Raw genomic sequence first — 56,805 nt, forward strand, 5'->3', positions numbered from 1 at the left:
ACCGCTGGTAACGCTGGGCGTCCCCGGCAGCGGATGCGTACTTTACGGATTCGCTGCCGGTTTGGCAAGGGGCTTTGTGAAATATGTCTGAAAAACTTCAGTTACCACTTTAATCAGGCCGTGAAAGCACTTCGGCGAACCACGTATTGGCGGTTACACTACACGCAGCCACTTCATCTACCCACTTCGCCTTCTACTTCTATATGAGGTCCATGATGAGCCCCCATCTGCTATCCGTTGACTCTTTAAACCGCGACAGCGTTAACCACCTTCTACGCGTTGCGGCCCAAATGGAGCCAATTGCCCAGCGCCGTCAGGTTACGCGCGTTCTTGAGGGCGCTGTCTTGGGCAACCTGTTTTTCGAAGCCAGTACGCGTACCCGGGTAAGTTTTCATACGGCGTTTTGTCGGTTGGGCGGCAGCGTATGTGATACCACAGGCTTTACTTTCTCATCCATGGCCAAAGGCGAGTCGCTTTACGATACCAGTCGGGTAATGAGTGGCTACTGCGATGCGATTGTCATGCGCCACCCGGATCAAGGCTCTGTTGCCGAGTTTGCGGCAGCGACCCATGTGCCGGTGATTAACGGCGGCGATGGCCCTGGCGAACACCCAAGCCAAGCGCTATTGGACATTTATACGATTGATAAGGAGTTTCAGCGGTTAGGCAAATCGTTTGGCGGAGCACATATTCTACTGACCGGCGATCTCAAGTATGGGCGTACGGTGCACTCTCTGATCAAGCTGCTTTCTTTATACGATCCGTTACGTATCACACTGGTATCGCCGCCCGGACTTGAAATGCCTACTGCACTGATTGACCTGGTCACATCACGCGGGCACCTGGTAGAAGTACGCGATCATTTAGCCACTGACTTCAGTGATCTAGATGTTGTGTACACCACGCGAATTCAGAAAGAGCGCTTTACCGAAGAAATGAACGAGAACTTCCAGGGCATCTCGGATGACTTTATGGTCAATAAGGCGTTTCTGGATCAACGTTGTAGTGAATCTACCATTGTTATGCACCCGCTGCCCCGCGATAGCCGCCCCGGTGCCAATGATTTGAACGTGGATCTTAACGGCGACCCGCGCCTGGCGATCTTTCGCCAGACAGATAGCGGCATCGCCATGCGGATGGCCATCTTTGCCACGCTGCTGCACGTCGATTCACTGATTGAGAAAGACCTTCGCCCGGTGCGCTGGTTTGTTCCCAGCCAGATCGGAACGCTGGATCGCTAAGGCCACTTATATACGCTAGAGAGCAGACCGCCCATCGGGAAGGCCTTCCTGATGGGCAAACCAGCCTTCCAAAATCAACACCGCCGCAATGCCATCAACGCTCTCTTCGCGGTAGTTGCCTCGGTGCCCAGCTTCACGGGCAATCAGCTTGGCTTCGCGGGTAGAGCCACGTTCGTCTACCATCACGCAGGGTTTGCCGTAGCGCCCATGTAAACGGTTGCCAAACTTGCGGGCACGCTTACTCATGTCCGATTCGCTGTCATCCATATTGAGCGGTAAGCCAACGACCAGCAGGTCCGGCTGCCACTCTTTCAGCAGCTGCTCTACTTTATTCCAGTCGGGGATACCATCACGTGCAGTAAGTGGGGAAAGCTCGCGGGCGCTTTTTAAAAGCTCATTGCCCACGGCTACCCCAATGCGCCGCGTACCATAATCAAAGGCAAGAATTAAGCGTTGGCCAACCTCTGCCATTACGCGTGCCCTGCATCACGAGTCATCAGGTTTAGATCCACCCCTAACAATCCTGCAGCAGCCGTTAAGCGCTCAGTAGGTGGCGTGTTGAACAGCACTTCCGTCTGCCCCTCAACCGTCAGCCAGCTATTGTCCTTTAGTTCATCTTCAAGCTGACCGACTTCCCAGCCTGAACAGCCCAGGCAAATCAGAAAGTGCTCAGGGCCTTCACCATTGGCTAGCGCCTGCAGAATGTCCATAGAGGTTGTCAGTGCCACGCCTTCCTCTACCTGAACGCTGGAGTCCCACTCCTGGCTGTCACCAAGATGGAGGATAAAGCCGCGATCCTTGTGTGTAGGGCCACCGTAATAGACCGGAGAATTGCGGTGGGGGCTGTCTTCCCCCCCCAGCTCCAACTGATCAAACAGTGCATCCAGCGTAATATCCAACGGGCGGTTGGTGATAACCCCCATGCAGCCATTATGGTCATGATCACAGAGGTAGATCAGGCTGCCCACAAAGTCAGGATCATCCAGATGGGGCATCGCCATTAAAAAATGGTGTTTCAAACTTTGCATGCGTCTCCTACGATCTGCTGACATAGCCAGCAGACCTTCTATCATCAAGTGTGGATCAGGCGTATCAAGCAGCGCTCAAGCGGCGTTCGATGGCATCCAACAACAGGCCCGCGATATTCGTGCCGCGCTGGTCATCAATTTCACGCACACAGGTGGGGCTGGTAACGTTAATTTCAGTGATGTAGTCGCCAATCACGTCCAGCCCTACAAACATCAGGCCTTTTTCACGAATCATTGGCTGTACTTGCTCAATCAACCAGTAATCACGCTCAGTGAGATCACGTGCGACACCACGGCCACCGGCTGCCAGGTTACCGCGCGTTTCACCTGCCGATGGGATGCGCGCCAGCCCAAAGGGTACCGGCTCACCGTCCACCAGCAGGATACGCGTGTCGCCGTCTTTAATTTCAGGCAGGTAGCGCTGAACCATAATCTGGCGCTGACCACGCAGCGTTAGCTGCTCAATGACCGCGCCAATATTGCGGCCATCAGGGCCGATATGAAAAATACCGGTGCCACCCATCCCGTCCAGCGGTTTGAAAATCACATCACCATGCTCGGCATGAAAGGCCCGCAGCACATCATCACGGCTGGCCACCATGGTGGGCGTACAGCACTGAGGAAACTGCTGGGCAAACAACTTCTCATTACACTGTAAAAGCGCTGAGGTTGGATTAACAATGAGCACGCCTTCACGCTCAGCAAAGCCCAAGAGGTGGACCGCATTGGTGAAGTCAGCATCCACCGGCGGGTCTTTTCTCATTAATACCACATCAAGCTCAGCCAGTGGCCGGGCAGCCGCTTCACCCAAGTCATACCAATGGTCAGGGTCGCGATGCACCGTTAGCGGCCGCATTTGTGCGTAGGCTTGCCCCGCCTGTAAGAAAAGATCTTCCTGCTCCATATAATGCAGGGTATAGCCGCGTTCCTGGGCCGCCCACAGCATGGCTATGGTGGTATCTTTCTTGTAAGCGATGTCGCTGATGGGGTCCATCACGACGCCGAGATGCAGATTTGATTGACTCATCGGGGCACAATCCATACTTAAACAATAGGTAGGCAGTATGCCGTACTGCCCGTCAGGCTCCAACCATTGGCGCCGTTACGGGGCAAGCGCGCCCGGCACCAGCCGTATCGCATCAGGTGCCAGCGTAATCAGTTGCTGCTTATAAAGCCGCCCAATGGCTTGTTTAAACGCACTTTTACTTACCCCTAAGCGCGCCTTAATCGCATGGGCGTCACTTTTATCGCCCAGCGGTAGATAGCCGCCGCTTTCACGCAGTGCTTTCAGTATTTTATCGCCGACGACGTCTAATCGCGCCGAGCCTGGCGGCAGCAGAGAAATATCCAGCCGGCCATCCTCACGGCGCTGCTTGACGTAGCCTTTTAGCGTCTGCCCGCGGCGCAGCGGCTGAGAAATATCATCCTGATAGATCAGTCCCCAATAGCGGTGATCAACCGCTACTTTCATACCGAGGTCGGTGCGGTCAGCGACCACGACGCTCACCTCATTACCCTTTTCAAGCGCCCAGGCATCATCGGTCAAAAAGCGATCAAGGCGCATGGAGGCCACAGGACGCCCCTGATCATCTTCATACAGCATTACCAGCACCCGCTTGCCAGGATCAGGCCGGAAGATTTGCTCGCTGTACGGCAAGAGAACGTCTTTGGGCTGCCCCCAACGCAAAAACGCGCCCGTGTTATTAACGGTCACAACAGTTAAATACGCCACTTCGCCTAACTGGGCAGAGGCATCGCTTGTAGCGCGAGGAGGAGTCGTTGATTCACGGACCATGGGTGCCGTCCTTAAAAAGTGAGTCTATAGTATGGCGCCTGAGGATCACCGAGCAAAGCAGCTGGCCCGCTACGTAGTGATGGCCGCTGCTTAACGCATGGCGGGCTAATGGCTACTCATTCACACTTGTGAAGCCTATAGCGAATGCTAACGCTAAATAGCAGGCCATTGAGGAAGGGGATCAATGAAGATGTTAGTAAGCGCTTACAAATCACCAAAGTAGTGCTGTAGAAGGGTCAAGGCAACCACCGGGGCTGTTTCCGTACGCAGAACGCGTGGCCCTAGCGTTAATGGCATAAAGTCAGCTGCCTGAGCGGCTGCAATATCCGTCTCCGTTAAGCCACCTTCAGGGCCAATTAAAAGTGCGGCGGCCTCAGGGCGTTCCGGCTGATCAAATGCATTGCCTGTTGCCAAGTGCAGCATCAGGCGAAGCGGCTCCTGGCGGGCACTTAGCCACTCAACAAGGCTTAGCGGCGAGTGCACGACAGGCACTACCGCCCGGCCACTTTGTTCGCAAGCACTTGCCGCAACAGCCTGCCAATGGGCCAGCTTTTTGGCTTCACGATCACCCTTTAAACGTACATCACCACGCTCTGTATACAGTGGCGTGATAGCAGCGACACCTAATTCAACCGCCTTCTGGATCGCATAATCCATCCGGTCGCCTTTGGAGATCGCCTGGCCAAGGTGAACAGCAAAGGGTGATTCCCCCTCACCGACCCAAACGGCGTCGATAACCGCCGTCGTGTGCTTACGCCCTACCTCGGCCAAGCGGACGCCCGCTTCATTGCCCTGGCCATCGAACAGCACCAAAGGCGCGCCCTCACCCATGCGTAGCACGCGGGTGACATGGCGCGCCGGGCCTTCCGGCAGCACTACCTCTTGGCCTACTGCAAAAACAGCCGGTACATGGAGGCGCGGCATTTTGCCATGCACGGCATACCAGTCGGCAGCCTGCATGCTTAGTGAGTACTCACTTCGGCCTGGTTTGCCTGTTGTGCTTCGCGCTGCTTACGCTGGGCGTACATGGCTTCAAAGTTCACCGGTGCCAACATCAGTGGCGGGAAGCCACCACGGTTGACCAGGTTATCGACACACTCACGCGCGTAAGGGAACAGCAGGTTGGGGCAGAACGCACCCAGTGTCTGCTCCAGCTGAGCGCCTTCGATGCCCGAAATACGGAATAAACCCGCTTGTTCAACCTCTGCAAGAAACGAGGTGGTGCCGGTTTCTGAATCGTTTACCTGAGCGGTGACTTTTACAACCACTTCATACTGATCATCAGCGATTTTAGTGCTGGTGGTATTAAGATCCAGATTCACCTTCGGCTTAAACGCCTGCTTGAAAACAGACGGTGAGTTAGGCGCTTCAAAGGAGATATCTTTTACATAAATACGCTGCAAAGAGAACTTCAGCTGGGGCTTATCGCCTGACGCTGCTGCATCAGCCTGCGGGGTGTTGTTATCTTCCGCCATGGGGAAACTCCTCATTGTTCATTGAATGAATAGTATAAAGGTGACAGCGCTTACTTCTTAACGACGGGGAGACTATCGGCCTGCCACTGCGCCATGCCACCTTTCAATTTAGTCACACGCTCGAAACCTGCCTTGGCAAGCTTGGTTTGAACCGCGCCTGCACTTTGCCCATGCTTGCATACGACAATGATCGGCTGGTTTTTCACTTTATCCAGCTCGTTCATACGGTTATCAAGCTTGTTATGGGGAATGTTACGTGCGCCAGCAATATGCCCGGTTTTGAAGTCTTTGCTTTCACGAATGTCCAGCACAACCGCATCTTCTCGGTTGATGAGCTGGGTGGCCTGAGTTGAGGTCACCGCATTGGTTGAAGCACTACGCGTTTCATAAATAAGCCACGCTACTAGCACCAGCAAAAACGCCCCAACGAGCAGGGGGTGGTTCTGTACGAATTCGAACAGCTGATCGATCATCGCGAACACAATCTCTTGGTCTATGCAGAAAAAAGCGGCAACGCCGCCGTCAAAACGCGATAAGTATACACGTCACAGGGCACCCCGCGCAGGCCTTGCTCATGACGCCCGGCGGTCGCCTACGTTATGATGCCCCAAGCGTGCATCAGTCGCGACCCTGATCACAAGGTGTTGTTTGAAAATAACGTGAGTTGACTCACCTTTTTAAACCTCTTTACTTTCAAACAGCGCTTTCATTGCTGACTGTTTTACGCCGCTTGGATTACTCAACCGAACGAGGTTCTTATGGCTACGTCTACTCCGCGTCCCGTCGCGCTAATCATTCTTGACGGTTATGGACACAATCCCGATAGCGCCAATAACGCGGTAGCATCGGCCAACACGCCTGTGATGGATGCGCTTTGGGCGAATCGACCACACGCGTTTGTGCATACTGACGGCCACCACGTAGGCCTGCCCGATGGGCAAATGGGCAACTCAGAAGTGGGCCATATGAATCTGGGTGCCGGACGCATCGTTTATCAGGACTTCACACGGATCACCAAAGCCATTAAAGAGGGCGATCTGGATGTTAACGAAAACCTGACACAGCCGATTGATGATGCCGTGGCCAATGACCGCGCCGTTCATCTGCTGGGCTTGCTCTCTCCTGGCGGCGTACATAGCCATGAAGATCATTTCATCGCGATGGCCGAACTGGCGGCTCGCCGCGGCGCGCAACGTATCTTTATTCATGCGTTCCTGGATGGCCGAGACATGCCGCCTCAAAGCGCGCTGGCTTCTATCGAACGTGCTAATGCCCGCCTGGCTGAGCTGGTAGGCGCTGAAAATGGTTTTGTTGCCTCCATTATTGGCCGCTTTTACGCCATGGACCGTGATAACCGCTGGGAGCGGGTAGAAAAAGCCTACCATCTGCTGACCGAGGGCCAGGCTGACATCTATGCCACCAGCGCCGAAACCGCGCTGCGCGACGCCTATGAGCGCGGCGAAACCGACGAATTTGTACTGCCAAGCTGCGTATTGCTCAACGACAAGTGCGTTACCTTGCAAGACGGTGACGCCGCCCTGTTTCTTAACTTCCGCTCTGACCGCGCGCGCGAACTTACCCGCGCATTTGTAGAGCCTGACTTCAGCGGCTTTTCGCGCAGGGCCTGCCCATCGCTGGCGGGCAAGGGCTTGGTCATGTTGACCCAGTACGCAGCGGACATTCCTGCACCGGCCGCGTTTCCGCCATTTGATCTCAATGACACCCTGGGCGAGGTCGTCGCCAAGCGCGGTTTGACGCAGCTGCGTATTGCCGAAACAGAGAAGTACCCCCACGTTACCTTTTTCTTCTCGGGTGGCAACGAAGCCGAGTATGAGGGCGAAGAGCGCATTCTGGTGCCCTCCCCTCGGGACGTGAAGACCTACGACGAAAAACCCGAGATGAGCGCTTACGAGATCACCGACAACCTCGTTGAGGCTATCGACAGCGGCCGCTTTGACTTCATCGTATGTAACTATGCCAACGGCGATATGGTGGGCCATACCGGCGACTTTAACGCGGCGGTAAAAGCCATTGAAACGGTCGATATCTGCGTTGGCCGCGTTATTGAAGCGATTGAGCGCGCTGACGGTGCTTGCCTGGTAACCGCCGACCACGGTAATGCCGAGCAGATGGTGCATCCGGTCACAGGCGCCCCCCAAACGGCCCACACCACCTTTGTGGTACCGCTGGTTTACGTGGGTGAGCGAGCCGGCACATTAAGCGATGGCCGCCTGTGCGACCTGGCACCCACACTCTTGGCCATGATGAATCAACCCGTTCCCGAGGCCATGACCGGGAACCCGCTGATTGATTTCACTTGATCATACCGTTGCGGCGTCCTGTGCGAACCGCGTTAGTACTTGGTGCGCTACTGGTCATTGTGTACTCACCGGCGGGTTTGGCCCAGTCGGATGAGCAGGCAACACGCCAGCAGTTAGATGCGCTTGGCCAGGAAATTGAGTCGCTTACGCAGCGGCTGAGTACAACAGGAGAAGCACGGGACAGCGCCGAACATGAACTACGCGAGGTTGAAACGGAGCTGGCCGACACTCACCAGCGCCTGGATGCCTTACAGGCCGAGCGGCGCCAGTTGGATGATGAAATGAACCAGCTGCGCCAGCATCGCGACCGCCTGGAGGACGAGCAAGCCAGCCAGTACGCCGCCCTCAGCCAGCAACTCGCGGCGCTTTACCGGCTAGGGCCGACGCCACAGCTCAAGCTACTGCTGAACCAGGGCGACCCGGCAGAGCTTGATCGTATGCAGGCTTACCTGAACCGCTTTACTCAAGCACGCAACGAACGTCTTGCCGAGATTGCCCGGCTGGATACCGCGCTTGCCGATACGGAGCAGGCCCTTAACGAGCGCCAAACACGCCTGGCAAGTGTCGCCACCGAACTGGATGCGCAGCGGGTGCGGCTTGCTGAGCGCACCACCAACCGGCGCAACGTCGTGGCCACGCTGGATGATCGCTATGGTAGCGAAGCTGATCGCCTAGCGGATCTTAACGATAACCGGGAGCAGGCCGAGCGTAAGCTGCGTGAAATTCAGGAGGAACTAGCACGCCTGGATGCCCCCACGCCCAGCACTCAGATTACCCGTACTCAAGGGGATTTGCCGTGGCCCGTGCAAGGTGCCATCACCACAACATTTAATCGTCGTGATGGCGTTCACTATAACGGTATCGTCATCCAGGCAAGCGCTGGTACGCAGGTAAACGCTGTGCACACCGGCCGGGTGGTGTTTGCCGACTGGATGCGTGGCTTCGGCAACCTGCTGATTATTGACCATGGCGACCAGATCATGACGCTCTACGCTCACTTGCAGCAGTTTAGCGTACGCCCTGGCCAGCAGGTCAGCCGTGGCGACGAAATTGGCCGCGTAGGCGACAGTGGTGGACAATCGAATAATGCGCTCTACTTTGAAGTACGTCAGAGTGGCAAACCAATTAACCCACAGCGTTGGATTGCGCGCCGCTGACGGGATAAGCTGAACCGTATCAGGTTCTGTCTGAAACGTTGCCGAACGCAGACACTTTTCAGACAGAACTGTAATGTCAACTTGGGGCAGTTTTAAACGCTGCCTAACGCCTTGCGGAGTCTGCATGACGCTATTTGTTAACGAAGTACCGGCCTCTGCCAAGCGCCTTCTGGTGACTCTGCTTCCTGTTGCGCTATTGTCGGCACCGCTACCGCTGTTTGCTCAGCCCGCCAGCCAGGCAACCGGCGATGAATTACCTCTTGAAGAGATCCAGACCTTTGCCGAGGTGTTTGAGCGCATCAAGCGTGGCTACGTTGAAGAGGTCGATGACCGCACGCTGCTGCGTAACGCCATGCGCGGTATGCTCAGCGAACTCGACCCTCACTCCGCCTACCTTGATGCGGAAGAGTATCAAAGCCTGAGAGAAACCACTCAAGGAGAGTTTGGCGGCATTGGTATAGAAGTCGGCATGGAAAACGGCCAACTACTGGTGATCACCCCGATTGATGATACGCCCGCCTCACGGGCTGGCCTGCTTCCTCGGGATGTCATCGTTGCCATTGATGGCACGCCGACTGAAAGCATGTCACTTCAAGAAGCCGTTACGCTAATGCGCGGCGAACCAGGCAGCCAGTTGCGTATGATGATTCTACGCACGGGTGAGGACGCCCCGCGTGAGTTCAACCTTACCCGTGAGGCCATCCGCAGCGAAAGCGTTAAACATGAGCTTCTTGAGCCCGGCTATGGCTACCTGCGAATTAGTCAGTTTCAGTCGCGTACGCCAGAACAGGCACGCCAGGCAATAGAGCGCATGACGCGCGAACAGCCGCTGGAAGGGCTGATTCTTGACCTGCGCAATAATCCCGGCGGTGTACTCCAAGCGGCGGCCGGTGTGGCAGACCTGTTTCTGGATAACGGCCTGATTGTGTATACCGAAGGCCGGCTTTCCGATACCGCCATGTCATTTTCAGCCTCACCCGCCACGCCCGCCAGTGATATTCCACTGGTCGTATTGATTAACAGCGGCAGCGCTTCGGCCGCAGAAATTGTGGCGGGTGCGCTTCAAGACCAACGCCGCGGCGTCATTATGGGCACAGACAGTTTCGGGAAGGGTTCCGTTCAGCAGGTCATGCCGCTGGGTAATGGTGAAGGTTTGAAACTCACCACCGCGCTTTACTACACGCCAAACGGACGCTCCATTCAGGCGCAGGGCATCGCGCCCGATGTAGAAGTAGTGCGGGGCCGTCTGGAAGTCGCCGAAAGCCGCCCGGAGCTTCGCGAGGCGGACCTGGGCGGCCACCTGGATGCACAGCAGCCCGCCACTCAGACACGTTCGTCCGCGACCGAGCGGCTACGTGATGACTACCAAATGAGCGAAGCGCTCAATCTTCTCAAAGCGCTTAATGTGGTCGACCGCCGCCGTTAGCGGCAGCTATGCGGCAAGCGCCCCCGCTCTCCGGTGGCCTGCCGCATGACGCTGCGTTTAACAGGGCTTAGCTGGTTCATACCGCTCATGCCGAGATTGCGGGCCAGTGTAAAGAGCGGCATTTGGGTACCAAACAGCTCCCTGAACCCTTTCATCAGCCCTAACATGGCACTGTTATCCAAGCGCCGCCTGCGCTCATAGCGTTTCAATGTGGTTAACTCACCCCACGGGGCGCCGCGCTTCCAGGCGCTAACCACTTCTTCAGCCAATACCGCGGCATCCATCAAACCGAGGTTAACGCCCTGCCCTGCCAATGGATGAATGCTGTGCGCCGCGTCGCCGATCAGCGCGAAGTGCGGCAATACATACTGCCTTGCATGACGCTGTACCAGCGGGAAACGATACGCACGATCACACACCTCCACCTCGCCCAGGCGATAACCGAATGCCTCGCCCAGCGCTTTCCCTAACTCGTCAGGCGTAAAATGGCTGAGCGCCAACGCGTGCTCGGGCGTGGTCGACCAAACAATCGAGCAGTAGCGTGCATCGTCCTCTAGCGTGATCGGCAAGAAGGCCAGCGGGCCGCTCTGGGTAAACGCTTGCCGCGCGGTGCTGCCGTGTACATGAGCACACTTGACGGTAGTGACCACAGCCTCTTGGCCCATATCGTCGCTGGTGATCTCTATGTCGGCCAGCTCCCGCAGGGTTGAACGCGCACCATCTGCCGCTACCAGCAGCGGTGCATGCAGCTTGCGCGCATCGTCCAGCACTAACCAACGGCCTGTCGCTGAGGTTTGTAGCGCCTGAACCCGGCAACCAAAAAAACACTCTACTCTGGGATGATCCAGTACCGCATCGTTGAGCGCCGCCTGAGTAATCGCATTCTCTACTATATGCCCCAGTACGGGCACCCCGGCTTCATCGGCCGAAAATTTGATTTCACCACTGCCTTCCGCATCCCATACCTGCATATAGCGATACGGCGTTACGCGACATTCGGCCATGGCGGGCCAAACGTCCAGATGGGTTAACAGGCGCTGAGATACTGGCGTTAATGCACTGACCCGGGGCGTGGGAAGCGTCTTGTTAACGGCTTTCCAGCACTGGGGTTCATGTCGCGCTTCCACCAGTGCCACACGCATACCGGCTTGTGCCAGCAAGGCTGTTAGCGCCGTCCCCACCATGCCTGCGCCCACGACAATAACGTCAAAATTTTCTGTCCCCGCAGTGTCTGTCGCGTGCGTATCCATAACGCTCCTATCCGAGCCCAGCTCTTAGAGCTCTGTTCCTGTTGAGCCAAATAGCTGGCTAAGCGTTTGGCATCTTTAACATTAAACAGCGAGGCATGCCTAACGCTCCAACCCCATCGCGCGGCGCGCCAGGCTTCGACGCAGCGGCCCTACAAGGTTAAGACCGATGAGCCCGGCTGCCCGAGCGTGAGGCAGAAATGGTAACGAGTGTCCGAACAGGCGCACCAACCCGTCGCTAAAGCGAATGACATTGCGGCGATCACGTGCACGCTTCTGCTCAAAGGCCTGCAGCGTCGTCATATCACCCAGTGGCTGCCCGGCCTGTTCGCCCTGCTCAAGCGCTTCAACCAGGTCCATAATACCGCGTAACGCCAGGTTAAAGCCTTGACCGGCAACAGGGTGCAGCGCATGAGCCGCATTTCCCAGGACCGCCAGCCCCGGACGAACCGGCTCTTCTGCCGTTATCAACGAAAGCGGGTAGCTGTAGCGTTTTCCTACGCGAGTGAAACGCCCCACCCGATCACCAAAGGCGCTCTGCAGCTGGGCAAGAAACTCACGGTCCGGGAGCGCCATTCGAGCATGTTCCTGACCGCTGGGGTGTGTCCATATCAGCTCCATTGCCTGGCCTGGCAAAGGCAACAAGGCAACCGGTCCTTCCTGGGTGAAGCGCTCATAGGCAATGCCCTTGTGTGGTTGGCTGATGCCCACATGGGTAATGAGTGCTGTCTGCTCATAGGAATTATGGCGACTGTTGATACCCAACTGCTCTTTAAGCCCCGAACGCCCCCCATCGGCCAGCACGGTTAAGGCGGCGCGCAGCTCGCTGCCGTCAGAAAGGCGCAGATAGTGCCCGCCACCTTCTGGAGCGAGCTTTTCTACCCTGGCTGGGCAGTACCAATCGACCGGCAGCGTTTTAAGGTGGCGGTGAAGGACACGGCCCATCCAGGCATTGGGGATAACATGGCCTAGCGCATCGACGCCTAATTCCTGAGCACTGAGCCGCGTCGCTCCCAAGCGGCCACGCTCACTGATATGAATATACCGAATAGGGGTTGCTTCGCCCTGCATGGCATCCCAAATGCCCAACTGTTGGAAACGCTGTGCTGAACCTTCAGCAATGGCGCTTGCACGCGCATCAAAGCTCGGCTGCCAACTCTCTTCAAGAGGCGCTTCATTAACCGGCGTCGCTTCGATAATGGCGACTTTCCAGCCATAACGCTTGATAAGCGGGGCCAGTGCACAGCCCAGGCTGGCGCCCACTAATCCGCCCCCCACAATCACGATATCGTGTGTGGTCGTCTTTACTGACGTATCCGTCGACGACGGCATTAGCATCTCCTGTCACCTGGCGCACCGCCATATCGTAATGGCGTAACGTAAATTACATAATTGATATTCAGGCAGTCAATATACGCTTATTATTTAACCATTAGCGCTTCAATGTCAGCCATGTCTTTAGGTACTCCCGCCGTAAGATTTTCATACCCTTCGTCGGTCACTACGACGTTATCCTCAATCCTGATACCGATTCCACGGTACGCAGATGGAACATCCTCTTCGTCGGGAATGTAGAGTCCTGGTTCAATGGTTAACACCATGCCCGCGACTAAAGGTCGTGGCGTCTTTTCATCCAGCCGGTAGCTACCGACATCGTGGACATCCAGCCCCAGCCAGTGGGACGTAGAGTGCAGGTAAAAACGCCGGTAGCTTTCATCATCAATTCGGGCTTGAACATCGCCTTCAAGTAACCCCAACGCAATCAACCCAGCCGTTAAATCCTTAACGACGTTCTGATGAACATCAACAAGCGTTGCCCCAGGTTTTATCGCGGCGACTGCGCGCTCCTGGGCGTCCAGTACGACTTGATAAAGGGCCCGCTGAGCCTCGGTAAACCGGCCGTTTACCGGAAAGGTACGGGTGATATCTCCGGCATAAAGCCCAAACTCGGCCCCTGCATCAATTAACACCAGGCTATCGTTGGTTAGCGCTGCACGATTCTCGATATAGTGTAATACGCATGCGTTCGCACCGCCGCCCACTATCGTACTGTAAGCAGGACCACTGCCGCCCTGCCAGACAAACTCATGTTCAAGCTCGGCCTGCAGCTGATACTCGTAAAGCCCTGGACGCGATGCCTGCATGGCACGCACATGGGCCTTCGCTGAAATCGCTGCGGCATGGCGCAGCAGAGTAATTTCTGCCTCGCTTTTTATTAGCCGCATCGCATGAATCAGCGCGCTGACATCCAGCCAGCCTTTGAGCGGGGCCCGCCCACGGCGCAACCCCGCCAGGGCGGTGGAGAAAGCCTCTTCGGCAATACCCAACGCATCGGGATTATCCAAGGGCACGTAAAGCAGTTCGCGGCCCTCCAGCAGCGCTGGCAGCTGTGCCTCGCGGTCAGCATTTTCAAACGCCTGGTCGATGCCGTGCTCCGCTTCAACGCCCCGGGCGCCCAAACGGCGGCCTGTCCAGGCTTCCATCGTTGGGTCGCGGTCCTGGCAAAACACAATGCTCTGCCCAGCATCATGACCGGGAAGCAGCACCAGCAGCGCATCAGGCTCAGTGATTCCCGTCAGATAGTAAAAATCACTGTTTTGACGAAACGTGTACTCACTGTCGTGTGAACGGGTAACCAGTGAGGCACCAGGCAGCACGACAGCGGCGTTGGCGGGCAACTGCGCGATCAAGGCGTCACGGCGAGCGCGATACTCTTCGTTGCCAATCGCAGGCGGCCGGGGAAGTAACTCAGGCAACATACAACCTCCGAAGAATTAGTGAACGGGCGCGTCGGCTTGCTCAACCTGGGGCTTACCCGGATGCTGCTCGGTATACAGCAGCATGGCGGCCATCCGCACGTGCTCTGTCAGGGCAAACAGGTCATTCTCATTTTCAGGGCTGTCGTCAATATCTGTTTCGATATGGCCTATGCCTGCCAAATCGTCAATCGCCTCACTCAGCGTTTGTGACCAGCGTTCGCGAAGCTCGCCATCCACTACTTCCTCGACGACTTCCATAAAGCCCAGCGTCCACTCTTTTAGCCCTTGGGCTTGCTCGCCCAGCGAGAACAGCTCATCGGGGAGTAGCGGCGCATAGTTCAAGTCGCTGGCGCTGAGCGCCTCCAGCGTTTGGCGACGCCAACCCAGCAGGCGTTCTGCACTGGGCTGGTCACGCGGTTGCTCAACCCCCAGGCTTATGCAGACCTCTTCAAGCCATGCCTCGGCACTTACATCGCGCAGCGCTAAAAGGGCGCTTAAACGTCCGTCTAAAAAGGCCGGTGACTGCATACTTCCATGCAGCAAAAAAACATCGGCCACGTCAGAAAAATCCTGGCGCTCATCAATCAATGACATAGTAATAACTCGCTGTGTAATAATGATTCATACGTTAATGCGTCCTGGACACTTGCGCGTTGACCCCGTACAAGCGCCTCTCTTATAGTGAGCGACGACTGTTTTCCTATGCCATGATGTTAACGCATTGGGCCCCTCGCTGGCCCGCGCTGGAGCTTTAAATGAGTAACGCCAAGCGGCCAACGAAAGAAATTACCCTTCTCGGGCGCAGCTATATAATTGCCTGCGATACCGGGGAAGAAGCCAAGCTTGATCGCGCCGCTCGCTACCTGGACCGCGCCATGAGCGGTATCCAAGCGCAAAGCGGCACCCTGGGCAGTGAGCGTGTCACGTTGATCGCGGCGCTTAATATCACTCATGAACTGCTTGAAGCTTTGGATGAGCACCGGGCAAGCGACGCCAGCTTGAACAAGCTAAATGACCGTCTGGAGCGGGCGTTGGAAAAAACCCGCCAGCCTTAGGCAACCTTTCACTCAATACTTTGGCATAGCCGCTGGCTCTGTTAGGATAGCGGGGTTCTCTGGGGTGTACGCCAGTCGTTATAGTCCCTCGAGCCTATGCGCAGTACCCAGGGGGCCAATTGCTAGCCAGACCCGTGTGCATGTCCGTGCGTCGGAAAGCCTGACGGTTTGGCTGCGGCCACCCACTCTGAACCAGTAGGTTCAGGGCCAGAATGACAGCGGCACTCTGGGGAACACTTATTTATGGAAAGCCTGCATCATCCTGAGGCCAAGCGCACCCTGCGCCTTACGCTACGCCGACAACGCCTCGCCCTTTCAAAACATGAGCAGCGCCAAGCCGCTCTACGCCTTTGCCAACAGCTCAAACGTTTGCCTGAAGTTCAGCGCGCCAAGCGCATCAGCCTCTATTTACCGGTTAACGGTGAAATCGACCCTACGCTTTTACTACCCTGGCTCCGTCAGCGTAATGTCGATGTTTATCTGCCGGTTCTGCGCCCGCTAAGCGATAACTCTCTCTGGTTCGTTAACTACCTCGCGACGACGCCCATGGTAAAAAACCGCTTTGGGATTCTTGAACCGGATACGCGGTTTGGCGCTCACCGCCGCAATCGGTTACCCGCCTGGGCGTTGGATACGCTCATTGTGCCGCTGGTAGGGTTTGATGGCGAGGCGAACCGCATGGGAATGGGGGGCGGCTTCTACGACCGCAGTCTTGCGTTTATGCGCAGGCAAGGCCCGGCGCCTGCCTTAATTGGCGTTGCCCACGCCTGCCAGTGTGTCGAATCGCTGCCTATTGAGCCTTGGGATGTGCCGTTGACCGCCGTGGTTAGCGACGAGAGTATCGTGCGCGCTGGCAAAAAAAGAGCTGACTCGTAAAGTCAGCTCGTACTACCTTTTGGCAAATGGCTGCGATGCCTTAAACGTTACGTTTAACTTCCCGATAACGCCTGTGCATAGCCAGTGGCGAGTACGCCTAACAAGAACACCACTGTTAATGCCATTACCATATCAGGCTTTTTCCGCCGCATGCCGATTCTCCAACGCCTTTCGCCAATGCACTAATGCATCACCCACCTGCGTTTTTAGAAAGGGCGACACACCACATAAATTTCGTTGATGACTATAGGGCCATAAGGGCATCAATGACAACGGGAAAACAGGCTGTTTTTTGCTTATTTAGACGTTTTGATAATTTATGAGCCCTTATTGTCCCTGAATTTTGCAGTTAGCGAACACTTACCTACCTCTCAAAACATCCTAGGCCATGAACAGCTGGTAAGCCGGGTTGTCGCTTTCACGCCAGTAGCGATAGCCAATCGCATCCAGGTAATCCGCCACATGAGTTTGGTCACTGCCGGGAACCTGCATACCCACCAGGACGCGACCATAAGCCGCACCGTGATTACGATAATGGAACAGTGAAATATTCCAATCATGGGGCAGTTGGGTCAGGAAATTCATCAGTGCCCCCGGGCGTTCAGGGAACTCGAAGCGGTACACTTCTTCTTCAAAGCGCTCGCTGGGTCGGCCACCGCTTAGATGGCGAATATGCAGCTTGGCCAGTTCGTTATCGGTTAAATCTTCTACTTGGTAACCGCCATCGCGCAGCTTGTCGATCACGGCCTGGCGATCTTCGCCGCCCGGCTTTACTTGAACCCCTACAAAAATATGCGCGTCGCTTTCATCCGCATAGCGGTAGCTGAATTCGGTGACCATGCGCTTACCCAGCGTCCGGCAAAACTTTTTAAAGCTGCCGGGTTTTTCATCAATGGTCACCGCTAAAATAGCTTCACGCTGCTCGCCAAGCGAGGTGCGCTCAGCAATATGCTGCAGTCGATCAAAGTTGGTATTAGCGCCGGAGTTAATACATAACAGCGTTTCTCCCTCGGCGCCGGTTTGCTGTACATATTTTTTCAAGCCGGCCAGCGACAGCGCACCGGAGGTTTCGGCAACTGCACGGGTATCTTCAAAGATGTCCTTGACGGCGGCACACATCTCATCGGTATTCACCGTAATGACATCATCAACCAGGTCCTTCACCAGCGAGAACGGTGCCTCGCCAATTTGAGCAACCGCGACACCTTCGGCAAATACACCGACCTGGTCCAGCACGACACGCTCGCCCGCCGCCAAAGCGGCTTTTAGGCAGGCGCTGTCTTCCGCCTCTACGCCGATAATCTTGATATCAGGGCGCAAGTACTTCACGTACGCCGCCACGCCTGCAATCAATCCGCCTCCGCCGACAGGCACAAAAATGGCGTCCAAGCGCCCGCTGTGCTGACGCAGAATCTCGACACCTATCGTGCCCTGGCCTGCAATCACATCAATGTCATCAAACGGCGGGATATAGGTGTAGCCGTGCTCTTTGATCAACTCTTGAGCATGCTCGGCAGCGGCGGCAAACGCATCGCCTTTCAGCACGACTTTTGCCCCTCGAGCACGTACCGCCTGCACCTTGATTTCCGGCGTAATACGCGGCATCACAATCACCGCTTTCACGCCCATCAGCTTTGCCGCCATGGCAAGACCTTGTGCATGATTACCCGCAGACGCCGCAATGACGCCTTTTTCCTTTTGCGCCTCGGTGAGCTGAGCCATTTTGTTATAGGCGCCGCGAATCTTGAACGAGAACACCGGCTGTAGATCCTCGCGCTTAATCAAAATCTGGTTGTTAAAGCGACGCGACAAAAAGGGAGCGGGGGAGATCGGGGTCTCACAAGCGGCTTCGTAAACGTTGGCCTGGAGAATCTTTTTGACGGTAGCTTCAAGCATGCAGGTATCCAAAGGAAAAACGTGAGTGATAGTTCGCGTTACGGCGAGGGGTTAAAACACTAACAAAGCCTGTATTGGTAGCAGATTACGCCTACCGACGTCTACTGTGTTTCCATCGGCAGCCAGCGCTTTGGTCGGTATACTAACGCAATAACCCTCCTCCTCTGACCTGGAAAAACACATGACTCAAGATGAACTCAAAGCCGCCGTCGCAGATGCGGCAATTAAAGAGATTGAATCAGGACTGGAAAAGGACACCGTGCTGGGCATTGGCACTGGCTCAACGGCTAATTTGTTTATTGATCGACTAGGACCGTTTCGCGACCGTTTTAAAGGCGCGGTGGCAAGCTCAGAGGCCAGTGCTAAGCGCTTGGAAGGCTTGGGTATTGAAGTATTTGAGTTGAACAGCGTAGGCACCGTTCCTTTCTATATCGACGGTGCCGATGAAGTAAATGCTCACTTACATATGATTAAAGGAGGCGGTGCCGCGCTTACCCGCGAGAAAATCGTGGCGGCCTGTGCCAAGCGCTTTATCTGCATTGCCGATGGTTCAAAGTACGTGGCAACGCTGGGCGATTTCCCTTTGCCGGTGGAAGTTATCCCCATGGCACGCTCTTACGTGGCCCGTGAGCTGGTGAAGCTGGGTGTCGACCCGGTCTACCGTCAGGGCGTCGTCACGGATAACGGCAATCATATTATCGACTGTTTTGATTTTATGATTGAAGATCCGGTTGACATGGAAGCCCGCATTAACGCCATTGTTGGCGTTGTGACCAATGGCTTGTTTGCCGCGCGCGGGGCCGACGTATTGCTGCTGGGTAAAGAAGGTGGTGTTGAGCGTATCGTACGTTAAGGGCTTATCGTTCAGCGCTTGAAAGCGCCTCAAGGCCCTCCAGGGTGCGTGCAAGCGCGCCCTGCTGCGCTTTGATAGCAGATTGGCCAGCCAGGCCTTCTTGAAGGCAACGCTTGGAGTCGGCGAAGCGGCACTGCAAGGCATCGACCAGCGCATCGACATCCGCCACCAGAGTAAGCGCGCCAGCCGCTTCAAGCGGCTCGACCACATCAGCAAAGTTTTCGACAAAAGGACCGCTAAGCACGGGTTTGCCCAGCGCTGCTGGCTCTAGCACGTTGTGCCCGCCTAGCGGCACTAAGCTGCCGCCAACAAATGCCACCAGGCCTGCACCATAAAGAACACCCAGCTCACCCAGCGTATCGCCTAGATACACTTGGGTAGCCGGGGTAACAGGCTCACCTTGGCTGCGCCGACTAGTCTCCCATTTCTTTGCCTTGCACAGTGCTGCGACCTCATCAAAGCGTTGAGGGTGGCGCGGTACAAGCACCAGTAGGGCATCAGGAAATTGGTGTAGCAATTGCCGGTGTGCTTCCAGCAGTAGCGCTTCTTCACCATCACGGGTAGAACCGGCAACCCAGACAGGACGTTCTCCCCATTCTAAAAGTAAGCGCTCACTCTCAATTGAGCCCCCTGATGGAAGACTCACTTCAAACTTTAACGACCCCACCACCGCCGTTTTACCGGGCACAGCGCCTAGCGCTTCAAACCGCTTGGCATCGTCAGCAGACTTGGCTGCCAGCCAATCGACATTGGCCAGTGTGCGGGCCATTAACGGGGCGATTTTCTGGTAGCGCTTAAACGCTTTAGGCGAGAGCCGCCCATTGACCACCGCAACCGGCGTGCCATGTTTCTGACAAGCGTGAAGTAAATTAGGCCAAAGCTCGGTCTCAAACATGATGGCGAGTTCAGGCGCTACGCGGCGCACAAACCGCTTGGCTGCACCGGGAAAATCCAGGGGTAGAAAGCAGTGCGCGAGCCGTGAGTGGTGATCGAGCTGCTGCTCGATCAATGCCTGCGCCTGCCGCGCGCCCGTAGCGGTCATGGTGGTTAACAGCAGGTTGTGGCGAGGGTAGCGGGTGAGTAGGCCCTCTATCAGCGGGCGGGCGGCACGGACCTCACCTACCGAGGCACAGTGCAACCAAATACGCGGCGGCGTAGGCAGCTTGCCAAGGCGCCTGCCCAGCCGCTGCCAACGTGAGTAAGTAGGTACTTGCTCACGCCAGATACGCCAGCCAATCAGTGGTGAAAGTGCATAGAGCGCCGCAGAATAGCCAAGGCACGGCCAGTTAATTCGCCCCATTATCCCTCGCGGTCCAAAATGGAGCTAATCATCGCCGAGGTGGATACGCCGTCCTCAAACCCGAGCACCTTGACGTCTCCCCCGTTGGCTCGAACGGCGTCTCCACCTGCAATGTCGTCAGGGTGGTAGTCACCGCCTTTTACCAGGATATCGGGCAGAACGGTTTCAATTAGCGCTTGCGGCGTATCGTTACTAAACGGCACAACCCAATCGACCGCTCCCAGGCCAGCCAGTACCTGCATACGTCGATTGAGCGGATTGATCGGCCGTTTGGGCCCTTTAAGACGGCCAATGGAGGCATCGTCATTTACCGCCACAATCAGGCGATCACCGAGGCGTTTTGCCTGCTCCAGATAGGCTACATGCCCTGCATGCAGAATATCAAAGCAGCCATTGGTCATGACGACCCGTTCACCGCGTAGCTGTGCCGCACGCACAGCCTCAACGAGAGGCGCCGGCTCGATAACCCCAAACTCGGCGAGCCTATCGCCATGTAGCGCGGTATAAAGCTCGGCTATTGAGAGTGTCGCGGTGCCTGGCTTGGCAACCACCAGACCCGCCCCCAGATTTGCTAGCATCATGGCTTCGGGCAAGGCATGGCCCGCGGCTAACGCGAGGCCCATTAAGCCAATGACCGTGTCACCAGCCCCGGTGACATCAAACACTTCCTGAGCGCGCGTAGGTAAATGAATAGGCGGCTGGCCTCCGCAGATCAACGTCATGCCTTTTTCGCTACGGGTGACCAGCAGAGCTTCCAGCTCAAGCTCGGCGCGCAGCGCTTCGCCCCGCATGGCAAGCTCAGCATCGCTTGCGCAGTGGCCTACCACGGCTTCAAACTCTGCAAGGTTAGGCGTGATCAAGCTCGCTCCGCGATACTTGCTGAAATCCTGCCCTTTGGGGTCAATCAAAACGCGCTTACCATGCGCACGCGCTTGGGCAATCAACCGCTCCACCTGGTTGAGCGTGCCTTTACCGTAGTCAGAAAGGATCACGACATCGCAGTCCGGCAACGCCTGTTCCACCTGGGCCAATAAATCTCCAGTGTCGATGTTATCCAGGCGTTGTTCAAAATCCAGCCGCAGCAGTTGCTGGTTACGACTCATCACACGCAGCTTGGTAATCGTGGGCACGTCGGGGCTGCGCTGAAAGTGAGTATTTACATTGGCTGTATGCAGCCGGGTTTCCAATAACACTGCGTTCTCGTCATCCCCGACAACGCCCGCCAGGGCTGCATGGCCGCCCAATGAGGCCACATTAAGCGCCACATTGGCTGCGCCGCCTGGGCGGTCGTCGGCCTCTTCAACACGCACGACCGGCACGGGGGCTTCGGGAGAAATGCGCGACGTGCCACCGTGCCAGTAACGATCGAGCATGACATCGCCGACGACCAGTATGTGGGCATGTTCTAACGCGGTTAAATCAACTTTCATGAGTAGATCCTGCAACTGTATCTGACGCTGTATGCGCAAGGAGCGTATCCAGCTGGGCAATAACGGTCTCGGTTTTAATGAGCTGCATCGCATCCTGATGGCGCACCCGCTGGCCCCAAGAGACCTCGCCCACCGATTTATGTAGGTAGGCATGCACCGCATCCGGATACGCATTGACGGCGAAATCACGCCAGCAATAGGGCGCTGCCCGCTGCGGATTAGTGGTGGCATACAGCCCCAGGGTGGGCGTTCCCATCGCATTGGCCATGTGGGCGGGGCCGGTATCCGGCGCGATCACCGCACGCGCCTGGCCAATCAGGGCCAACACGCCTTTCAATGACGTGCCGCCTATCGCATTAATCACGCTACCCGGCTGGCATAAGGCTTCAATCTGCTCGCCTATTTCGCGCTCAAGCGTACTGCTTCCCCCAGTCAGCACGCTTTTTAGACCATGGTGTCTCCAGGCGTGTTCGATAACGCTGGCGTAACCTTCCACCGACCAATTGCGAAAATTGCGCAAGCGGGCATTACTACACGGGTTGATGACAAGATAAGGCGATTCACCACTGATGACCCGCGCCTCTTCATAGGCCATCGCGGGTACCGGCATGTTCCACTCCAGGTGATCGTCCTTCACACCCAGAAGGCGAGCAAAATCCATAAAGGATTCCAGCACATGCGCCTTGGGATGCGGCGCCAGCTGATGCTGGGTAAACCAGTGCTGGGCATCCTTAGCGCGAGCCTTGTCATACCCTACGCGTACATTGGCTTTTAGGCCCAGAGAGAGCACGCTGGCGCGAATCGCCTGCTGCATATGCAGCAGTACATCAAAGCGTGTATCGGCAAGCTCGCGCCACAAGCGGCGCATTCCGGCAAGGCCGGTCGACTTGTCGTACACGACAAACTCGACCCCGGAAAGCCCCGCCAGTAGACTGTGCTCCCCCTTGCCGATAATCCAGGTAATGCGCGCTCGTGGCCACTGGCGCTGCAGTGCGCGTACCGTCGGCACGAGATTGCACACATCTCCCAAGGCGGAGAGGCGCAAAATAGCAATGTGGTTGGGTTCAGCAGGCAACGAGGGCTTCATGCGCTTAACGGCACTCCGGCAAAAAAATAGTCTGATGTTACATGATGCAGACAGTTTAAGTGACGCACCGGGATCACACCAACTATCACACCCTATCGGGCCGGCCCTGTTCACGGCCAACTACTGGCGCCAGCAAGGGCTGGTGGTGGGTGAAGCACCCGGCCGGGGCAGCAGCCTTTTTCTACAGGCAACGCCGACCCAGCAGTGGGTGCTGCGCCCCTATCGGCGCGGCGGCATGGTCGCCAGGTTAAGTGAAAAGCGCTATCTATGGACAGGTGCCGAGCATACCCGCGCCTTTCGAGAACTGCGCTTAACCGCCACGCTTTTTGAACAGGGCCTGCCCGTTCCAGCCCCGGTTGCCTGCTGCATCACCCGCTATGGCATCACTTATGAAGCGGCGCTATTAACGGTAAGAGTCCCCGGCGCTCAGGCGTTAGCCTCGCTACTTACTGAAAACAGCGCCGATAATGCGCTGCTTGCAAGGGTAGGCGCTATGATCAAACGCTTTCATGATGCAGGGCTTGATCATGTCGACCTTAACGCACGCAATATACTGGTCGATCCGGCAGGAGAACCGTGGTTGATTGATCTGGACCGCTGTCGCCTACGCCCACCAGGCAAATGGCAAGCTGCTAATCTGGCGCGCCTTTCCCGCTCAGTGGTGAAGTTTAACGCGCCTCACGCCATAACCCCTATCCGGCAAGGCTATGCTGAAAGGGCAATCACCGGCAGGGAAAGCTAAATATATCCGCCAAGCCTAATGACCTAAAGCATCTTCCTTACTAACGCCTTATTCTTATAAAATACTGATCATCGAATTATAATGAGCGCACGTAAGGAAAATAATCGATGCCAAGATGGAACAAAGTGCTTGGGCGCAGACTGCTTGAGCGCTGGTACGACTATACCCCCGACAGCTGGCAACCCGATACGGTGCGCAAGGCAGTCATTCTCTGCCCAAAATCGGTTGGCGACGGAATGGCTATTTACCCCATCATCAGGGCCTTACAGGCACGCCATGTTGATTGGCTTTGTGTCGTAGCATCGCATAGAAATGCCCCGGTCTTCGAAACACTGAAAAGCGAGGGTGCTGAAGTTCAAATTGTACCCAGAGACAGGGACTATAAAGCAGTCAAAACGCTTGCGAGGAACCTTCGAGCGCGCCATGGAAGTATTGATCTTTGCGTAGATGCAACGGGACACGCCACCTCTCCCGGCATCTATTTTGTGGGCAAACTGAAAGCCCGCATGAACCTCACTTATAGCGCTTACAACATGCAGGCGTTCGCTGACTTTGGGCAGCCGATCACGTATGACACATCGCTACCCACTCGCTGGTCTAAGCTGATTGAGAACGTCGGGTTAGGTAGTGTCGAAGGGCGCTTTGAGCTACCGATTCCTGTCAATATCGATCAGGAAGTCCATCAGTGGGCGAGCGAGCTTGGTCCCTATGTACTGTTTAACCTTGATGGCGGCGCTGATTATCGCTGTATTTCCATGGATAAAGCCAAGGCGCTTATGGATACTGTTCATAAAACCACAGGATTACCGCTGGTTATTCCCTATGCCCCCAGTGGTGAACAAAAAGCCGTGCAGTTAGCCAAACAGTTTCCATTTGTTCACACGTTTCCTGGCCCGTGCTCACTGTTGGTGTCAGCCGCTCTCGTCAAATATGCCGCCGTCGTTTTCTCACCCGACACCTCTATTGTGCATATCGCCAGCGCCTATAATCGCCCCACGGTGGGCGTGTATACGGTTATCAACAGCGCATGGCAACCCCAGGCAACGCCCCATGAAATCATCCATTCAACGGACCATGTTGAGCAGGGGGTGACATCCGAGCGGCTGGCTGACGCATTCAAGCGGGTCTACCCTTCGTCTGCCGAGATCTTGTAATACTCAATTAAGCGCTTTACATGCCGCTTGTTACTGAAATGCTGTTCAACGCGCATGCGGGCTGCCTTGCCCATGGCATGACGCGTTGTTTCATCACGCACCATGGCCTCCATCGCTTTGGCCCACGCGTTAATATCGTGCGGGCCCACGAGCACGCCAGAGGCTTCATCGACCAGTTCGGGTAGCGACCCCGTGTTGGAGCCAATAATCGGCAATGCGCACGCCATCGACTCAATAATGGTCAAACCAAACGCTTCATTTTCCGAGGGGATACATACCAAATCCAGCGCGGGCAAGATCTCGGGCAGGTCACTGCGGTGGCCTAGAAAGCTGATTCTTTTCTCAAGCGGCGTGCCCGCAATCATCGCTTGTAGCTCGCTATAGAAACGTTCTTCCCCCCCGGACGCGTAGTCAGTACCGCCTATCGACACAGCATAAAAGGGCAACGCAGGATCAAGTTCCAGTAGTGCTTTAACCCAGACATCCTGGCCTTTACCAGGCGTCACGCGCCCAGGCAATCCGATAATAACGGCCTCTTCAGGCAGTCCTAACTCTGCACGTTTGGTGCGAATAAAACGCTCATCATTGCAAGGGCGATACGTATTGATATCGACACCGTGAGGCAAGCAGATAACCCTTTCGCTGGGCAACGGGAGATTGCGAATATTACGAAGGTGAGTCGCCTGGCTAATCGACAGGACGCGCTCTACATTGGCATAAGCGAAGCGGTGGTAGAGGCTTTTTTTGGGACGCTGCCCGCCCATGTGGTCGGTGTAGAACACTCGAATACTCGGCATAACCAGTTTTAAAAGTGCGGTTAAACGCAGGTCACTCGACTTATGGCAGTGGATAACGCGAACGTTCTCTTCCATCAACCATCGGCGGATGCGTAATACGTGCTTTAGCGCTTGAGTACTGCTTTTGAATGCCAGGTAAGGTATCTGATGACGCTGCATATAAGTATTAATCCGCGTGCCCTCAAGGCAGATGCCGATGACGTCAATCTGGGCCGCTTTTAAATCCTCGGTTATACGGTCAACATAAAACTCCATCCCGCCGTTACCCTTCGACAGACAAAGTTGCACCACCTTATTTACCATCGCATCCCTCACTTCGCCACGCACTGTTAAACAAGCTCTTCATTCTCTTGTAGTATACAGGCTGCAATTAACGGGGCACCCAAAATGGCGCAGAAAGTGCTGGTCGTACGTAATGATAAAATTGGTGATTTCATGCTGGCCTGGCCAGCGCTGGCCTGCCTAAAAAGCGCATCACCTGCGCCGCATATTACGGTGCTGGTACCGGATTACACTGCACCGCTGGCTAGCGCGTGCCCTTGGGTGGATGAGGTCATTACCGACCCTGGTAGCCATGCTGACAAACACGCCCAGAAAGCACTGCTTAAGCGCGTAAAATCCACCCAGTTTGATGCTCTTCTGACTCTGTTTTCAACGCCACGCATTGGCTGGTTAGGCTGGCGGGCAGGTATACCGCTTCGTGTTGCTCCCGCGACCAAGTGGGCTCAACTGTTTTACAACGTGCGCATTCGCCAGCGCCGCTCTCAATCGGCAAAGCCTGAATATCAGTACAACGTGAACCTGGCGTGCGAGCTGTTAGCCAGGCTTTCGCTTAAGCTGCCTGCACTGCCCGAACCGCCCTTTTGGCCACTGCCCAGCACACAAACGCAGGGCCAAACGCCGACAGAGAATATGACAGCCGAAGTATCTATCGTTGTGCATCCAGGCAGCGGCGGCTCGGCGGTGAATCTTTCAATTGATCAGTACGCGGGGCTTATTGCTCAAATAGCCCAGCAGGTGAAAGAAGCGCCGCCTATTAATTGGTTGATCAGTGCCGGCCCTGGAGAAGAGGCACCTGCCCAAGCGTTAATCGACAGGCTTGCCAGCACTGGCGTCACGGCCAGGCATCTACCCAAGAGCAGCAACGTCGCTGAGTTTGCCCATCGGCTTGCCGAGGCCGATATGCTGATTGCGGGCTCAACTGGCCCGCTGCATATCGCTGGATGCTTGAACATCGCCACCGCAGGATTCTACCCGGCTAAACGCTCGGCCACCCCACTGCGCTGGCAAACGTGCAACAGCGCTGAAAAGCGGCTGGCCTTTAGCCCTCCGACCACTGCAGGCCAGCAGGATATGTCGGCGATTGATATTGATGCTGCCGCTCAGCAAATTTCAACGTTTCTCCTTTCAGCGTTTATGCGGGGGTGATGTCCGTGTGCGGATCCATAAGTCAGCGTATTTATTAAACGTAGAGTGCGCTGACAAAAGCGCTAGCAGGAAACCCTGCTTGCCATCCTTAAAGCCCGCTTTTAGCAGATACATCTTCACAAAGCAGGCAAGCCCATGTGTGAAACCGCTCGCCAGCGTGGCCGTTTTACCCTGAGCGGCCCGTTGCTCCGACCACGCCTGCGCATAGTGGGCAGATTTTTCCAGATAATGGCGCAGATCACGGTAGGTATAGTGCAGCAAATCGCCAGACAGGCGTTTGACCGTTAGACCATCGGGCACCACCAGTTTTTCATGTACCAGCGCTGCATTATAGGATGCTTGCCCTTTGGGATAGAGACGCGCGACCCAGTCCGGATACCAGCCTGAGTGGCGGATAAACCGCCCGAAACACCAGGAAAGCCGCCCAAGGCTAAAAACAGCTGGGCCACCCTGCACAGCATCCAAAATGCTTTTTTGCAGCGCTGGCGTAATGCGTTCATCGGCATCTACCATCAATATCCACTCGTGGCTGGCCAGCGCCTCGGCGCGCTGGCGCTGTACGCCAAAGCCCTGCCAATCCGTATTAACGCTTACGTTATCCGTATACTCGCGCGCAATCGCGCAGGTTTCATCCTGGCTCCCCGCATCCAGCACGACAATTTCGTCGGCCCAGGTGAGCGTATCAAGACATTCGCGCAGATGGTGCGCTTCATTTTTAACAATCAACACAGCAGAAATTGGCAAGAGGATTTCTCAGCTTAAGAATTTTTCAGGGTAACAGCATCATAGCTTTCACAAATCGCATGTGAAAATTAGCATCTTTTTAATTAGCATCCTGCTGTTTTCTAAACGACCTCTCCGTGGTGCTTCTTTATTTTTTGAGAGTATCTCAAGCTGTTTTTTTGCGGAAATCCACTTAGCATAGACAGGAACATTCTGACGCCCATTTTCTTCTTAAACATTCTAAAAAACAGCTTAAAGAATAATGCTATTTTAAGTAGAACCCGACCGGTGCGGTTGTAGTGTTTATTTAGCAAGTGGTAATAGGAAATATAAAACTCTTGTTGCATTCGAAACCCTTGCTCTGTGCTACCACCCGCTTCATGAAATATCTGTGCTTCAGGAATAAAAAAAACTTTCCTATCAGATTCCCAAACTCTTTTGGCAATATCCTCTTCTTCACAGTAAAGAAAAAAGGCGGTATCAAAACCACCAATATCGCAAAAAGCATCTGCATTAAAAAACATGCAAGAGCCACTAACCACTTCAACCTGCGTGGGTTTATCTAACGTCACACGATTGCTTGGAAATTTAATCCTTGAAAATTTTCTTTGCACGCTGTTACCAAACAGCTGCTTTAAAAGATGGGGAAACTGTTTGTGCGAAGATGAATAATTGTTGTTGGCATCTACTATTTGAGCAGTTGCCAACGCCACCTCTGCGTTTGAATCCAGATACTCCTTTAATACGCCTGCCGTATTATTTAAAAGTTTGCAATCATTGTTAACAAAAAAGTAATACTGCCCACTCGCATGATTTACCCCTAGCATGTTGCCACTTGAGAACCCACTGTTGATGGAATTTCTAATTAATGTCACGTCATTTTTATCTTTCAGAAACTCTTTCAGACGTAAAAAATCTTTATCTTCAGAGGCATTATCAACAACAATAATTTCGTAAGATACGCTATCAGTATTCGACAAAATGCTATTAATTAACTCAGCTGTATAGTGTGAAGAATTATAATTTATCGTAATAAATGACACTTCTATTTTTTTCATAAGGAACCACTGTGATTGAGTTCAATTAAAAGAACACTTCATTACAATAAATGACGAATGCTTCTGATAGCGGTTGCAGATAGCTGTATATAGTCAACTGTTTAAATTCTACCGTAAGCCGCCATACTATTAAACATCGCTGCCAACCCGCCCTGGATCGATAAAGACCAACAGTTCACTCATATAACCACAGTAGGCTGCCTCAACGTGCTGCCGTATAGCAAGTCAAACTTCGGCTAAAATCCCTGCCGACCAAAGGCATAAGACGGCAGATAGTTTTTCGGCGGCGCTTTAGCGTAACATTGCACTAGCACCAACAACGTCATTTTTATCAAAATTGCAATAGCATTAGGATATGGCATGCCCTCTTCAAGGACTCTGAAACTTACTCCCTGGCTGCCACTAGCGACCATTGGCCTTAGTCTAGGCTATGCCGCTACCGTGTTAACTCGCCTGCCCTGGTGGGCTCTCTTTCTCATCGCCGCTGGTTGGATCGGCACGGGGTTGAAGCTGAGCTGGGGTCGCCCAGCAAATGCTCGCTACCGAAAAGTATGGCCCTGGTCATTAGTGCCGCTAAGCTTGATGGGCGTGTACGTTTATTTAGCTGACAGCTTCGGCAATGTCGATTTAGGCGCTGTGTTTTTTCATTTACAGGCCGGTATCGCGGAGCACGGCGGTGCCAGCAAAATGGTGGTCGCGGTACTTTATACGCTGACTATGCTGGGCATTTTATGCTCCATTACGTGGCTTTCACGCCATGATCAGCGCTGGCGACTAGCCGAGCGCTATTTTGCGATTATTTTGCTGGCGACCAACCCGTTACTTTATGGTTTGGGTCAACGCAGCGTTGCCGTCGTGGCTGACGATAGAGAGTGGTTAAATCGACGTTATATGCCGCCCATGACCAACGAGCAGTCGCATACCCCTAATCTGTTAATCATGTACCTGGAGAGCCTTGAGCGTACCTATAGCAACGAGATTTTTGATGACGCTTATGCCGACTTGAATACGCTGGGCGAACAGGGTCTGGTTTTCGAAGGTATCCGACAAATGGAAAACACCGGCTGGACCATGGCGGGAATGATCGCCAGTCAGTGTGGTGTTCCGCTAATGCCTGCCGGGCTTTTGCACGATACACAGTTTGAGCCATTGAAAAAGGTGGTGCCAGGCGTTGACTGCCTGGGTGATATTTTAGCTGCTCAAGGGTATCAATTAAGCTACCTGGGGGGCGCTAGTACGCAGTTCGCGGGTAAAGGCCTTTTCTATCGCGGTCATCAGTTTAATAGCGTAAAGGGGAAAGAAGAGTTTTTACCCGACATGGAAGATCCAGAGTATTTAAATAGCTGGGGGCTTCATGACGACACGCTTTATAATTTTACCGCTGATGAAATACGCCGGTTAAATGAAGAGGATAGCGGCCCTTGGGCAGTGGTGAATCTTAACCTGGCAGGCCATGCACCGAGCGGGTTTCCGTCCCAAACCTGCCAGGACCGCCAGGGCACATTTGATGGCCAGGATATTCTGTACTCAGTGGAGTGCTCGGCTCATGAAGCGCGGGTATTTATCGAGCAGTTACAGCGCGAAGGGCTTTTGGATAATACGCTGATAGTTGTACTCAGCGATCACCTCACCATGCGGGTCTCCGTATGGGACCAACTGACAGCACTGGATCGCGATAATACGCTGATTATGCTCGGCGACTATATTGCACCCCAGCGTATTCGCCGCGATGCCACGATGCTAGATGTGTTTCCAACGATATTAGAAGCACTCGGCTTTACCTTGAACGATCACCGAGCAGGACTGGGTGTCTCACTGCTCAGTGAAAAATCCACACTGGTTGAGGTGCATGGTATCGAAACACTCAACGAGCGCTTGCGTGAGGAAACCGCCCTGCAGCATCGCTTATGGGAAGGGCTAACGCCTCGACGCCGCGAAGCAGAAGATACCCCGGCAGCTCAAGTGACAGAAACGCCAGCGGATCAGGCCGACGAAGTAAACATCACCCATTAATGATCAAGCCGCTGGCACGCTGCTGGTCGGCTCGCATCGCCTGATAGACCTGCTCTACCGCTAACTGATTAAGGCAGTTGGTATGTCCCAACGGGCAAACACGCTTAAAGCAGGGCGAGCAGTAGAGCCCCAAATAATGAATGACAGCGTTGTTGGTCAAGGGCGGCGTATAGTCCGGTGACGAAGAGCCGTAAAGCGCATGAATGCGCACGCCTACGGCAGCGGCCACATGCATGAGACCAGAGTCGTTGGTTACCACTTGCCGACAGTCGGCTAACAGGTCTACCGCATCGGCTAACTGCGTTTTGCCGCATAAATTATGCGCATGGGGCAAGCCTTTCACGATGCTCTCGCCTGCCGAATGATCTTTTGGACCGCCCAGTACCCGAATTTCAAAACCATCGTTGATAAGCTGCGCGGCCAGGTCGTGAAAATAGGCCAGCGGCCACTGCTTGGCAGGCCCATATTCTGCGCCGGGCATCATGCCAATGGCGGGCCGCGATGACAACGCATGAGCCAGGCGCAAATTAACCAGGTTATCCCGGTCGATCATTAAACGCGGCTTGGGGACCGGAAAATCCCCGCTTAGCGCTTCATCAAGCGGCAAGCCCAGCGACACGAAGCGCTTTACAGTCTGATCCAGAACCTGCTTATCAAGCTTGCGACGCTCTTTTAAAAGCCCATAGCGATGCTCACCCAAAAAGCCTACCCGCTCAGGAATGCGAGCCATGAAGGGAATAAGGGCGGCTTTCCAGGAGCGTGGCAGCACAATGGCACGGTCAAAGCACCCTTTTAGCTGACTGGAGAGTTCACGGCGATTAGCCAAACCAAACTCGCCGTGGCCAACGGCCAGAGGCAGCACTTCGTCGACCTCCGGCATACGCTCTAGAATGGGCTGTGACCATGCGGGCGCAACCACCCCAATGGTTGCATCAGGCTGACGCGCTTTAAGCGTCATAAAGAGGCTTTGCGCCATGACCATATCGCCCACCCATGACGGGCCAACCACCAGCAGACGCTTGGCGGAATTAGCCATTTAGCCACTCCAGGTAAGCGCTAACCCCTTGGGCCACGGTTTTGAACTCAACATCGCAGCCGGCTTCACGTAAATGACTGATATCAGCACGCGTGTAGCTTTGGTAGCGGCCTTTCAACTCCTCAGGAAAGTCGATGTAATTGATCTCGCCTTTGCCATAGAAGTCGATGACTGCTTCGCCAATCGCTTTAAAGGGCTCTGCTCGGCCTGTTCCCAGGTTAAAAATGCCAGACGCTTGAGGGTTATCCAAAAACCATAGATTGACGTCGACGACATCGCCCACGTACACAAAATCCCGGCTCTGCATGCCAGCCTCATAACCACCATAGGCGCCAAACAGTTTCAGGGTTTCGCCGTTACGGATTTGAAGATGGTTATGGTAGGCGACACTTGCCATCTTGCCTTTATGCTGTTCACGAGGGCCGTAGACGTTGAAGTAACGGAAACCAACGACCTGGGTAGTGAGCGACTCCCAGCGTGAGCGCACATGTTGATCAAACAGCAGCTTGGAGTAACCGTAGACATTAAGCGGTTTTTCGTACTCGGGCGCCTCTTTAAAGACGTCACTGCCACCATAGGTAGCTGCGGATGATGCGTAGAGGAAAGGGATGCCGAATTTCTCACAATAATTTAGCAGTACTTTGGAGTACTCAAAATTATTTTTCATCATGTACTGGCCGTCCCACTCCGTGGTATCGGAACACGCCCCTTCATGAAAAATCGCCTCGATGTTTGGCAAGTCGGTTATCTCACCGCGCAATGCTGCCTCAACCTTGGCAAGAAAATCATCTTTATCCAGGTAATCGGCCAACGTGCAGTCGGCCAAATTGACAAATTTGGTGCCGTCCCGCAGGTCATCCACCACCATGACATCGTTACGGCCGCGCGCATTAAGCGCTTTCACAATGTTTGCGCCAATAAAACCGGCACCGCCTGTTACAACGATCATTTCGCTCTCCTTAACCAAAAGCGGTTCTGTTGGCTTATGTGCCTATAACCCATCTGCCTAGGATTGTATACTTGACGGCTTATGAATTCATGGCCAACGGTGCTTTCTGCGATGAGTGTCTCGACAAACCAATCGACACCCGATGTGTCGACCTTCCAAGGCTTGATCCTTGCTCTGCAACAGTACTGGGCAGAACAGGGCTGCGTCATTCTCCAACCTCTTGATATGGAAGTTGGCGCGGGCACCTTTCATCCCGCTACTTTCCTGCGCTCAATCGGCCCGGAAAGCTGGAACGCGGCCTACGTTCAGCCTTCTCGCCGCCCAACCGATGGCCGCTATGGCGAAAACCCCAACCGCCTGCAGCACTACTACCAGTTTCAGGTCGTCATGAAGCCATCGCCAAGTAATCTGCAGGACCTTTATCTTGGCTCACTAAAGCGTTTAGGCCTGGACCCACTGATCCACGATGTGCGCTTTGTTGAGGATAACTGGGAATCGCCAACGCTGGGCGCTTGGGGCCTGGGTTGGGAAGTATGGCTCAATGGGATGGAAGTTACCCAGTTCACCTATTTCCAGCAGGCGGGCGGTATTGAGTGTTACCCCGTTACCGGTGAGCTGACCTATGGTCTTGAGCGGATTGCCATGTATCTGCAAAACGTTGACAGCGTTTACGACCTGGTATGGGCGATTGCCCCGGACGGTAGCCAAGTCACCTATGGCGATGTGTATCTGCAGAACGAGCGTGAGCAATCGACGTATAACTTCGAGCATGCCGACGTCGACCAGCTGTTTGCCTCCTTCGATCACCAGGAGCGTGAGTGTGCCAAGCTGCTGACCGCCACCCTGCCCTTACCTGCTTATGAGCAGGTACTCAAGGCATCACACACCTTTAACCTTCTGGATGCCCGTCACGCTATTTCCGTGACCGAGCGTCAGCGCTTTATTCTGCGCGTGCGCACCATGGCGCGGGATGTTGCCCATACCTACTTTGAGTCGCGTAAAGCAGCAGGTTTCCCCATGGCTCCAGAAGCGCTTCGCCGCGAACTACTTGCCGATCAGGGAGATGCATAATGGCTGTTGATACGCTTTTATTAGAACTGGGCGCCGAAGAGCTGCCACCCGCGGCGCTGGATGCACTCTCTGACGCGTTTGCCGCAGGGATTGAAAAAGGCCTGCAAGAGGCCGAGATTCCTTTCCAGCACGTGACCGCTTACGCCACACCTCGCCGTTTAGCCGTCAAGGTCAGCGAGCTTGCCGATAAACAGCCTGACCGCGAGGTAGAGCGTCGTGGTCCGGCGCTGGCCGCCGCCTTTAAAGACGGTGTTGCAAGCAAAGCAGCCGAAGGCTTCGCTCGTTCCTGTGGTGTTAGCGTCGATGAGCTAATTCACCTGGAAACAGACAAAGGCACTTGGCTTGGCTACCGCGAACAGCAGCAGGGTGCGAGCCTTCAAGCGCTTCTGCCCGAGATTCTGCGTAAAGCCATTCAGGGCCTGCCAGTACCTAAAAATATGCGCTGGGGGGCATCGCGTATAGAGTTCTCCCGCCCGGTGCACTGGTTGGTCGCACTTTACGGCAGCGATGTCATTGCCGCAGAAGTGCTGGGATTACAGGCTAGCCGCACCACCTATGGCCACCGCTTCCACGCACCCAATGCGATTCAGCTTGAGCACGCCGATGATTATCTGGCCACGCTCGAAAACGCTTACGTATTAGCGGACCGTGAGCTGCGTCGCGAACGCATTCGCGAGCAAGTATTAGCCGAAGCGGAAGTACAGGACGCCAATGCCGTTATCGACGAAACCCTGCTCGTTGAGGTCAGTGGTCTGGTGGAGTGGCCGGTCGCGCTTACCGGCAGTTTCGATGAGCGCTTTTTGGAGGTCCCGGCGGAGTGTTTGATCTCCTCCATGAAGGCCAATCAAAAGTACTTCCACCTGCTGGATGACCAGGGCAAGCTCAAACCGCTGTTTATCACTATCTCCAATATAGATAGCGCTGACCCACAACAGGTAATTTCGGGTAACGAAAAAGTTATTCGTCCGCGCCTGGCGGATGCCGCCTTCTTCTACGATACCGACCGTAAGCAGAGCCTGGCTTCGCGCATTCCGCAGCTTGAAAGCGTGGTGTTTCAGCAGCAGTTAGGAACGCTGGCCGACAAAGCGCGTCGTACCACCGCTATTGCCACCTTCATAGCTGAGAAGATCAACGGTGACGTTGCCAATACACAGCGTGCTGTGGCACTTGCCAAGTGTGACCTGGTCACCGAAATGGTGCTCGAGTTCCCTGAGTTACAGGGCATTATGGGTCGCTACTACGCCGAGCAGGACGGCGAGCCTGCGGATGTTGCTCAAGCGATTGAAGAGCAGTACCTGCCACGCTTTGCCAGTGACGCGATTCCGCAAAGCCTAACTGGGCAAACGTTGGCATTGGCGGACCGTCTGGACACCCTGGTAGGTATCTTTGGTATTGGCCAGCGTCCAACCGGCGCAAAAGATCCCTTCGCCCTGCGTCGCGCCTCGATTGGCGTGCTGAATATCCTGATCAAGGGCGAGCTGAACCTCGATCTGCGCGATCTTTTAGCTGCCGCCGCTCAGCAGCATCAGGGGCTGCCCAAGGCTGAGGGTCTGGTAGAGGACGTGCTGACCTATATGCTGGATCGCTTCCGCGCTTGGGGCCAGGAAGAAGGGATTAGCGCCGAGATGTACCTGGCGGTGCGCGCACGCCCTGTCACCAACCCGCTCGATTTCGCTCGCCGGCTGCGCGCCGTGAAAGCCTTTGCTCAGCGTGAAGAGGCAACCGCGTTAGCCGCCGCTAACAAGCGCGTTACCAATATTCTGAGCAAGCAGGATCACAACGGCAACCTTCAGGTTGACCCTGGCCTTCTGCAAGAGGAAGCCGAGCAGGTATTATTCAAGGCAGTCACCAGCCGCCAAGAGCAGGTAGCCCCGCTATTTGGTACCGGTGACTATCAGCAAGCGCTGGATGTATTGGCGACACTTCGTGAACCCGTCGATGCATTTTTTGATCAGGTGATGGTCATGGCGGATAATGAAGCCGTGCGCAATAACCGCCTTGCTCTGCTGGCCAGCCTCCAAGCACTGTTCCTGGAAGTTGCCGATATTTCGCTACTCCCCCAATAACCTTCGCTCGACCATCTGCCGATGGCTTTTATGCCATCGGCAGCACGCTTATCATTCCATCCCCTACCTGCCTTTTATCGCGCTCGTTTCTGGCTGTGACGTATAATCGTGGCATTTCCCTTTCAAAGCTCCTTCACGCGCTGTCTGGTTTGTTTCACGTGAAACACCGTGAAAAAATAATCGATTTTTACTAAAATAAAGTTTTTCTGATGCGTTAATTTCCCTTTATCGACGTAATGCGTGTTATAGCTTGAGTGCATAAGCACTCTGGAGTTGCCCTGTGTACGATCTCTTTCTACTGGACTCATTCCCCCAGCAACAGGCTAGCATGGTTTCCCATACGCTGAATGGCCAAAAGGTGTGGTTAAAACGTGCCGCCAAACGGAACTCGCAGCTTGCCTATGCACCGCTCAAGTTATTGGCTGCATGGTTTAATATTGAAGCGTTAAAGCCGGTCCCCAACCTTGGCGGTGAGCAAAGTATTTTCACCGAGGCACAACGGATTAGAGCCTTAAGTGAAGCAGGCATCTCAGTTCCCATCATCCTGGCCGAAAATCCTCAAGCCCTTCTTTTGGCGGATGCGGGGTCTCCTGAACAACCCGCTGTGACACTGCTGGAAAAACTCAAAAAGGCGAACAGTGTTGAGGAAGTGGATAAAATGCTTAGTCAAAGTATCCAGGCACTCAACGCGGTTCATGAGCGTAATTGCTACCTGAGTGAAGCGTTCGCACGTAATATCCTTATCACCCAGGATCAAACTGTCTTTATCGATTTTGAAACGGATCCAGGTAAAGTACATACCCCAATCAACTGTATGGTGCGCGATTGGTACTGCTTTATCTTTTCACTCTATGGCAAACTCTCTAAATCACCGATGCAAATCGAACGTTTAACCCCTGCGCTGATTGATGGACTGCACAGCGCCCGGCAGGAAGTTCGAGAGCAGTTTAAAAAAACGCTGCCCAAACTACTCCGCTTGCAAAAAATCCCATTTAAATATCTGGGTAGTGATGGCCGCAAAATTAGCGTCACGTTGCAGGCGTTGGCTATGCTTAATCAGCGTCTTTAATGGAACACGCAATGCCTATTTCCCCCAAGCAGCTAGTTATTCTTGATCGTGACGGCGTCATTAATCAGGATTCTGACGCCTATATAAAGTCACTCGAAGAGTGGCTGCCCTACCCTTCTGCCATCCATGCTATCGCTAAATTATCCCAAGCCGGTTACACCGTTGCGATAGCCACGAATCAGTCAGGCATTGGCCGCGGTTATTACGATGCAGGCGTTCTCGGCCAAATGCATGATCGTCTAAATGCGTTGGTCAATGCCGCAGGAGGAACAATAGCGCATATCGCTTACTGTCCGCATGGGCCCGCCGATGATTGCGAATGCCGCAAACCCTTACCGGGCTTGCTACATGATATTCAGCGTGCGTTAAGTTTATCGAGTTTATCCGGCAGCTGGATGGTGGGTGATAGCCTGCGCGACCTGCAAGCGGGCGAAGCATGTGGCTGTCAGTCGGTATTAGTAAAAACTGGCAAAGGCGAGAAAACACTGGCCAAGGGCGTTGGCCTGGAAAACGCCCACGTTTATACAGATTTAGCCGAGTTTGTCGATTGGCTGCTATCCCATTCATCCGGCTAAATTTTATAGCTTAAAAAAATGCCGCTGGCTTGAAGCCAGCGGCATTTTTCATTTTAGGCAATGTTTCACGTGAAACATAGTATGCGAGCTTTCACTCGCGTGCCTTATACGTCCAGATTAGCGACCAAGGCATTGCTTTCGATAAAGTTACGCCGCGGTTCTACATCATCACCCATCAAAGTGTTAAACATCATATCGGCGGCGACGGCGTCTTCAATCGTAACACGCAGCATACGGCGGCTATCCGGGTCCATCGTGGTTTCCCAAAGCTGGTCTGGGTTCATTTCGCCCAGCCCTTTATAGCGCTGTACCGAAAGGCCACGCTGCCCTTCCTGCATTAGCCACTGCAACACCTCGGAGAAGTGACCCACAGGCTTCTGACGCTCGCCACGGGAAATAAAGGCGCCCTCTTCAAGCAGACCATTAAGGGTTTCACCCAGCGCTGAAATAGCCCGATAATCCGCACTTTCAAAGAAGTCCAGGCCCCAGTCGTACTCGGTAGTCACGCCATGCGCAATAAGCGACACGGTAGGCAGTAACAAGCCACGCTCTTCATCTTCTTTCAGATAGAAGGTGTAACGCGGCCCGCCTTCATAGGCCACCATGTCATCCATGACTTTTTGCAGCTCAGCAATCCAGTTTTCCATGGTGACACGATCTTTAAGACTCGCCTCGCCCTGCAACCCTGTGACATGGATGATCTGCTTCAATACTTCAATCGGGTAGACGCGCGCCAAGCGATCGATACGCTTCATCACGTTGCGATACTGATTTACCAGGGCTTCCAGCTGCGAACCGGAGATACCCGGTGCGTCCGCATTCACGTACAAGCCTGCGCCATCCAGTGCTGTAGTCGTCAAATAATCGACCATGGCCTGCTCATCTTTAAGATAGAGCTCTTGCTTGCCTCGCTTGATTTTATAGAGCGGCGGCTGGGCAATAAAAATATGGCCGCGCTCGATCAGCTCCGGCATTTGGCGGAAGAAGAAGGTCAGCAGCAATGTACGAATATGTGAACCGTCGACATCCGCATCGGTCATGATGATGATGGAGTGATAACGGAGTTTATCGGGGTTAAACTCTTCGCGACCGATACCACAGCCCAGCGCGGTGATGAGCGTGCCCACTTCAGCTGACGAAAGCATTTTGTCAAAACGCGCTTTTTCGACGTTCAGGATTTTACCTTTAAGCGGCAAAATGGCCTGAGTGCGGCGGTCACGCCCCTGTTTGGCGCTGCCACCGGCCGAGTCGCCCTCCACCAGGTAGAGTTCTGACTGACTGGGGTCTTTCTCCTGGCAATCAGCAAGTTTGCCCGGCAGACCAGCAATATCCAGCGCGCCTTTACGCCGCGTCATATCCCGGGCCTTGCGTGCTGCTTCACGCGCACGCGCCGCATCCAGCATTTTATTAACGATCGCTTTGGCTTCGTTAGGCTTTTCAATCAGGTAGTCAGAAAACAGGCGACCCATTTCCTGCTCAACGGCTGTTTTCACTTCACTGGACACCAGCTTGTCCTTGGTTTGTGAAGAGAATTTCGGGTCAGGCACTTTGACAGAAATAATCGCCGTTAAGCCTTCACGGGCATCATCACCCGCCGTGCTTACCTTGGCTTTTTTAAGCAGGCCTTCCGCTTCGATGTAGTTATTCATCGTGCGCGTCAGTGCTGCCCGGAAGCCAGCCAAGTGAGTGCCGCCATCACGCTGAGGGATATTATTGGTATAGCAGAAGATGCTTTCCGTAAAGACGTCGCTCCACTGCATTGCCACTTCGACTTCAACACCGTCTTCCCGCAAGGCATTAAAGTGGAAAACAGGGTTCAGAACCGTTTTATTGGAGTTGAGGTGATCAACAAAGGCTTTTAAGCCACCTTCATAATGAAACAGCTCTTCCTTACCGCTGCGATCATCCATTAGGCGAATGGCAACGCCAGAGTTCAGAAACGACAGTTCGCGCAGGCGCTTGGCCAGGATGTCGTAATGGAATTCAATATTAGCAAAGGTGTTCGGGGAAGGACGGAAATGGACACGTGATCCGGTCTTCTCCGTTTTACCAACAACACCAAGCGGTGCCTGAGGCACGCCGTGGCGATAAATCTGCTCAAACACTTCGCCCTGGCGCCAGATCGTTAAGCGCAGCTCTTCAGAAAGCGCGTTAACCACGGAAACACCCACACCGTGAAGACCGCCAGATACTTTATAAGAGTTATCGTCAAACTTACCGCCCGCGTGTAACACGGTCATGATGACTTCTGCGGCAGAGACGCCTTCCTCTTCGTGCAGCTCGGTAGGAATACCGCGACCATTGTCGCTAACGGTTACCGACTCATCGGCATGAATAACCACACGAATTTCACTACAATGGCCCGCCAAAGCCTCATCGATGGAGTTATCCACCAACTCGAAGACCATGTGGTGCAACCCGGTGCCGTCGTCAGTATCACCGATGTACATACCAGGACGTTTGCGTACTGCATCCAGTCCTTTGAGCACCTTGATGCTTGATGAATCGTAAGCCTGTTCGCTCATTGACCACTCCGTCGTGAAGTCTGTCTTGTCCCGTATCGTCTACCCATCTTGCACCAACTGGCCAAGCCCTTGCTGGTCACGTTTCACGTGAAACATGCCAACCAGGGTTTTAGATTGCCACATAGGTTGCAATGCGGCGGGGTCGACGCTGGTAATAAATGCCTGACACTGCATCTCTTCAAGCAACTGACAGAAACGCTGTTGGTGTTGCACATCCAGCTCTGCTGGCAAATCATCAATTAAATAAATGCAGTGACGCTGTGCTGTTCTTTCCAGAAACCGCCCTTGGGCAAGCTTGAGTGCGCTTACCACTAGCTTTTGCTGGCCTCTGGAAAGCACTTCTACAGCAGGCTGTTTATTAAGCCTGATACGCAAATCGGCACGCTGAGGGCCTTGTTGGGTAAACCCCATTTGCTGATCGGTTACTCGGTTATCCTGAAGCACATCAGCAAGCGTTTTCTGTTTATCCCATCCTCGAGCGTAGTTAAGCTTTAAGCCAGGTAACGGAAGAAGTACATTCAGAGTTTCTTCAAAGACGGGAAGAAACTCACTAAACCATTCAAACCGCAACCTATCGACTACCTCGCCCCATAGCGCCAATTCTTGCTCCCAAGCCGCCATTTCCTGTGGGTCTATTCTACCACGCCTGAGTAATGCGTTCCGATGTTTCACTGCTCGGCGTGTACGCTTCCATGCTTCCAGAAAGTGATGTTTCACGTGAAACACTCCCCAATCAAGAAACTCGCGCCGCCCGGCCGGGGACCCTTCAAGAAGCCTAAAAGCGTCAGGATTGATCAATTGCAATGGCATCGCCTCGACCAGCTCGGCCAAGCGCACCCCCTTGTCTCCCCGCAAACGCAGCTCTAGTTCACGCTGAGCCCGCAAACGGCGTACCCCTATGGAAATCTCTGGCTCCCCTTCCAGGCGCCCATAGAGCGTCATATGCGCCACGTCAGATTGGATGGCATGCTTTAGCTGACGAGTACGAAACGAGCGTCCCATCCCCAGAACATGAATACCTTCCAGCAGGCTAGTTTTACCACTGCCATTCAGCCCAGTGATGATATTGATCCCCGCAGAAGGATGCATATCAAGCGGTGCTAAATTCCGTAATCCCTGGAAGTTAAGCTGACTCAAGCTCATGTAAACACTCGGGTAAAAGGCGTCACCAAACCCTAAGAGAAAGCGGCGCCCCTGCTACCAGAAGCGCCGCCCCGTTTGGCATTTATGAAACGATGTATTACAACCGCATGGGCATAACAACATACAGCGCATCGCCACCACCCGGCTCTTCAAGCAGCGCACTGCTATTAGGGTCGGCCAGCGTTATTTGCACCCTGTCTTCATTTAAGACGCTAAGCACGTCAACCAAATAGCCCACGTTGAAGCCGACTTCCATCGCAGAACCGTTATATTCGACGGCCACGTTCTCTTCGGCTTCTTCCTGTTCAGGGTTATTCGCCATGACCTTAAGGTTGCCCTCTTCCAGGTATAAGCGCACACCGCGATACTTCTCATTGGAGAGAATCGCCGTACGTGACAGCACCTGACGCAACTCGGCGCGTTCAGCAATTAGCACTTTATCGCCATTGCGTGGCACGACGCGCTCATAGTCAGGGAACTTTCCGTCAATCAGCTTGGACGTAAAGGTGAAGTCACCGGTATGAGCACGCACATGGGTTGAACCCAGCGTCAGGCTTACCGGCTCATCGCTATCATCCAGCAGGCGCGAAAGCTCAAGGATGCCCTTGCGAGGTACAATCAGCTTCTGCGGCTGGCTAACCGCGACATCAACAGGACGTGAGCACATCGCCAAGCGGTGGCCGTCTGTCGCCACCGTGCGTAGCAAGTTACTTTGAATTTCCAACAGCATGCCATTGAGATAGTAGCGAACATCCTGCTGCGCCATGGCAAATGACGTGGTCTCAATAAGGTGTTTTAACGTGCCCCGCGGAACGCTTAACTCCTGACTGCTATCGGCATCTTCAATATTGGGGAATTCAGCCACCGGTAAAGTCGAGAGCGTAAAGCGTGAACGACCGCTGCGCAGCACCGCTCGGCCATCTTCAACGGTCAGTTGGATATCGGACTGATCAGGCAGCGATTTACAAATATCCATCAGCTTACGAGCAGGCACGGTTGCCGCCCCCGGCTGGTCAACCTGGCTTGCGACAGTACGCCCAATGAGTTCAACCTCAAGGTCCGTACCGGTTAGTGCGACCTGGTCACCTTCGACCTGAATCAGCACATTAGACAGTACAGGTAGCGTTTGGCGCCGTTCTACCACGCCTGCCACCAGAGTCAGCGGACGCAGCAATGCCTCTCGGGAAATTGAAAATTTCATCAACACTCCGGTTTATATCCTGAAAACCTGCAGACGGCAGGCCAATCCCATGGATGATTTAGCTGGTTAAAAGGCGCAACAGATTTTTGTAATCTTCGCGAATATCCGCGCTCTCCTCTTGCAAGGCTTTCACCTTGCGGCAAGCGTGAAGTACCGTTGTATGATCACGGCCACCAAACGCATCGCCAATTTCCGGCAAACTATGATTGGTCAATTCCTTGGCTAGCGCCATGGCCACCTGCCGGGGGCGAGCGACTGAGCGCGAGCGTCGCTTGGATAATAAATCTGCCACCTTGATTTTGTAATACTCGGCTACTGTGCGCTGGATATTATCTACGCCCACCTGCTTATCTTGTAGCGCGAGTAAATCTTTTAGCGACTCACGAATAAAATCCTGAGTAATCGGCTTACCCATAAAGTGTGAGTCAGCAATAACTTTTTTCAGTGCCCCTTCCAATTCACGTACGTTCGAGCGAATTTTTTGAGCAATAAAGAAGGCTGCATCGTGAGGTAAATCAACTTTGGCCTGGTCGGCTTTTTTCATCAAGATGGCTACGCGGGTTTCAAGTTCGGGCGGCTCAATAGCCACCGTCAAGCCCCATCCAAAGCGCGATTTCAGGCGCTCCTCAACGCCACTGATCTCCTTGGGATAACGATCAGAGGTGAGAATCATTTGCTGGCCGCCTTCCAACAGCGCATTAAAGGTATGGAAAAACTCCTCTTGGGAGCGTTCCTTGCCAGCAAAAAACTGAATATCATCAATGAGTAATGCATCAACGCTGCGATAAAAGCGTTTGAAGTCGTTGATCGCATTAAGCTGAAGTGCCTTGACCATATCGGCAACAAAACGCTCAGAATGCAGGTACACCACCCGGGCATTTTCCCGGCGACCAGCCAGCGCATTGCCTACGGCGTGCATCAAGTGCGTTTTACCCAGGCCTACCCCACCGTATAGAAATAGTGGGTTATAGGCACCACCCGGATTTTCCGAAACCTGCCGAGACGCCGCACGTGCCAGCTGGTTGGATTTACCTTCCACGAAGGTATCAAACGTAAAATTAGGGTTAAGCCCACTGCCGTGCTTAAGACTACCTTCGACCTGGACCTGACGCTCGTTAGTGCGACGGCGCGGCGTTTCTTCACGCTCACGCAGCCGATCAATTTCACGCTCATCGGCAATATCGCCACGCGGGGGCGTATGCACCGAAGGCGCCGAGGTTGAAGCGGAAACAGGATTACCCAAATCACGCGGCTGGGGGACCGCCGCTACTGGACGACGGCTACCTACGGTCAGGCTTACTTTGGGTGGTTTAGACGGCGCAAGCTCGCGGATCAGCTCACTGATTCGCTTGGCATACTTGTCACTCACCCAATCGCGCACAAAGCGATTAGGCGCCAGTAAGCGCAACTCATTGGACTCTCCTTCTTCTGCCTGCAAGGGACGTATCCAGGTATTGAATTGCTGAGAATTCAATTCGTCCTGCAGGTAGTCCAGGCACTGTTGCCAAAGCGCGAGTGACACTCATCTCACCATCAGTTGAAAACGGCCGACCATTGTAGCGCTCTAAGGCTTGGTTATCCACACGGGTTGGGGCAACAATTATGCCTGTGGACAACTTATTATGAGCACGTGGGATAACCCGCGGATGGAATGGGGACAGATCCATTTTTAGCGTTTTTCCACACCGCTACACACACCAAACCAACAGTTTATAGACCGCTTATACGATACTTATGCACATTGTTTTTATGATTTTATGATATTGATTAACATGTCAATTATTGGCTTATCCACAAATAGTATCCCCACTATTAATAACAATAAGATTTAAAAACCTTACTAGTAATAGTAGTTGTTCTTGTTTTCGAGTAAAAAAGCCGACAGGGCCCATGCCCATTGCCTTTTTGTTGGTTTTTATGCAAGGAAAAATTGCACCCGACGCGGGAAGTCTCTACAATTTCCGGTCTTGAATTGAAACTCCCCGGCTAGTTTCCTCACTGGACCGGGTCTTTTGGATTCACATCCGTCCTAAACCACGTGGGAATTACGAGTTATGAAACGCACTTTTCAACCCAGCGTTCTCAAACGCAAGCGCACGCATGGCTTCCGTGCTCGCATGGCAACCAAAAACGGCCGTGCCGTTATCTCTCGCCGCCGTGCGAAAGGCCGCAAGCGTCTGAGCGCCTGATCTCGGATTGCGTGTGCCGCCTCAAGGCTTTCCCCGGCGTTTGCGTCTTTTAAACGCCGGGGATTTTAGTCACGTGTTCGAACAAGCCGACCTTAAAGTTCATGGCAAAGGTATGATGGCGTTAGCGCGCATGAGTACCCGGGGGCATCCTCGCATTGGACTAATTGTCAGCAAGAAAAATGCAAAGCGCGCTGTAGATCGCAACCGCTTTAAGCGTCTAGTCCGAGAATCCGCCAGGCTTCGCCAGGATCACCTTCCCTCCATGGATATTGTGATATTAGCCAAGCGTGGCGTGCAGGATATCGACAATGAAACGCTTAACCGGCAGTTGCATGGTATGTGGAAACGCCTTCAGCGTGACGCGCAAACGGTATCAATTGCACCACCGCTTGATGGCGTAACACGTGACACTTGACGACACACCTCGCCGCTCGACCTCGGCCTGCCGCTTGGCAGGCTTTCGTGTGTCATGGGTCGAGTAAATGACACTGCGCCATTAGCATGTTCATCACCCAGCGGGCAGAACCCTCATGGACGTAAAACGACTTCTCTTACTGATTCCAATGGCAGTACTTGCCTATCTACTGGTTATTCAGTGGAATCAGGATTATGGGCCGACAGATTACGACTCGACGCCTGAAATTACGCAAAGCAGTAGCGATGCCCCCTCAGCCAATGCTGAAAGCAGTAACGACCTGACGGTTCCGTCAACGTCGGCACCCAACAGTGCGGTAGGCGACGGGCTGGCAAGCGATACTGAAAGCGAAACATCAAGCCGTGACTTTATTGCGGTGGCTACCGATGTTCTCGACGTGCGCATTGACCCGCACGGCGGCGACATTATTTATGCTGCGTTACCTCAGCATAAAATGACGCTGGATACTGAACGCAACTATGTGTTGCTCTCGGATAATTCAATGCGTAGCTATGTTGCACGTTCCGGCCTACAGCTGGACGGGCAAGCAAGTCGTATTGAATTTACCCCGGAAAGCAATGCCTATCGTCTGGCAGATGATGATGACCAGCTGACCGTTGACTTACGGGCAGACGTTAACGGCGTTGATATTATCAAGCGTCTTACGTTCGAACGTGGAAATTACGCGGTCAATGTTGATTACTATATTGCCAATAATACCGATGCGCCGGTGAGTGCTCGTTTTATTGGCCAATTAGCGCGTGATAACAGCCCTGACCCGTCAAGCGGCGTTGCCATGGGTATGAACTCCTATATTGGGGCAGCGTACTCAACACCAGACGCACGTTATGAAAAGATCGATTTTGAAGATATTCAAAACCGTAACTTTGAAAATCGTGAAGCCCAGGGCGGCTGGATTGCGCTTATCCAGCACTACTTCGTTTCTGCTTGGGCACCGCCTCAAGACCAGCAAAACCTTTACTACGTCACCACTGACTCAAGTAATCGTAATGTGGTGGCTTTTGCTGGCCCTACCAGCAACATTGCGGCGGAAGGTGAAGCGACGCTGGGCGCCACGCTCTACATGGGGCCCAAGGTTCAGGACTACCTTGAGCAAGTGGCACCCAACCTGCGCCTGACCGTTGACTATGGCTGGCTGTGGTTTATTGCCAACCCGCTGTTCTGGTTGCTGGATAAGATCCACGACATCGTGGGCAACTGGGGTTGGTCGATTGTTCTGCTGACGGTTGTGGTTAAGCTGGTGCTCTTCCCGCTGTCTGCCAAGGCTTACAAGTCAATGGCACGCATGCGGAAATTGGGCCCGGAAATGCAGCGTCTTAAAGAGACTTATGGCGATGATCGCCAGAAAATGTCTCAAGAGATGATGAAATTCTACAAAAAGGAGAAGATCAATCCTTTAGGTGGCTGCTTACCCATCGTCATACAGATGCCGGTGTTTATCGCGCTTTACTGGATGTTGCTGGAGTCGGTAGAACTGCGCCATGCGCCGTTTATCTTCTGGATTCACGATCTATCGGTGAAAGATCCTTACTTCATCCTGCCGATACTGATGGGTATATCCATGTATGTTCAGCAGCTGCTGAACCCGACACCTCCGGACCCCATGCAGGCGAAGATCATGAAGATGCTGCCGATTATCTTCACCTTCTTCTTCCTGTGGTTCCCGGCGGGTCTGGTGATCTACTGGGTAACCAACAACATCATTTCGGTCGCGCAACAGTACTTTATTACGCGTAGTATCGAAAAAGACCCCAGTGTTGGTAAAGGAATGCGAACCAAGTAATCCTTGTTAACCACGCTCCCAGACCCCCGCCCTCGTGCGGGGGTCTGGCGTTTTAGAGACGACAAATTCACAATGTACGCATCCATTAATGAGGCGCGCCATGGTTGAACGACTTTATACCCAGGATACGATTACTGCTCTGGCGACACCGCCTGGGCGTGGCGGCGTAGGGATTATTCGCGTCTCAGGACCTGCCTGCCGTGATATCGCAGAGTCCGTACTCGGCCACTGCCCGGCGCCTCGCCATGCCTATCACGGCCCCTTTAAGGGCGCTGATAGCATTATTGACGAAGGCATTGCGCTGCTGTTCAACGGCCCTCACTCCTTTACCGGCGAAGATGTGCTGGAGCTGCAGGGGCACGGCGGCCCCATTATCATGGACATGCTGCTTGAGCGTTGTGTGGCCTTGGGCGCGCGGTTGGCGCGGCCTGGTGAGTTTTCCGAACGGGCCTTTCTCAATGACAAGCTCGACCTTGCCCAGGCCGAAGCAATTGCCGACTTGATTGATGCCACCTCGCGCTCAGCAGCGGAAAATGCCGTGCGTTCGCTGCAGGGTGAGTTTTCTACCCGCGTCTCCCACCTGGTTGAGCGGCTTATCGAGTTACGTGTCTATGTAGAAGCCGCCATCGACTTTCCTGAAGAGGAGATCGACTTCCTGGCGGATGGTCATGTTGCAAAGCGTCTGGAAAGTGTTCAGCAAGCGCTTAGAGATGTGCGCAAAGCCGCCGGCCAAGGAGCGCTGTTACGCGAAGGCATGAACGTGGTCATTGCCGGTCGTCCCAATGCGGGTAAGTCCAGCCTGCTTAACGCGTTGACCGAACAAGAGACCGCCATTGTGACCGATATTGCAGGCACCACGCGGGACGTGCTGCGTGAGCACATCCATATCGATGGCATGCCGCTACATATTATTGATACGGCGGGTTTGCGCGATACCCCGGACGCCGTTGAAAAAATCGGTGTCGCCCGCGCCTGGGCCGAGATCGAGAAAGCCGACCGGGTACTGCTATTGGTGGACGCCTCTACCACGGAGGCTACCGACCCAATGATGATTTGGCCCGAGTTTGTCGCCCGCCTTCCTGATCAAAGCCGTTTAACGTTGGTACGTAACAAAATCGATACCAGCGCTGAGCAAGCTGGAATTGATTTATCCACAGCCACTCCCACGCTTCGCCTTTCCGCCAAAACCGGTGCGGGTGTGGATAACCTAAAAAACCATTTGAAAACCGTGATGGGCTTTGCGGCAACCACCGAAGGACGCTTCTCCGCACGTCGGCGTCACCTGGATGCCCTCGACCGGGCAATGGCAGCGCTTGATACCGGCCGTGCCCAGTTGGATGGCTACGGCGCTGGAGAATTGCTGGCCGAAGACCTACGCGACGCGCAGCAAGCACTGAGTGAAATTACCGGCGAGTTTAGCGCCGATGACTTGCTGGGCGAGATTTTTGGCAGTTTCTGCATCGGCAAGTAATACGCTCACTTGTTGGATCGGCGGGGGCGGCATTGTTGTTCCACCGTAATCCTAACGTCAAATGGTTTAGAACGATGGTGGTACTGGAGCGTGTTAAAACCACGCAGGAGGTGATCTAGCGGGCAGCTTTCACTCAACGTTTATTGTGCCCAGCTACTCCTCAACCCACCACTGCGCATCAAAGCGGCTTTCACTTCCAAGGCAATGGGTTACCTCTGCCATTGCGGTCTTCAGGCGCTCATCAAGCCCCCAGGGCGGGTTAACGACCAACATACCGCTACCGTACATACCGTGCGTTTGCTCACCCGGCGCACGCAGCAAAAGCTCGCTGCGCCATATTTTGCGAATACCGCTTGCCTTTAGCCCGTCCAATAACGCGTGATGATGCCCGGCGGGTAGCAGGGGATACCAAATCAGTAGTATGGCGTGGCGCGCCTTTTCAAGCGTGTATATCGCCGTATCAACCACCTCCTGGTACTCTGCTTTACGCTCAAAACTAGGGTCAATCAATACACAAAGCCGCGGGGTAGACACCGGCAGCATGGCCGTTAAACCTGCTAAACCGTCGCCATAAATACGTTTTGCCTGAGGAGGAAGCGACTGCGTGTTCAAGTGCTCATGCTCACCCGGGTGAAGCTCAAAAAGGCGCAGCTTATCGTGCTCGCGCAGTGATTGGCTTAGCCACCATGGGGAGCCGGGATAGTGCGTTAACGCACTGGTACCAGACTGAACGCTGGTGACGGCATTTAACCAATCACAGAGTAACGGGTCGGTGAGCACCTCGCGTTCGTGCCATAGTGGCCAAATGCCCTCACGGTACTCCTGAAGCCGCTGCGTCTCTTTGGTGGCTAGCGGATAAAGTCCTCTTCCCGCATGCGTATCTATATATGTAATAGGTGTTTTTTTACGTAATAGATAATCAACGACGGCGTAGAGCGTCAAATGCTTGTGTACATCGGCAAAATTACCGGCGTGATAGGCGTGTTGATAAGACAGCATGGTAACTCGCAGATAAGTGAACGAAAAAAAGCCCGCTATGGATCATAGCGGGCTTTAAACGGTAATGCGCGGGGGAGTTATGTCTTACTTAGCCCTGGCCGTTACCGATTGGCGTCAGGGTGATTTCAACCCGACGGTTTTGCGCCCGGCCCTGGTCGGTATCGTTGCTGGCAACCGGCTGGTTAGCACCGTATCCCATGGTGTTAAGACGCGAGGAGGATACCCCGTTTTGGCTTAAGTAGTTGCCCACTGACTGAGCTCGGCGCTCAGAGAGACGCTGATTGTAGCTGGCATCCCCGGTGCTATCGGTGAAGCCGGCAATATTAACCCGCGTATCGGTGTATTGCTTGAGCACGTTAGCCACTTCATTGAGCGCGCTACGCGCATCGCCGGTTAGATCTGAGGAGTCAAACCCGAACGTTACGCTGCTGGGCATATTCAGTACGATATCGTCGCCGCGACGGTCGATTTCAATGCGCGAGCCCTGCAGGTTTTGGCGAAGCTCCTGCTCCTGACGGTCCATGTAAACGCCTATACCGGCACCCGCAGCAGCGCCCACGGCAGCACCAATCAAGGCACGATCACGACGGCTGGTACTTCCGCTACCCGAAAGTGCACCCGCAGCCGCGCCTACCGCCGCGCCAATCCCTGTTCCCATGCCGGTCGATGAACGTTGTGTCTGGCCACCATAAGGATCAGAGGTGGCACAACCTGCCACTAAAATCGCAGCAGCCAATGGGGTCAGTAGTCGAGAAATACGCATCACTCACTCCTTGTATATTTTTGCGCTTGAATTATTCGTCGCTGATAAAGGCCAGCAACTCATTCAAGAATAATAGACCTTGAGGCGATGCACGCAGCTTTTCGGGCATTTCCATCAAAAGTCCTTTTTTGGCGGCCGTGTGTAAACGCGCTAAAAGTGCTTCCTGCGGCTGGCCGGTATGCGCCGACCACGTATGCATGGCAACGCCTTCGGTTAAGCGAAGCGCATTCATGGAAAACTCAAGTGGCAACTCGTCCCCCGCGATAGGCTGCTTGCCCGCCAGGAAACCGCGTGGGTCATTATCACGCCGTAAGTAAGCATCCGGCTGGCGCGTTTTCCAGCGCCGCTCAATATGCCACTGCCCTTGCGGATCAATCGTCGTCAGCTTGCCGTGTGCACCGGCGCCAATGCCCAGATAGTCGCCAAACTGCCAATAGTTGAGATTATGCCGGCTCTGCTTACCAGGTTTTGCATAGGCTGAAATTTCGTAGCGTTCAAAGCCTGCCTGCTCCAGTCGCTGATGACCAAGCTCCTGAATATCCCAAAGCGCCTCCTCTTCAGGCAGAACAGGTGGCTGAGAATGAAACGCGGTATTCGGCTCAAGGGTTAGCTGATACCAGGAGAGATGATCCGGCGACAGCGCAAGCGCCTGGTCAATATCCTCAAGCGCCAGGGAGGGCGTCTGGCCAGGCAAGCCATGCATCAGGTCGATATTAATATTATCAAACCCCGCCGCACGCGCCTGGCCTACCGCAGTAATAGCCTCTTCACCGCCGTGAATACGCCCCAATGCCTTCAACTGAGCGGGCTGAAAGCTTTGAATACCCAACGAGAGACGATTGATGCCCGCCTCGCGGTAGCCCGTAAAGCGTGCCTGCTCGGTAGTGCCAGGATTCGCCTCCATGGTGATTTCTATATTGGGCGCGAAGGGCAAACGTAGGCGTATTCCACTAAACAGCCGTTCAAAGAACGCGGGCGACATCAGGCTTGGCGTACCGCCACCAATAAAGATGGTCTGAATCTGACGGCCAGCGGCTAATGCCAGATCGCCATCCAGATCATGAAGTAGTGCCTTTAAATAAGCCGCTTCGGGTAACTCACCGTCAGGTTCATGAGAGTTAAAGTCACAATAAGGGCACTTGCGTACGCACCAGGGCGTATGAATATAGAGCGATAACGGAGGTAATGGCTTAGCCATGTGCCACCTTAAGTATATCAACCAATCCTTGAAGCGCCCGCCCACGGTGGCTTAGCCGATTCTTTAATTCACTGGGTAATTCCGCCACGCTCATTCCCTGGTCGGGTAGCCAGAACAGCGGGTCATAGCCAAAGCCCCGCTCTCCGCGTGGATGAGCAAGTAACTCCCCTTCCCAGCTGTGCTGAACAATCACCGGTACCGGATCAGCAGGATGGCGCAAATACACCAGCACGCACCAGTAACGCCCGGTGCGCTGGCCTTCTGCACAGTCGCTAAGCGCGGCCAGCAGTTTTTCATTGTTACGCTGATCGCTTTTCGGCTCACCAGCGTAACGCGCGGAATAAATCCCCGGCGCTCCTGAAAGCGCATCGACTTCTAAACCGGAGTCATCGGCAAGTGCCGGTAAGCCGCTAACCCGGCTCGCCTCACGCGCTTTTAACAGGGCATTTTCAACAAAGGTTAACCCCGTTTCCTCGACATCATATACGCCAAAATCTGCCTGCGGGCGAACATCCAACCCCAATGGGGCCAGCAGTTGATTGAACTCTTTAAGCTTTCCCGCATTGCCGCTTGCTAAAACAAGGGTATTTACCGTGGCCATCACATTTTCTCCAAACGTCAGCCTGTAAGTGTACGCCTAACAAAATCGTACTATGGCTAGCAAAATGTTACCAAATGTACATAAGGATTTGATTAACAAACAACATCTATTTATTTATTACATCATTAAAAACATATATTTATATTAAACTCATTGTTTTATATCTTAAAGGGAGCGAATTATTTTAAAAAAATACTAGTAACAAAACTTTACGAAACTACACTTATAGGCAACACTTATTTCGTCGTTAGCTCACTCCTCCTTACCAAAGGCCTTAACATGAAAAGGGAACCGTCCTCCGACTTGGTGTATATCTTGACCGAGCAGAGTCCTCAATCTCAGCTTTTTGCGGAATACTTAAATAAACGCACCGGCTATCAGGTGAGCATTTACTCGCGTCATTCGGCCCTGTCTGCGGATACACCAGGAAAGCTGCTGCTTCTCATCGATAGCGATCACATCAATAGCGATGCACTGCCTGAATGGCAGGACCAGCTACCTGAAGCGTTATCAAAAGCAACGCTTGCCGCGTTCAATATTCGCAACATGAACCATGCGTTAGAGGCGCTTTCCTGTGCTCATTTAAAAGGCGTTTTTTATCGTGAACAGAGCCTGGAGATTATTTGCAAAGGCGTTCACGCCTTGCTCGACGGTGAGCTATGGATGTCGCGTGAATTAATGGCTCGGCTGATTCTTTTTTATCGTAAATCACAGAACAACGCGTTTAGACCTACTTGCGGACTAACAAACCGAGAAATTGAAATTATTTCGTTACTAAAAGCAGGCTCTTCCAACCAACAAATTGCTGATCGACTATTTGTTAGCGAGCATACGGTTAAGTCACATCTTTATAATATATTTCGCAAGATAAATGTGCATAACCGTATACAGGCTTTGAACTGGATTCATCAAAATCTAGGCCCTATTCTTCCGGCTATTGATAAACCCCGTGGGCTAAAAAACTAATAGTACAACTAGCTTGAGGTTATATCATGATGTCATTTCGTCGTTGTTTAACACCACTCTGCGTACTTCTACTGTTTTTTTTATCGCCACTAATGGCCAGTGAAACACTCTCCCAGGAAGATGCTGAGCGATTAAACGAACAAAAAGAAATTGATTCTATTAATCAATTATCGAGCCCCGATGGTCCTGAAATAGAAAGTATTAAAAGCGCCAGCAGCGAGCTGACCGGAGTGATGGTAGACCGCACTATTACCATGGCAGGAAAGACGTTTTACCGTGCCTTTAGCCAGCGCGCTATGGACAACCTGATTATTGGCAATGCCACCATCACAATCCAAGAACGACCCGATGCTCGCTGGGGCAGCCAAATATGGGTGATGGATGGAAATCGTATGTATTTTCGCACACAGCTTTCTCCAAGGATCAATGAAGCGGATCGCGCCGCAGGAGAAGCGGTAAAAATCGTCGAAGAAGCGCTGCTACGCCAACAAATAGCGTCAGCGTTAACCCCCGACAAAGACCTGGGAAGAGAGGAGATACGTTAATGAACGCTATAAAAACTACCCAACACACGTTGCTAGCCATAGCGCTGAGCACGCTGATAGCGCCAGTGGCCTCTGCCGGTGAATTGATTTATCGCCCCCTGAACCCCTCTTTTGGTGGTGACCCCTTTATGGGCAGTTATCTATTGGGTAAAGCTCAATCGCAAGATACCAATAAAGACCCGGATTCAAGAAGCATTGAACCAATCTCCTCCACCGAACGACTTATTCAAAACCTGGAGAGCCGTTTAATCTCACAACTTATTTCAGATGTTGGCTCCGGCGATGTCGGTGAAGGGTCTTTTGACAGCGGTGAATTTAGTGTGGTTGTACGCGATGAAGGTGGGCAATTGATTGTACGCGTTATTGATAAAGTGACCGGCGATGTGACAAATATCAGCGTTGGTGGCTTATTTAACCCTTAATCATTGAACCTACTCCAGTCACGAAACTTAATAACCAAAAACCAATAAGGCCTTAAAAGCCTCTCTCATATCCTAGATGCAGTCAGGGGAACATCATGAAATTCATTGCTTCACTTATAATGCTTGCGCTGCTCAGCGGATGTGTGGGCATGGTCGCAAACTCTGAAAATTTAGAAGGCGCTGAGGCTACGCTTACGCCCCGAGGGGCAACCTATCAGGATCTCATTTCATTGCCACCACCTGCCGGCAAAATTTTTGTATCGGTTTATGATTTTAGAGATCAAACCGGGCAATATCGGCCCGCCCCAGCCAGCACGTTTTCAACAGCGGTTACCCAAGGTGCAGCGGCAATGCTAACCGGTGCACTGGCCGACTCGGGCTGGTTTATTCCCCTTGAGCGGGTGGGGTTACAAAACCTGCTCACTGAGCGACGCATCATTCGTGCAGAATTTGAGCGCTTTGGCCAACCCGACTCGCTTCCTTCACTACGCGCGGCCTCGGTAATGCTGGAAGGCGGCATTATTGCGTATGAATCCAACGTGCGAACAGGGGGAGCTGGCGCTGAGTACTTTGGTATTGGCGCCTCAGGGCAGTATCAGGTTGACCAAGTAACGGTTAACTTGCGAGCCGTCGAGATATCTACAGGTGAAGTACTCGCTAACGTCACTACAACAAAAACCATCTACTCCAAAGAGTTAAGAGCTGGTATTTATCGATTTATTGATTTCCGACGTTTATTAGAAGCTGAAGCAGGCATTACCACGAATGAACCTGTTCAATTAGCGGTCATGTCGGCCATTGAATCTGCCGTTATTCATTTAGTAGCTCGTGGCGTTGAGAATAGCCTTTGGAACCTCTCAAACGGCGTAAACTTTCGGGAAACTATTTTATCTGATTACTTAACTTCACCGACTCCAATGCTATAAGAAATGTTCTCCATAAAAAAAGCCATCTATTATGACTGAAAGGTTCAGCGAAACGGAACTTCCCCCCGGCTTAGCGTAAGCTAAGCCGATTTCTTTATAGTTAAAACAATCTGCCATTTAAACGTATGAGAAAGATCATTAATAAGGCATAAAAAAGCACTAATAAATACGTCATTTAAATAATAAAAAGATGGATGGCGAAAAATTAAAAAAAGTCCAAACTCAATGTACCAAAGTAAAATAACACCAACATTGAGAGCTGAAAAAATGATCCGCAAACTCACTAGCATTCATTATTTCTCAGCGTTACTTCAAAAAGTAAACGTTAATACTGTTTTGTTAATGACGATACTTTTATTCGTTACAGGGCATGCTAGTGCGGAAACAAACCGTATTGAGCAATATTTCAATCAGGTTGACCCACACACCCACCAAGGCAACTACAGCATTATTTCTCAGATAGGTAATAACAACAGGGCAACGGTTAAACAATCTTACTCTGCTGCTTACCAGGCCGGTAACTTCTCGCATATCAGCCAATACGGTAATAAGAACACAGCCTCAATCACTCAAATTGGTGCTAGAAATTACGGCGTTATTCTTCAAGACGGTAATTATCACAACACCCAAATAAGCCAGTCCGGGAGCCAGCAAGAACAGGCAACATATGTTTCCCAGACAGGATTAAGAAGCGACATACACGTTTCACAATCGGGGAGTGGCTATCGCAGCATAGGCATAGAACAGCAAGCATTCTCTGGCTATACACGACCAGTCACCGTCGAAACCTACTGAGCAATACTTCTGTTGTCTCAGTAACAACCAAAGCAAGCATAACAGGATGGGGAAACATCATGAAAATCCAAATCACAACGATCGCTGCTGCCGTTGCCTTCGCTATGAGCACGGCTGCTTTCGCACAGTTTGCAGGCAGTGACTCAACTATTTACCAGGATGGTGATCGCAATACCAACACTATCACTCAGTGGGGCACGCAAACCTCACGTGTGTATCAAGAAGGTCGCGGTAACGCCACCACCGTTTCACAAGATGATATTTCAGGAGTGGCAACAACACAGCCTGGCCAGAACAACTCGGGTATTGACCAGATTGGTGGCGGAAACTCGGCGGGCGTTACTCAATTAGGCGCGTGGAACAACTCAACCGTATACCAGGAAGGCTTTAATAACGATGCAGCCGTTGATCAGGACGGTGCTACAAATATTTCTGTGACAACGCAAACTGGCTTGTCCAATAACGTTAGTGCGACTCAGAATGGCCGTCTTAACGATAGCTATGCCTACCAGCAAGGTCGCAACAATGAAGCGACCGTTGATCAGGAAGGTTTTGAAAATATTTCTGTGGCAACACAAACTGGCTTTTCCAATGACGTCAGTGTGGCTCAGGGTGGCCTATTTAACGATAGCTATGCCTACCAGCAGGGTTACGGCAATGAAGCGACCATTACTCAGGAAGGCATTGAGAACAAGTCCGTCGTTGAAGAAATCGGCAGCTTCAATGAAGCAACCATTACTCAGATTGGCAATGATAACGATAGCTACGCTCACCTAAACGGTGATCATAATGTGGCCAACGTTAGCCAGAATGGTAACTCACTTGAAAGCACCATTTTAGCCAGTGGCAACCATAATACTCATGACGTCATGCAGTCTGGCCGTGGGCATGACTCCTATATCAATACCCAAGGCAGCGGTAACGTGCATAACGTTACCCAAAGCGGTACTTTCTGGGGCGGTGCTCATACCTCCAGCATCGTGACCTATGGCCATGGCAACCTTAATACAGTAAGCCAAGGCCATTAAGCATAGGGCGTACGCATCCAAACCGTCCCACTCGGGGCGGTTTTTTAATGTTTATAGAAAATACCTTAAAAATGGGTTAACGAACCCCGACCGTTACCGTTGACCCTAGCCCTTGGGTAGATGAACGCGAGCGGTTGCCGCCTTTCTGAATATCCACATCCAGGCGCTGGCTATCACTTAATAATGT

Annotated in this window: 54 protein-coding genes and 1 other RNA gene (1 of these 55 only partly in view); 26 read left to right on the top strand and 29 right to left on the bottom strand. The window is 53.4% G+C overall.

Annotated elements, in window-relative coordinates:
- The first annotated feature begins 215 nt into the window (after positions 1-215).
- Positions 216-1,241, top strand: coding sequence for an aspartate carbamoyltransferase (gene pyrB, locus CZ787_RS05285; RefSeq protein WP_087106907.1), 1,026 nt, complete (start codon positions 216-218; stop codon positions 1,239-1,241).
- Between the two features lie 15 nt (positions 1,242-1,256).
- Here pyrB and ruvX read toward each other — a convergent pair whose 3' ends face one another.
- The 7 genes from ruvX to CZ787_RS05320 all read right to left on the bottom strand — a co-directional run bounded on the left by ruvX (position 1,257) and on the right by CZ787_RS05320 (position 6,012).
- On the bottom strand, positions 1,257-1,712 hold the full coding sequence (ruvX, locus tag CZ787_RS05290) for a Holliday junction resolvase RuvX (protein WP_087106910.1): 456 nt from the start codon (positions 1,710-1,712) through the stop codon (positions 1,257-1,259).
- Complete coding sequence (locus CZ787_RS05295; RefSeq protein ID WP_087106912.1) at positions 1,712-2,269, bottom strand: YqgE/AlgH family protein; 558 nt, start codon at positions 2,267-2,269, stop codon at positions 1,712-1,714. Before CZ787_RS05295 ends, ruvX begins: the two co-directional genes overlap by 1 nt.
- Positions 2,270-2,333: 64 nt before the next feature.
- Positions 2,334-3,296, bottom strand: coding sequence for a glutathione synthase (gshB, locus tag CZ787_RS05300; RefSeq protein WP_087106914.1), 963 nt, complete (start codon positions 3,294-3,296; stop codon positions 2,334-2,336).
- Positions 3,297-3,371: 75 nt separating this feature from the next.
- The gene (locus tag CZ787_RS05305) at positions 3,372-4,064 is read right to left on the bottom strand and encodes a S1 RNA-binding domain-containing protein (RefSeq protein ID WP_087106916.1); all 693 of its coding nucleotides are present in this window, start codon (positions 4,062-4,064) and stop codon (positions 3,372-3,374) included.
- Positions 4,065-4,268: 204 nt separating this feature from the next.
- Entirely contained in the window at positions 4,269-5,024 is a 756-nt protein-coding gene (locus CZ787_RS05310) for a 16S rRNA (uracil(1498)-N(3))-methyltransferase (RefSeq protein ID WP_087106918.1), read from the bottom strand.
- Positions 5,025-5,026: 2 nt separating this feature from the next.
- On the bottom strand, positions 5,027-5,539 hold the full coding sequence (gene secB, locus CZ787_RS05315; protein WP_087106920.1) for a protein-export chaperone SecB: 513 nt from the start codon (positions 5,537-5,539) through the stop codon (positions 5,027-5,029).
- Between the two features lie 50 nt (positions 5,540-5,589).
- Positions 5,590-6,012 carry a rhodanese-like domain-containing protein gene (locus CZ787_RS05320; RefSeq protein ID WP_087106922.1) on the bottom strand — a complete coding sequence of 141 codons (423 nt, stop codon included), beginning with the start codon at positions 6,010-6,012 and terminating at the stop codon, positions 5,590-5,592.
- Positions 6,013-6,297: 285 nt separating this feature from the next.
- Here CZ787_RS05320 and gpmI point away from each other — a divergent pair, with 285 nt between their 5' ends.
- The 3 genes from gpmI (at position 6,298) to CZ787_RS05335 (ending at position 10,443) form a co-directional block, all read left to right on the top strand.
- Positions 6,298-7,860: a 2,3-bisphosphoglycerate-independent phosphoglycerate mutase gene (gene gpmI, locus CZ787_RS05325; protein WP_087106923.1), complete on the top strand. Its 1,563-nt coding sequence runs from the start codon at positions 6,298-6,300 to the stop codon at positions 7,858-7,860.
- Between the two features lie 20 nt (positions 7,861-7,880).
- A complete protein-coding gene (locus tag CZ787_RS05330) occupies positions 7,881-9,017 on the top strand; it encodes a murein hydrolase activator EnvC family protein (protein ID WP_087107067.1) in 1,137 nt (378 codons plus the stop codon).
- Positions 9,018-9,141: 124 nt separating this feature from the next.
- Positions 9,142-10,443 (top strand): S41 family peptidase, encoded by a 1,302-nt coding sequence (locus CZ787_RS05335; RefSeq protein ID WP_087106924.1) that lies wholly within the window; start codon positions 9,142-9,144, stop codon positions 10,441-10,443.
- On the opposite strand, the gene CZ787_RS05340 is transcribed toward CZ787_RS05335, so the two are convergent.
- The 4 genes from CZ787_RS05340 to CZ787_RS05355 form a co-directional block, all read right to left on the bottom strand.
- Positions 10,440-11,693 carry a UbiH/UbiF/VisC/COQ6 family ubiquinone biosynthesis hydroxylase gene (locus CZ787_RS05340; RefSeq protein ID WP_087106926.1) on the bottom strand — a complete coding sequence of 418 codons (1,254 nt, stop codon included), beginning with the start codon at positions 11,691-11,693 and terminating at the stop codon, positions 10,440-10,442. The two genes, CZ787_RS05335 and CZ787_RS05340, sit on opposite strands and share 4 nt — an antisense overlap.
- 99 nt (positions 11,694-11,792) lie before the next feature.
- On the bottom strand, positions 11,793-13,022 hold the full coding sequence (gene ubiH, locus CZ787_RS05345; RefSeq protein ID WP_087106928.1) for a 2-octaprenyl-6-methoxyphenyl hydroxylase: 1,230 nt from the start codon (positions 13,020-13,022) through the stop codon (positions 11,793-11,795).
- 89 nt (positions 13,023-13,111) lie between these two features.
- Positions 13,112-14,449 (bottom strand): Xaa-Pro aminopeptidase, encoded by a 1,338-nt coding sequence (gene pepP, locus CZ787_RS05350; RefSeq protein WP_087106930.1) that lies wholly within the window; start codon positions 14,447-14,449, stop codon positions 13,112-13,114.
- A gap of 15 nt (positions 14,450-14,464) precedes the next feature.
- Positions 14,465-15,043, bottom strand: a complete 579-nt coding sequence (locus CZ787_RS05355) for a UPF0149 family protein (protein ID WP_087106933.1) — start codon at positions 15,041-15,043, stop codon at positions 14,465-14,467.
- A 161-nt stretch (positions 15,044-15,204) separates the two neighbouring features.
- Here CZ787_RS05355 and CZ787_RS05360 point away from each other — a divergent pair, with 161 nt between their 5' ends.
- The 3 genes from CZ787_RS05360 to CZ787_RS05370 all read left to right on the top strand — a co-directional run bounded on the left by CZ787_RS05360 (position 15,205) and on the right by CZ787_RS05370 (position 16,380).
- The gene (locus tag CZ787_RS05360; RefSeq protein WP_087106935.1) at positions 15,205-15,504 is read left to right on the top strand and encodes a cell division protein ZapA; all 300 of its coding nucleotides are present in this window, start codon (positions 15,205-15,207) and stop codon (positions 15,502-15,504) included.
- A gap of 53 nt (positions 15,505-15,557) precedes the next feature.
- Positions 15,558-15,741, top strand: a non-coding RNA gene (gene ssrS / locus CZ787_RS05365) — 6S RNA.
- Between the two features lie 6 nt (positions 15,742-15,747).
- Positions 15,748-16,380, top strand: a complete 633-nt coding sequence (locus tag CZ787_RS05370) for a 5-formyltetrahydrofolate cyclo-ligase (RefSeq protein ID WP_087106937.1) — start codon at positions 15,748-15,750, stop codon at positions 16,378-16,380.
- Between the two features lie 381 nt (positions 16,381-16,761).
- Here CZ787_RS05370 and ilvA read toward each other — a convergent pair whose 3' ends face one another.
- Positions 16,762-18,276, bottom strand: a complete 1,515-nt coding sequence (gene ilvA / locus CZ787_RS05375; RefSeq protein ID WP_087106939.1) for a threonine ammonia-lyase, biosynthetic — start codon at positions 18,274-18,276, stop codon at positions 16,762-16,764.
- A 181-nt stretch (positions 18,277-18,457) separates the two neighbouring features.
- Between ilvA and rpiA the strand changes: the two genes are divergently transcribed.
- The gene (gene rpiA / locus CZ787_RS05380) at positions 18,458-19,129 is read left to right on the top strand and encodes a ribose-5-phosphate isomerase RpiA (RefSeq protein ID WP_087106941.1); all 672 of its coding nucleotides are present in this window, start codon (positions 18,458-18,460) and stop codon (positions 19,127-19,129) included.
- 4 nt (positions 19,130-19,133) lie between these two features.
- Here the strand turns inward: rpiA and waaA are convergent, their stop codons facing one another.
- From waaA to CZ787_RS05395, 3 genes are read right to left on the bottom strand one after another with little or no spacing between them, the layout of a single operon-like run.
- Entirely contained in the window at positions 19,134-20,429 is a 1,296-nt protein-coding gene (waaA, locus tag CZ787_RS05385; RefSeq protein ID WP_087106943.1) for a lipid IV(A) 3-deoxy-D-manno-octulosonic acid transferase, read from the bottom strand.
- The gene (gene hldE / locus CZ787_RS05390; RefSeq protein WP_087106945.1) at positions 20,429-21,859 is read right to left on the bottom strand and encodes a bifunctional D-glycero-beta-D-manno-heptose-7-phosphate kinase/D-glycero-beta-D-manno-heptose 1-phosphate adenylyltransferase HldE; all 1,431 of its coding nucleotides are present in this window, start codon (positions 21,857-21,859) and stop codon (positions 20,429-20,431) included. The genes waaA and hldE overlap by 1 nt, the downstream gene beginning before the upstream one ends.
- Positions 21,849-22,946: a glycosyltransferase family 9 protein gene (locus tag CZ787_RS05395; protein ID WP_087106947.1), complete on the bottom strand. Its 1,098-nt coding sequence runs from the start codon at positions 22,944-22,946 to the stop codon at positions 21,849-21,851. Before CZ787_RS05395 ends, hldE begins: the two co-directional genes overlap by 11 nt.
- Between CZ787_RS05395 and CZ787_RS05400 the strand changes: the two genes are divergently transcribed.
- Both CZ787_RS05400 and CZ787_RS05405 read left to right on the top strand, forming a co-directional pair.
- A complete protein-coding gene (locus tag CZ787_RS05400) occupies positions 22,945-23,688 on the top strand; it encodes a 3-deoxy-D-manno-octulosonic acid kinase (protein WP_087106949.1) in 744 nt (247 codons plus the stop codon). The genes CZ787_RS05395 and CZ787_RS05400 overlap by 2 nt on opposite strands.
- A gap of 107 nt (positions 23,689-23,795) precedes the next feature.
- Positions 23,796-24,842, top strand: coding sequence for a glycosyltransferase family 9 protein (locus tag CZ787_RS05405; RefSeq protein ID WP_087106951.1), 1,047 nt, complete (start codon positions 23,796-23,798; stop codon positions 24,840-24,842).
- Here the strand turns inward: CZ787_RS05405 and CZ787_RS05410 are convergent.
- A complete protein-coding gene (locus CZ787_RS05410) occupies positions 24,815-25,942 on the bottom strand; it encodes a glycosyltransferase family 4 protein (protein ID WP_087106953.1) in 1,128 nt (375 codons plus the stop codon). The genes CZ787_RS05405 and CZ787_RS05410 overlap by 28 nt on opposite strands.
- A gap of 84 nt (positions 25,943-26,026) precedes the next feature.
- Between CZ787_RS05410 and CZ787_RS05415 the strand changes: the two genes are divergently transcribed.
- Positions 26,027-27,067, top strand: a complete 1,041-nt coding sequence (locus CZ787_RS05415) for a glycosyltransferase family 9 protein (protein ID WP_087106955.1) — start codon at positions 26,027-26,029, stop codon at positions 27,065-27,067.
- Here the strand turns inward: CZ787_RS05415 and CZ787_RS05420 are convergent.
- Both CZ787_RS05420 and CZ787_RS05425 read right to left on the bottom strand, forming a co-directional pair.
- The gene (locus tag CZ787_RS05420; RefSeq protein ID WP_087106958.1) at positions 27,047-27,811 is read right to left on the bottom strand and encodes a glycosyltransferase family 2 protein; all 765 of its coding nucleotides are present in this window, start codon (positions 27,809-27,811) and stop codon (positions 27,047-27,049) included. The genes CZ787_RS05415 and CZ787_RS05420 overlap by 21 nt on opposite strands.
- A gap of 101 nt (positions 27,812-27,912) precedes the next feature.
- On the bottom strand, positions 27,913-28,848 hold the full coding sequence (locus tag CZ787_RS05425; RefSeq protein ID WP_087106960.1) for a glycosyltransferase family 2 protein: 936 nt from the start codon (positions 28,846-28,848) through the stop codon (positions 27,913-27,915).
- 360 nt (positions 28,849-29,208) lie between these two features.
- On the opposite strand from CZ787_RS05425, the gene CZ787_RS05430 reads away from it, so the two are divergent.
- Positions 29,209-30,861 carry a sulfatase-like hydrolase/transferase gene (locus tag CZ787_RS05430; protein WP_087106962.1) on the top strand — a complete coding sequence of 551 codons (1,653 nt, stop codon included), beginning with the start codon at positions 29,209-29,211 and terminating at the stop codon, positions 30,859-30,861.
- Here the strand turns inward: CZ787_RS05430 and waaF are convergent.
- Entirely contained in the window at positions 30,851-31,897 is a 1,047-nt protein-coding gene (gene waaF / locus CZ787_RS05435) for a lipopolysaccharide heptosyltransferase II (RefSeq protein WP_087106964.1), read from the bottom strand. The genes CZ787_RS05430 and waaF overlap by 11 nt on opposite strands.
- Positions 31,890-32,846 (bottom strand): ADP-glyceromanno-heptose 6-epimerase, encoded by a 957-nt coding sequence (rfaD, locus tag CZ787_RS05440; RefSeq protein WP_087106966.1) that lies wholly within the window; start codon positions 32,844-32,846, stop codon positions 31,890-31,892. The genes waaF and rfaD overlap by 8 nt, the downstream gene beginning before the upstream one ends.
- Before the next feature lie 111 nt (positions 32,847-32,957).
- On the opposite strand from rfaD, the gene glyQ reads away from it, so the two are divergent.
- The 4 genes from glyQ to gmhB all read left to right on the top strand — a co-directional run bounded on the left by glyQ (position 32,958) and on the right by gmhB (position 37,627).
- Positions 32,958-33,917 (top strand): glycine--tRNA ligase subunit alpha, encoded by a 960-nt coding sequence (gene glyQ, locus CZ787_RS05445; protein ID WP_087107069.1) that lies wholly within the window; start codon positions 32,958-32,960, stop codon positions 33,915-33,917.
- On the top strand, positions 33,917-35,983 hold the full coding sequence (gene glyS / locus CZ787_RS05450; protein WP_087106968.1) for a glycine--tRNA ligase subunit beta: 2,067 nt from the start codon (positions 33,917-33,919) through the stop codon (positions 35,981-35,983). Before glyQ ends, glyS begins: the two co-directional genes overlap by 1 nt.
- A gap of 328 nt (positions 35,984-36,311) precedes the next feature.
- Complete coding sequence (locus CZ787_RS05455; RefSeq protein WP_254908575.1) at positions 36,312-37,052, top strand: hypothetical protein; 741 nt, start codon at positions 36,312-36,314, stop codon at positions 37,050-37,052.
- Positions 37,053-37,063: 11 nt separating this feature from the next.
- On the top strand, positions 37,064-37,627 hold the full coding sequence (gmhB, locus tag CZ787_RS05460; RefSeq protein WP_087106972.1) for a D-glycero-beta-D-manno-heptose 1,7-bisphosphate 7-phosphatase: 564 nt from the start codon (positions 37,064-37,066) through the stop codon (positions 37,625-37,627).
- A 104-nt stretch (positions 37,628-37,731) separates the two neighbouring features.
- On the opposite strand, the gene gyrB is transcribed toward gmhB, so the two are convergent.
- The 4 genes from gyrB to dnaA all read right to left on the bottom strand — a co-directional run bounded on the left by gyrB (position 37,732) and on the right by dnaA (position 44,018).
- Positions 37,732-40,152 carry a DNA topoisomerase (ATP-hydrolyzing) subunit B gene (gene gyrB / locus CZ787_RS05465; protein ID WP_087106974.1) on the bottom strand — a complete coding sequence of 807 codons (2,421 nt, stop codon included), beginning with the start codon at positions 40,150-40,152 and terminating at the stop codon, positions 37,732-37,734.
- Positions 40,153-40,191: 39 nt separating this feature from the next.
- Positions 40,192-41,295, bottom strand: a complete 1,104-nt coding sequence (gene recF, locus CZ787_RS05470) for a DNA replication/repair protein RecF (protein WP_087106976.1) — start codon at positions 41,293-41,295, stop codon at positions 40,192-40,194.
- Positions 41,296-41,392: 97 nt separating this feature from the next.
- Positions 41,393-42,496 (bottom strand): DNA polymerase III subunit beta, encoded by a 1,104-nt coding sequence (gene dnaN / locus CZ787_RS05475; protein WP_087106978.1) that lies wholly within the window; start codon positions 42,494-42,496, stop codon positions 41,393-41,395.
- A gap of 58 nt (positions 42,497-42,554) precedes the next feature.
- Positions 42,555-44,018: a chromosomal replication initiator protein DnaA gene (gene dnaA, locus CZ787_RS05480; RefSeq protein WP_087106980.1), complete on the bottom strand. Its 1,464-nt coding sequence runs from the start codon at positions 44,016-44,018 to the stop codon at positions 42,555-42,557.
- A 532-nt stretch (positions 44,019-44,550) separates the two neighbouring features.
- On the opposite strand from dnaA, the gene rpmH reads away from it, so the two are divergent.
- From rpmH to mnmE, 4 genes are all read left to right on the top strand, one after another.
- Entirely contained in the window at positions 44,551-44,685 is a 135-nt protein-coding gene (gene rpmH / locus CZ787_RS05485; protein WP_087106981.1) for a 50S ribosomal protein L34, read from the top strand.
- A 13-nt stretch (positions 44,686-44,698) separates the two neighbouring features.
- The gene (gene rnpA / locus CZ787_RS05490; protein ID WP_176372174.1) at positions 44,699-45,100 is read left to right on the top strand and encodes a ribonuclease P protein component; all 402 of its coding nucleotides are present in this window, start codon (positions 44,699-44,701) and stop codon (positions 45,098-45,100) included.
- A gap of 115 nt (positions 45,101-45,215) precedes the next feature.
- Positions 45,216-46,904: a membrane protein insertase YidC gene (yidC, locus tag CZ787_RS05495; protein ID WP_087106983.1), complete on the top strand. Its 1,689-nt coding sequence runs from the start codon at positions 45,216-45,218 to the stop codon at positions 46,902-46,904.
- 100 nt (positions 46,905-47,004) lie between these two features.
- Positions 47,005-48,375, top strand: a complete 1,371-nt coding sequence (mnmE, locus tag CZ787_RS05500; RefSeq protein WP_087106985.1) for a tRNA uridine-5-carboxymethylaminomethyl(34) synthesis GTPase MnmE — start codon at positions 47,005-47,007, stop codon at positions 48,373-48,375.
- A gap of 153 nt (positions 48,376-48,528) precedes the next feature.
- Here mnmE and CZ787_RS05505 read toward each other — a convergent pair whose 3' ends face one another.
- From CZ787_RS05505 to rdgB, 4 genes are all read right to left on the bottom strand, one after another.
- Positions 48,529-49,374, bottom strand: coding sequence for a 23S rRNA (adenine(2030)-N(6))-methyltransferase RlmJ (locus tag CZ787_RS05505; RefSeq protein ID WP_087106987.1), 846 nt, complete (start codon positions 49,372-49,374; stop codon positions 48,529-48,531).
- Between the two features lie 88 nt (positions 49,375-49,462).
- Positions 49,463-50,137 (bottom strand): OmpA family protein, encoded by a 675-nt coding sequence (locus CZ787_RS05510; RefSeq protein WP_087106989.1) that lies wholly within the window; start codon positions 50,135-50,137, stop codon positions 49,463-49,465.
- A gap of 31 nt (positions 50,138-50,168) precedes the next feature.
- The gene (gene hemW / locus CZ787_RS05515; RefSeq protein ID WP_087106991.1) at positions 50,169-51,335 is read right to left on the bottom strand and encodes a radical SAM family heme chaperone HemW; all 1,167 of its coding nucleotides are present in this window, start codon (positions 51,333-51,335) and stop codon (positions 50,169-50,171) included.
- On the bottom strand, positions 51,328-51,936 hold the full coding sequence (gene rdgB / locus CZ787_RS05520) for an RdgB/HAM1 family non-canonical purine NTP pyrophosphatase (RefSeq protein ID WP_087106993.1): 609 nt from the start codon (positions 51,934-51,936) through the stop codon (positions 51,328-51,330). The genes hemW and rdgB overlap by 8 nt, the downstream gene beginning before the upstream one ends.
- A gap of 279 nt (positions 51,937-52,215) precedes the next feature.
- Between rdgB and CZ787_RS05525 the strand changes: the two genes are divergently transcribed.
- The 6 genes from CZ787_RS05525 to CZ787_RS05555 all read left to right on the top strand — a co-directional run bounded on the left by CZ787_RS05525 (position 52,216) and on the right by CZ787_RS05555 (position 56,618).
- On the top strand, positions 52,216-52,902 hold the full coding sequence (locus tag CZ787_RS05525; protein WP_087106995.1) for a LuxR C-terminal-related transcriptional regulator: 687 nt from the start codon (positions 52,216-52,218) through the stop codon (positions 52,900-52,902).
- A gap of 26 nt (positions 52,903-52,928) precedes the next feature.
- Complete coding sequence (locus tag CZ787_RS05530) at positions 52,929-53,447, top strand: CsgE family curli-type amyloid fiber assembly protein (RefSeq protein WP_303393862.1); 519 nt, start codon at positions 52,929-52,931, stop codon at positions 53,445-53,447.
- A complete protein-coding gene (locus tag CZ787_RS05535) occupies positions 53,447-53,869 on the top strand; it encodes a curli assembly protein CsgF (RefSeq protein ID WP_087106997.1) in 423 nt (140 codons plus the stop codon). Before CZ787_RS05530 ends, CZ787_RS05535 begins: the two co-directional genes overlap by 1 nt.
- Positions 53,870-53,964: 95 nt before the next feature.
- Positions 53,965-54,795 carry a CsgG/HfaB family protein gene (locus CZ787_RS05540; RefSeq protein ID WP_087106999.1) on the top strand — a complete coding sequence of 277 codons (831 nt, stop codon included), beginning with the start codon at positions 53,965-53,967 and terminating at the stop codon, positions 54,793-54,795.
- Between the two features lie 225 nt (positions 54,796-55,020).
- On the top strand, positions 55,021-55,590 hold the full coding sequence (locus CZ787_RS05550; RefSeq protein WP_254908576.1) for a hypothetical protein: 570 nt from the start codon (positions 55,021-55,023) through the stop codon (positions 55,588-55,590).
- Positions 55,591-55,649: 59 nt separating this feature from the next.
- A complete protein-coding gene (locus tag CZ787_RS05555) occupies positions 55,650-56,618 on the top strand; it encodes a curlin subunit CsgB (RefSeq protein ID WP_176372175.1) in 969 nt (322 codons plus the stop codon).
- Positions 56,619-56,694: 76 nt separating this feature from the next.
- Here the strand turns inward: CZ787_RS05555 and CZ787_RS05560 are convergent, their stop codons facing one another.
- Positions 56,695-56,805 carry the end of a hypothetical protein gene (locus CZ787_RS05560; RefSeq protein WP_254908577.1) on the bottom strand. Its footprint extends 159 nt past the window's final position, so only the last 111 of its 270 coding nucleotides appear in the window; the start codon falls outside the window, past its right edge; its stop codon occupies positions 56,695-56,697.

Origin of the sequence: Halomonas citrativorans (genome assembly GCF_900163645.1) — a bacterium.
GTDB lineage: Bacteria > Pseudomonadota > Gammaproteobacteria > Pseudomonadales > Halomonadaceae > Vreelandella > Vreelandella citrativorans.

Bases quoted from the DNA above. Each gene is read 5' to 3' on its own strand.
- pyrB (WP_087106907.1), top strand. From the start codon at position 216: ATGAGCCCCCATCTGCTATCCGTTGACTCTTTAAACCGCGACAGCGTT.
- ruvX (WP_087106910.1), bottom strand. From the start codon at position 1,712: ATGGCAGAGGTTGGCCAACGCTTAATTCTTGCCTTTGATTATGGTACG.
- CZ787_RS05295 (WP_087106912.1), bottom strand. From the start codon at position 2,269: ATGCAAAGTTTGAAACACCATTTTTTAATGGCGATGCCCCATCTGGAT.
- gshB (WP_087106914.1), bottom strand. From the start codon at position 3,296: ATGAGTCAATCAAATCTGCATCTCGGCGTCGTGATGGACCCCATCAGC.
- CZ787_RS05305 (WP_087106916.1), bottom strand. From the start codon at position 4,064: ATGGTCCGTGAATCAACGACTCCTCCTCGCGCTACAAGCGATGCCTCT.
- CZ787_RS05310 (WP_087106918.1), bottom strand. From the start codon at position 5,024: ATGCAGGCTGCCGACTGGTATGCCGTGCATGGCAAAATGCCGCGCCTC.
- secB (WP_087106920.1), bottom strand. From the start codon at position 5,539: ATGGCGGAAGATAACAACACCCCGCAGGCTGATGCAGCAGCGTCAGGC.
- CZ787_RS05320 (WP_087106922.1), bottom strand. From the start codon at position 6,012: ATGATCGATCAGCTGTTCGAATTCGTACAGAACCACCCCCTGCTCGTT.
- gpmI (WP_087106923.1), top strand. From the start codon at position 6,298: ATGGCTACGTCTACTCCGCGTCCCGTCGCGCTAATCATTCTTGACGGT.
- CZ787_RS05335 (WP_087106924.1), top strand. From the start codon at position 9,142: ATGACGCTATTTGTTAACGAAGTACCGGCCTCTGCCAAGCGCCTTCTG.
- CZ787_RS05340 (WP_087106926.1), bottom strand. From the start codon at position 11,693: ATGGATACGCACGCGACAGACACTGCGGGGACAGAAAATTTTGACGTT.
- ubiH (WP_087106928.1), bottom strand. From the start codon at position 13,022: ATGCCGTCGTCGACGGATACGTCAGTAAAGACGACCACACACGATATC.
- pepP (WP_087106930.1), bottom strand. From the start codon at position 14,449: ATGTTGCCTGAGTTACTTCCCCGGCCGCCTGCGATTGGCAACGAAGAG.
- CZ787_RS05355 (WP_087106933.1), bottom strand. From the start codon at position 15,043: ATGTCATTGATTGATGAGCGCCAGGATTTTTCTGACGTGGCCGATGTT.
- CZ787_RS05360 (WP_087106935.1), top strand. From the start codon at position 15,205: ATGAGTAACGCCAAGCGGCCAACGAAAGAAATTACCCTTCTCGGGCGC.
- CZ787_RS05370 (WP_087106937.1), top strand. From the start codon at position 15,748: ATGGAAAGCCTGCATCATCCTGAGGCCAAGCGCACCCTGCGCCTTACG.
- ilvA (WP_087106939.1), bottom strand. From the start codon at position 18,276: ATGCTTGAAGCTACCGTCAAAAAGATTCTCCAGGCCAACGTTTACGAA.
- rpiA (WP_087106941.1), top strand. From the start codon at position 18,458: ATGACTCAAGATGAACTCAAAGCCGCCGTCGCAGATGCGGCAATTAAA.
- waaA (WP_087106943.1), bottom strand. From the start codon at position 20,429: ATGGGGCGAATTAACTGGCCGTGCCTTGGCTATTCTGCGGCGCTCTAT.
- hldE (WP_087106945.1), bottom strand. From the start codon at position 21,859: ATGAAAGTTGATTTAACCGCGTTAGAACATGCCCACATACTGGTCGTC.
- CZ787_RS05400 (WP_087106949.1), top strand. From the start codon at position 22,945: ATGCGCTTAACGGCACTCCGGCAAAAAAATAGTCTGATGTTACATGAT.
- CZ787_RS05395 (WP_087106947.1), bottom strand. From the start codon at position 22,946: ATGAAGCCCTCGTTGCCTGCTGAACCCAACCACATTGCTATTTTGCGC.
- CZ787_RS05405 (WP_087106951.1), top strand. From the start codon at position 23,796: ATGCCAAGATGGAACAAAGTGCTTGGGCGCAGACTGCTTGAGCGCTGG.
- CZ787_RS05410 (WP_087106953.1), bottom strand. From the start codon at position 25,942: ATGGTAAATAAGGTGGTGCAACTTTGTCTGTCGAAGGGTAACGGCGGG.
- CZ787_RS05415 (WP_087106955.1), top strand. From the start codon at position 26,027: ATGGCGCAGAAAGTGCTGGTCGTACGTAATGATAAAATTGGTGATTTC.
- CZ787_RS05425 (WP_087106960.1), bottom strand. From the start codon at position 28,848: ATGAAAAAAATAGAAGTGTCATTTATTACGATAAATTATAATTCTTCA.
- CZ787_RS05430 (WP_087106962.1), top strand. From the start codon at position 29,209: ATGCCCTCTTCAAGGACTCTGAAACTTACTCCCTGGCTGCCACTAGCG.
- waaF (WP_087106964.1), bottom strand. From the start codon at position 31,897: ATGGCTAATTCCGCCAAGCGTCTGCTGGTGGTTGGCCCGTCATGGGTG.
- rfaD (WP_087106966.1), bottom strand. From the start codon at position 32,846: ATGATCGTTGTAACAGGCGGTGCCGGTTTTATTGGCGCAAACATTGTG.
- glyQ (WP_087107069.1), top strand. From the start codon at position 32,958: ATGAGTGTCTCGACAAACCAATCGACACCCGATGTGTCGACCTTCCAA.
- glyS (WP_087106968.1), top strand. From the start codon at position 33,917: ATGGCTGTTGATACGCTTTTATTAGAACTGGGCGCCGAAGAGCTGCCA.
- CZ787_RS05455 (WP_254908575.1), top strand. From the start codon at position 36,312: ATGGTTTCCCATACGCTGAATGGCCAAAAGGTGTGGTTAAAACGTGCC.
- gmhB (WP_087106972.1), top strand. From the start codon at position 37,064: ATGCCTATTTCCCCCAAGCAGCTAGTTATTCTTGATCGTGACGGCGTC.
- gyrB (WP_087106974.1), bottom strand. From the start codon at position 40,152: ATGAGCGAACAGGCTTACGATTCATCAAGCATCAAGGTGCTCAAAGGA.
- recF (WP_087106976.1), bottom strand. From the start codon at position 41,295: ATGAGCTTGAGTCAGCTTAACTTCCAGGGATTACGGAATTTAGCACCG.
- dnaN (WP_087106978.1), bottom strand. From the start codon at position 42,496: ATGAAATTTTCAATTTCCCGAGAGGCATTGCTGCGTCCGCTGACTCTG.
- rpmH (WP_087106981.1), top strand. From the start codon at position 44,551: ATGAAACGCACTTTTCAACCCAGCGTTCTCAAACGCAAGCGCACGCAT.
- yidC (WP_087106983.1), top strand. From the start codon at position 45,216: ATGGACGTAAAACGACTTCTCTTACTGATTCCAATGGCAGTACTTGCC.
- mnmE (WP_087106985.1), top strand. From the start codon at position 47,005: ATGGTTGAACGACTTTATACCCAGGATACGATTACTGCTCTGGCGACA.
- CZ787_RS05505 (WP_087106987.1), bottom strand. From the start codon at position 49,374: ATGCTGTCTTATCAACACGCCTATCACGCCGGTAATTTTGCCGATGTA.
- CZ787_RS05510 (WP_087106989.1), bottom strand. From the start codon at position 50,137: ATGCGTATTTCTCGACTACTGACCCCATTGGCTGCTGCGATTTTAGTG.
- hemW (WP_087106991.1), bottom strand. From the start codon at position 51,335: ATGGCTAAGCCATTACCTCCGTTATCGCTCTATATTCATACGCCCTGG.
- rdgB (WP_087106993.1), bottom strand. From the start codon at position 51,936: ATGGCCACGGTAAATACCCTTGTTTTAGCAAGCGGCAATGCGGGAAAG.
- CZ787_RS05525 (WP_087106995.1), top strand. From the start codon at position 52,216: ATGAAAAGGGAACCGTCCTCCGACTTGGTGTATATCTTGACCGAGCAG.
- CZ787_RS05530 (WP_303393862.1), top strand. From the start codon at position 52,929: ATGATGTCATTTCGTCGTTGTTTAACACCACTCTGCGTACTTCTACTG.
- CZ787_RS05535 (WP_087106997.1), top strand. From the start codon at position 53,447: ATGAACGCTATAAAAACTACCCAACACACGTTGCTAGCCATAGCGCTG.
- CZ787_RS05540 (WP_087106999.1), top strand. From the start codon at position 53,965: ATGAAATTCATTGCTTCACTTATAATGCTTGCGCTGCTCAGCGGATGT.
- CZ787_RS05550 (WP_254908576.1), top strand. From the start codon at position 55,021: ATGTACCAAAGTAAAATAACACCAACATTGAGAGCTGAAAAAATGATC.
- CZ787_RS05555 (WP_176372175.1), top strand. From the start codon at position 55,650: ATGAAAATCCAAATCACAACGATCGCTGCTGCCGTTGCCTTCGCTATG.